Raw genomic sequence first — 57,671 nt, forward strand, 5'->3', positions numbered from 1 at the left:
GTGGGAACAGTTCTGAACACAAGTATGCTAAGCAACCTCCGCAAACAATAGAATCATCACGCAGCGGAGAATTGTGGTTTTGCACAGCACGGTTCGCCTCCACCGATATGTTCAAACCACAACCGCATGAGATTGTGGATTTTTGCTTTTCATCGACATTTAACTTCAGAATAAGCCCCACATACCACATTCTACCTATAGATAGTCCCCTACTCTTCATCGCTTCCGATGAACTTCTTCGAAGGCTATTATAATATTCTCGGAGTAAAAACGTTGGCATCTGATTGTAAGCCGTAGAAAAAACGCCGGAATCCCCTGTCGAACAGGGAATTCCGGCGTTTGAGTCTTACAGCTTTTCTTTTAAAAAAAGGAATCAGTGAGCCTGGCGAGGGTTCACCGCAATGTCGGTTTTGCCCTCCTGATCCTTCAGTTCAGCGAGCAGCTTATCGCCTTCGACGTCTAGGTTCGGAAGCATACGGTTTAGCCATTTCGGCAGCCACCAGGCTTTATCGCCGAAGACCGACATGACAGCAGGGACGAGCGCCATACGGATGACAAAGGCGTCGATAAGGATGCCGACAGCGAGCGCAAAACCGATTTGTTTGATCATAATATCATGAGCGAAAATAAAGCCGGCGAAGACTGACACCATAATCACGGCTGCGGCTACAACGACGCGGCTGGCCTGATCGTAGCCGTGAATGACACTCTCCGTTCCGTGATGCCCATGGACGTAAGACTCGCGCATGGAACTGACGAGGAACACCTGATAATCCATCGCCAGCCCGTAAAGAATGCCGGTAACCATAATCGGCATAAAGCTAAGCAGCGGACCGCCGGTGTCAAAGCCGAAGAGGGAGTGCAGCCATCCCCATTGGTATACGGCCGTGGTGACCCCGAACGTAGCGAGCACGCTGAGAAGAAAGCCGACCGTCGCTTTGATCGGAACGATGATGGAGCGAAATACGAGCAGTAAAATAATGAGTGAGAGAATGACGATAATGCCGACGTAGAGCGGGAACACCTCAGCCAACTTCGATGACATATCGATGTTAATCGCGGTAAATCCGGTAACGCCAATCGTGACATTATACGACTGCGCCATGCTGGAATCGGGAGCTCGAAGTTCTTGCACCAAATCTTTTGTCTCTGCGTCGGTTGGTCCTGTTTTCGGAATGAGACTGATAATGACCATATCGTTCGTTTTGTTTAAGCCCATAGGCGTTACGAGCGAGACGTTGTCATGCTTCTGGAGCTCCTGAACCAGTTGGCCAAGCGTCTCAGGCGTTAGGGTGTCCGAGGATCCTTGCGGCTCGGCGACCAGAAGCAGCGGGCCGTTGAAGCCCTCGCCGAAACCATCTGAAATCGCGTCGTAGCTTTGTCTTGTTGGGGTATCCAAGTTCGCCGTTGCGCCGGAAGGAATGCCCATTTCCATGTTTGCGACCGGGAGTGCAGCCGCTCCAAGGATGACTATGACGCCGACAATAATGAGCCAACGGGCTTTTGCAACTCCCGTTACCCAGCGTTGCGCGACCCTGTGACGGGTTTTATTCACAGAGTTGCTGCTCTTCATACGAGCTTTTGCCGAGCAGATGCGTTCACCTACCAGAGCGAGCAGAGCCGGCAGCAGGGTCAGAGCCACTAAGACATTGACAAGAACGGCTAAGGCAGCAACAAGCGCCATCGCAGATAAGAAGCCAATCCCGATGACCAGCATGCCGCATAAGGCAATAATGACGGTTAAGCCAGCAAAAAATACAGCGCTCCCGGCGGTGCCGACCGCTCTGCTCGCGGCTTCCCGAGCGCTAAGTCCCTGCTCAAGAATCATGCGGCGCTGACGGTTCACGATGAATAGCGAGTAGTCGATGCCGACGGCCAGCCCGACCATAAGTGCCAGAACAGGCGTGAGATCGGTCATATTAAACATACTCGAGAAGGCGTAAGCGCCTCCTACACTTATGCCAACGCCCATTAGAGCGGTCAGAAGCGGCAAGCCAGCGGCAACAACAGAACCGAGTGTCATGAAAAGCACAACGGCAGCGACGGCAATCCCGATTGCTTCAGTCGAACCAATGGAAGGCTTGCTCATAAGCGAGTCGCTTGGTAATGCCGTAATTCCGGTCTTCTCGACGGCTGTTACCGCTTCAATGACGGAACCAGGGACCGATTCGGGCAGCGACATTTGTTGAACGGTGAATTGGAATTGGAACAAGGCAACGCTGCCGTCAGATGCGAGCATCACGCCAGGTACCGGGACACCGTTAACCATCAGAGGGCCGTATGGAGGTCGTTCGCCAGTGGCTGCTGCCTGCGCGGCTTCGTTCCCTTGCGCGGCATCGGTCATCGAAGCTCCGGCTTGTGCAGCCATTTCGATGGGATTAATGATGTACTCAAGATTGTATACCTTATTAACAGCTTCGCTGATAGAGCTTAGACGATCCGCTGTGTCCAGGCGTTCGCCTTTAGGTGCCGTAAATACGATGCTGGCCTGTCCGCCAGAAGCCTCCGGCAGTTCTTTCGCCAATTGATCCAGCACCTTCTGCGATTCCGTGCCCTCGATTTTCATCTCGGAACTGACATGTATTCCGTTGACCCCAAGTAGCGTGAGCACAACCCCGAGGAGTACAATCCAACTGATAATGAAGGTCCACGGTTTGGTATAGGCCGACTTACCCAATTTGTACAAGAAGGTTGACATAAGATAAAGTTACTCCTTTGCATGAGTAATAACGAGAGGTAATGAACTAGAAGCCGCTGCGCAAATAGCTGAACATAGTGTCTAAATAGTGATCGAACGTAACAGTGACAGCGCCTTGGGGGTTAGCGGCTGATTGGTCGGGAAGGCGAACGTTAAGGCTGCCGTCAAGCAATGGCAGTACGGCTCCGTAAACAGCGCCCGTGAGCAGGTGGGTGTACCCCTCGGGATAACGTCCGCGGGATAGTTCATTTAACAGCTCCTGAGCGGATAGCTGCAAACCGTGAAGCGCGCTGAGGATGTAAGGCTCAAGCGAAGGGTGCTGCTTCGAAAGAGAGACGAGCTTGCGCAATTTCTGAAAATGCTCTGTCGTAAGCTGCATTTTCATCAATTGGTATAGGCAGTCGAGCGGGGAAGTGTCCTCGTTCAAGCCTTCGATCCAACTTTTGACTTCATCCGCTCCTTTAAAGATGACAGCCGCAGTCGCCACCGCTTCCTCCTTGCAGGAAAAGTGGTTCGCGAACGTTCTTCGGGAGTAACCGGCCCGCCGAACGACATCTTCGACGACGAAGCCGTCCAGTCCCTGTTCCAGAGCAAGAGCGAACGCTGCATCGGCAAGCGCATTCGCGGTTGCTTCCCTTTTGATATGGCGCAGGCTTTGTTTGTTCATTATGAGTCGCCTAAGCGTACACCTCTTTTCAAGTGGAATGGGTTTTTCCCTACCTATATATGCATATTTATATTATTGCCCATTGGGCAATCATGCACAATGGGCAGGTTGTTACGGATTTGTGGCGGGAGCAAAGAAGTCGTAAAGGCGCTATTCAACAAGTCGGTATATTAAACGTGCTGGAACGGTCCTTTTTTTATGCGGAACAAATGTGTGACTCCAAGCCAATTATTTTTCATTACTCTTCATATATTTATATTAATGTTATACTTAAAAATAGATGTACGGCTTGAATATCCATTGTTCGTATTACGCTTAGGAGGAAACTCTGAAGATGAACCCACAGTTATTACGAGATTTCCCGTTCTTCGAGCATCTTGATGATGAACATCTGGCTGATATTTCGAAATTATGCAGCAAGCGCAATTATATAAAAGGCGAGTCCATCTTTTTTGAAGGCGAAGAAGGAGATGAACTCTATCTGGTTATATCTGGCGTTATTCAAATCTATCAAGATAACCACTCCAGGGATGTGATCTTCTCTATTTTTAGAGAAGGCGATTTCTTCGGTGAGATGGCTTTGCTGCAAAATGAACGAGTACGCTCTGCTTCTGCAAGGACAATCGAGAAGTCCACCTTATGCATTTTGAAAAAACGCGATTTCATTCCCTTATTAAAAAGCAAGCCTGAAATACTGATCGGCATTTTGGAAACAACCTTAGATCGTCTGCGTGATGCCAATAAATTAATAACGGACTTGACCATTCTCGACGTGCGCACACGCATTATTCGCATGTTGCTGCGACTGGCAGAACAACATGGAGTGCCGTCTGCTGAAGGTGTTTTAATCAATTTGAAACTAACACATCAGCACTTGGCAGATATGACGGGAACGGCGCGCGAGACAGTGACAAAATCATTGATCGAATTACAAAACGAGCAGTTGATACGCATTGATCAGAAGAAAATAATCGTGTGTAACACGGATACACTTAGAAATATACTCGACGCAATTAGACCATAATGCCGGTAAACCTGCACAGCTAAGGTTCGCCTCCACCAATATCATGAGAAAAGCGACCATGTTAGGTCGCTTTTTGCGTTTTCGATTCAATGCGGGTAGTAAAACCGCAACGGTGTGGTTGCTGGGATTTTGAGGACTCTGTCGATGGAAGAAATATGAAAATTGCCTAGTATCTAAAACTAATCTATAATAGTAGGCTAATTAATATACGCGGCTTAGGAGGAAACAATGGGATTTATTAAAGATCAACTAGACGGATATGGCATGAGTGAACAAACCATTGGTTATCTTTCGAATATAATTATGGTTGTATGGATAGCTGTGGTGTGCATACTGGCAAATTTCATAACCAAAAAAATCGTGCTGAAGACGATTATTCATATCGTTCATAACAACCGGTATACGTGGGACAATATCATTGTGGAGAAAAAAGTGTTCCACAAGCTGTCTCATCTCGTACCAGCGATCATTATCTACTATTCTGCGTCCATCTTTCCGGCATATCAAACCTTGATTGAAAAAGCCGCATTAACTTATTTGATTATCGTGACCATCACGGCGCTTAATGCGTTGTTCAACGCTTTCGAGGCTATTTATCGCTCGTTTGAGGTCTCTAAGATCAGGCCGATCAAGGGATACATTCAGGTTGCCAAGATCGTTCTATTTATCATCGGCGGCATTGTGGTGATCTCGAATCTCATCGGTCAGAACCCGTTGATTATTCTCAGCGGACTAGGTGCATTGTCGGCCGTTCTGATGCTCGTGTTTAAGGATTCAATCCTGGGCCTGGTGGCAGGTGTTCAATTATCTTCAAATGATATGGTGCACGTAGGCGACTGGATTGAAATGCCCAAATATAATGCCGACGGTGACGTGATCGACATTACATTGAATACGGTAAAGGTCATGAATTTCGATAAAACGATCACCATGATTCCCAGCTATGCCCTCATTTCAGATTCGTTTAAAAATTGGAGAGGGATGCAAGCATCCGGCGGCAGAAGGATTAAGCGAAGCGTCTATATAGATACGAACAGCATCTCTTTTTGTACGGAGAAAATGATTGAGGAATTTCAGAAGATTCACTACCTTACCGAATATATCACGACAAGAGTAGATGAAATCAACGCGTACAACATGGAACGTCAAATTAATACGGAAATCAAAGTGAATGGGAGACAACTTACGAACATTGGCGTATTCAGAATGTATATCCATCAATATCTCAGGAATCATCCGAAAATTCATAAGGATATGACGCTGATTGTAAGGCAGTTAGCGCCGGGAGATAACGGGCTGCCCTTGGAAATCTACGCTTTCAGCAATGATACCAACTGGGGGGTATATGAATCGATCCAGGCGGACATCTTTGATCACATTTTTGCAGTAGCGCCGACATTTGGACTTCGTGCCTTCCAAAATCCAACGGGCCATGATATTACCCGTTTAAAAGAAAGCACTGAATATGTGCCGGAATATTGAGGTCAACTAAACACGGATATCGGATACGAGCGTCAGCGCCCGGCTCTGGCATGCAGGCATAAAACGAAAACAATGGCGGTACAGAGCGAATCTCTGTACCGCCATTCATTCTATATAATAGTGATTATTTCTGAGATACGGACTGGAACCATTCATTGACTTCCTTCGTTACTTGTTCACCGCCGTTTTTCTTCCAGCTGGCAACGAATTCGTCGAAGGTGTCCACAGGCAATTTGCCATAAATGATTTTATTGAAGGTTTCCAGCTCAGATTGACGCAGCAGGTTCCACTTCTCAATCATGGTAGGCGTTGCAGCGCCTGTGAAGTAGTTTTGCTTGCGAATGTCGATTTGGGACATGACGACCTTCGCGGCATACCAGTTCTCAGGTTTGCGGAATTGCGCCTGCTGCTTCTCGTAAGGAGTTACCGCTTTTTCTCCGTTCGCCAGCTTGACCAGTGTAGTCATATAGAGGTTCGGAATTCGGGCAGGACCTGTGATGTACGGGAATTTGTCAAAGAAATCTTTAATCTTATCTTTATCGCTTGTAGGCGCGCCATCTACCATGTCCCAGTCATAGCCTTGAGCGAAGCCGTATTCGTACTTGCTGCCTGCCGCCGGATTAGCCAGGTTATCAAGCAAATAATTGTAATAGAGAATAAGGGCTTCGGGATGCTTCGCGTCCTTATTGATCATAAAGGAGCTGTTAACGCCCGAGTTTTGCCATTTCGTACCGCTTAATCCATCTGGTCCCGCAGGTACAGGATAGGCTTTATATTGCGAGCCCGGCACGTTTTTCAACAGGTCTGGAGCCGGCCAGTCCGGAACCCAGTTTGCGCCCGGCAGGATGCCCGCACTTCCTTTGGTCCATAGTTCCGCGGATTTCCCTTCGTCCCACAGCGCAGAATCGGGATGAATGTAACCCTTCTCCATCCATTCCTGCAGCTTGGTTAACGCTTGCTTGGCTCCCGGATTCACAGAACCGTATTCCAGATTGCCATTCGCATCTTTATTCCACTGTTCTTGCACGGAGCCATAGGCGCCGAACAGCCAGTCAAGAGAGCCCATCCACGTGTTTGTATTGCTTTTCAACGAAATAGCAAGCGGATAGACGTCCTTGGGAGCCAGTCCGTCAGGATTCTGGTTCTTGAATTTGTCCATAATGTTTTCTAGATCGGCTACCGTTTTGGGAGCTTCCAGCTTAAGCTTCGTCATCCAGTCTTCGCGAAGCCACAGCACGGTATCATCGTTGTCCGTATACTCCATGATCGGCAGGTTCCATTTCTTCCCGTCCTTGGTAAACGGGTACCACAGCTCAGGATTCTGAGCGGCATGGTCCTTCCACGTTTGATTCGCGTATTTCTCGAACAGCTCATCGATCGGAAGGAAATTTCCAGAATCGATAAGCTGGTTTGTCAATACGGAATCGGTAGGCACCATGACGAAGTCTGGCAGCTTCTCGCCGGACGTAAGTGCAAGCTGGAGCTGCTGCTTGTATTGATCAGCACCCGCCGGATACCACGTGTTCTTATGCTTAAGACCCAGCGTCTCGAGCATCCAACGGTCGTGAACGTTATTTTCCTTCGTTTCACCCTTGGTATATTCCCTTGGCATAATAACGGTGCTGATCTCAATCGGCGGATCGTATTTGCCTTTATCGAAAGCAAGATCAGCTTCGGATTTCGTTGGCGAGTCCGATGCCCCTGCAGGGCTTTCCGTGTTCGGGCTAGCCGCCTTATTCCCTTCATCGTTTGCCTTGCTGCAAGCTGACACAATAAGCATCAAGACGATGAGCGGCAGCCATATTTTCATCATTCTACTCATTTTGATTATCCCCCTGCGATGTAAGATGAGTTCTAGTGTTACTTTATCAATTGGCCCAGGAGGTCATCTATATGAATTTATCAGTTTCCATAGGACTCTGTTATGTTGTTAATGTTCTTCCCTAAATTCTTGCGGTGTCGATCCAAACTGCCGCTTAAACACCTTGATGAAGTAAGCCGGATCCAAATAGCCGATCTCGGTGCTGATCTCATAGACCTTCTTGTCGGTCGTCTTCAGCTTGTGGCAGGCGGTCTCCATCCGAAGACGGAAGACGAAATCGCTTACGCCTTCCCCGGTCTCATATTTATACAGCTTGGAGAGATGGGTGGGATGAAGACTTACATGATCGGCGAGCGCCCGCAGCGAGACGTCGAGATGCAGGTTCGACTCTACGAATCGCTGGATTTTCTTAACGTACACGGAGCGAATATCCTTGACGTCCTCGGATGCCCGTTCCTGCAGCTTGCCCAGTGCGCCAAAGGACCAGCTCCGAAGCTTGCCGATGGAAGCGAACGCCTCTCCGGTTTGAAGAAGCTGGAAGTCCTGCTCTAGCAGTCCCTCAAGCGTATGTCCATTGCGATGGCAATAATACGTATAGGAGGATGCGATCATATACCCCGCCTCCAGGCAATGCTCCCAGGAATCCGACCACTTCGCTTCGAGCTCTGCGAACACCTGATTCAGTTTCTCTTCCGCGGACTCCCAGCGTCCGGCCTCGAGCAAATTTTTCAATCCCGGAGGGGCGTGGACGGTGTCCAGCACCCCGTAGGACACATGGTTATCCAAGTCGCTGGCGCGCATGACGAATTCCCGTTCATCTCCGACGATTTGCCTGAAGTGAGCGAGCGCATGGCGATACCGGTCGGATAGCCTGTCCGGGAAAGGGAAGGACTCCGACATGACAATGGATAGGGAGCCTTTCAAGAACTGCTTTACTTTGGATTGAAGCTGCATCGCAGATTTCTCCAGGTTCATTTCATTCCCGGAGCTCTGTCCATCCTTAACTTGCAGCAAAATAGCCAGATAACCATGATCGTCCTTGACGCCCCATACGTAGGCCACATCGCCAAAAATCTCTTCGGCCATATTAATAATGGCGTACTCCAAGAGATGCTGTCCATTGTTACGGTATTGCTCGAACTCATCTTCCATACGGACGAGCATGAGCGCACAGCTCCCGAAGCGGAAGGGCAGGTCATAGTTCTCGAGCTTGCGCTTCCATTCGTCATGAGGAAGCCGCTCTCCCCGCAAAGCGCTTTGCAGCAGCTGGCCGCGCAGCAGCGGGAGATTTTCCCGGAGTATACTCCCCATTCGCTCGTAAGAGGTGACGTGCTCCCATTCTGTCTGCAACTGGTCAATGGCGGACTTCACTGCACCGAGCAATTCGGTGTCCGTTGGCGGTTTAAGCAAATAGTCGACGGCCTGATTCCGGAGCGCTTCCTTCGTATATTCATAATCCGAATAACCCGATAGAATGATGCATTTGATCTTCTTGTCGCGCTCGCGGATTTTTTCGATCAGCTCTATACCCGTCATCTCCGGCATAAGGACATCGGAAATGACGATGTCAATGGGGTAGGTATCGAGTATGTCCAGCGCCGCTTGTGCGGAATACGCTTTGTGAACGTGTTCGATGCCCAGCGTATGCCAAGGCTTGGTCGTGGATAAGTTGTCTACCCAGTGGGCTTCGTCATCAACGATGATCATTTGCATGTGAGGATTCTCCTTCATGATGGGAATGTTGGTTCTGAATAGGTGATGGCGGAAGTTCCCAGATGATTGCTGTCTGAAAGCCTCCGAGATCGGATTGTGAAAAAATAAGCTGCGATTTATCACCGAATTGATGGATGAGCCGCTGATTCGTATTCCAGAAGCCATATCCGGTATCGTCCTGCAGCGGCTGCTTCATGGTGCGGTTAAGCAGATCCAGCTGCTCCTCGGTCATTCCCGGACCATCGTCATCGACATAGAGCTTGCAGAACCCTTCAGTCATGACGCCTTTAATTCGGATTTCTCCGGAGGAATAGGATTTTCCAACCCCGTGAATAACCGCGTTCTCGATAATAGGCTGAAGCAGCAGCCGCGGAACCTGCTGATGGAGCATTTCGTCTGGAATGTCGATATGGTAATGAATCCGGCCGTTGCGAAGCTTCTGAATATCCAAGTAATTGATGATCAATTGAATTTCTTCGTTCAAAGACGCCGTCGGCCGCTCCAGGCGTGTCATGTACCGATAATAAGCGCTTAAATTGTGACCCATCGAAACAACAGCCTCTTCATCCTTCATTTGAGCCATATTAATCATATAACCGATACAGTTGTACAGGAAATGGGGATTAATCTGAGCCTGCAATTGCTTTAAGGTCGCTTCTCTTGCCCGGAGCTTCTCGTTCAGTACATTCTCGATGAGGCTTTGGATTTGCTGCGACATATCATTGAACCGGTAGAATAAGAAGGCAAACTCGTTGTTTACGTTAGAGCTGATCCGTACCGAGAAGTCTCCCCGCTGCACGCTCTGCAGACCATGAATAAGCTTGCGGATCGGAATCTGAACGTTTCGATACAGCAGCACGGACGAGGAGATGCCAACCACGAGGAGCAATGCCATCGCTACATAAAACAAATTACGGCTAGAGGAGATGGGCCCCAATATTTGATCGAGCGGTACAATGTCTACCAGATACCATCCCAATGAAAGCGATTTCACTGCACTGATCAGATAACGCTGGTTATCGATTTCAACATCTTCCTGCATCGTATTCTCCCAGCTTCTTGCATCGAGAAATTGCACGAGCTTATTTGTAAGCTCCGTATCGGCGCTGCGGTTCAGGATCGGCGCTTCACCCTCCTGATAGAATATCGGATCGCCTTGTCCCCCGGCCTTATAGGTGTCCAGCATGTTCTGTATGTTCTCTTGCCGAAAGCTTGATTTTACAACTAAATTGCTGCCTCTAAGCGTATCCTGCTGTCCGAAGGAATCGCTATAAAACCAATGAAATGCTTTCGGAAGCTGCTGTGCGTCCTCTTGCCCGTCACCGTATGTCCACTTGCCCGTTACATTCTTTTTCAAATAGTCCTCGTCATAGTTCACCATGATGTCCGCATTGGAAATGGCCTCTTTGTTCTGTTGTGAGTAGACGGTGAACTCGACCGGCCATATATTCATAACACCGGATTGCAGCCTCATCTTCTCCTGAATGATGTATCTCGTCTGCATCCGGTCATAACGGTCATCCCAGATGTTTAATCCGTTGAATTTGCGAACGTTCGGGTCACGCGAGAATGTCACCACAAAATCCATCGTCTGATTAACCCGCGAATCGATCTGGCTGGAGAGAAAGGAAAGCTGTTTAATATTCGAAGCCTTGAGCTCTTTATTAATGACATTCGAAGAGACTCCGTTGGAGTAGGTGAAGAAGATAATGACCGGAATGAAGAGAATGATGATCAGCCCGTTCGTTTTCGCAAACAAGCTCATCCTGGAACCTATGCTTCTCCTGAAAATGTTGATGCCTCTGCCTGACTTCATACGTCATCCCTCCGATAAGTACCATGACAAAACCCTATCGATCCTAATAATGTCTTATAGTTTCTGGATCATGCGCGCTGATAATATATATAGCAGGGCTTCGCCTCATATACAAATGGGATTTTATAGAAGGGGAGAATACGATGGACCAGATGATGACTTCAGATCCCAACATCAAGGCTGCACGAATAGCCAATAAGCAAAAAGGAAACAGAGTGCCGTGGGTGCTGCATCTTATGGTGCTGCCGGCTGCATTGTTCGTTTTCGTTTTTTCCTATATACCGATGTCCGGTATTGTGATGGCCTTTCAGGATTATAAGGCTGCACTGGGAATTACCGGCTCTCCGTTCGTCGGGTTGAAGCATTTTCGATACATGTTTGAAAATGACTACTTTATGAAAATCACCTGGAATACGGTGCTGTTCGCTTGTTCCAAGATCGTTCTCAATTTAATCATTCCGTTTGGCTTCGCTTTGTTATTAAACGAAGTCCGCAATATGGGGTTTAAGCGGTCGATCCAGACGCTCGTCTACCTGCCGCACTTTCTATCGTGGGTCACCCTTGGGGGAATATTGATCGACTTGCTCGCGCAAACCGGCATTATCAATTTGTTCTTGACGAACGTGTTTGGTATAAAACCGATCTTCTTCTTAGGCGACGGCACCTGGTTCCGGCTGACGATTATTTTCAGCGATGTTTGGAAGGAATTCGGCTTTAACACGATTATCTTCCTTGCCGCGCTTGCCGGAATCAATCCGGCCCTGTATGAGGCGGCTGAAGTCGACGGCGCAAGCCGCTTGAAGCAAACGATGCATATCACCATTCCTTCGCTCATTCCGATTCTGATCGTCGTTGCGACGCTGGCACTTGGCAATGTGCTGAATGCGAACTTCGACCAAGTATTCAATCTCTATAGCCCGATGATCTATCAACAAGGGGATATTATCGATACCTTCGTCTATCGGGAAGGCCTGCTAAGCGGGCAATTCAGCTTCGCAACGGCTGTCAGCTTGTTCAAATCCATGATCAGCTTAATCCTAATCGTCGTATCCTACCGCCTCGCCTACAAATTTGCTGGATATCGTATTTTCTAGCACGAATAGATCGGATCAGCTGACTGGAAAGGGTGACTGCTCGTGTATCATAAAACAATGCCTTATCGCATATTTAGTGTGTTCAACTATTTCTTGCTGGCCATCATCTCTATCGGGTGCTTGCTGCCGCTGTACCACTTGCTGATGGTTTCCTTCAGCGATACATCTGCTGCCAACGCAGGGCTCGTTACATTTTGGCCCATCGGCTTTACACTCGATGCATACGTCAAAACCTTCGATAATGCCAACTTTATTACATCGCTCTGGGTATCCGTCAAGCGAACCATTCTTGGAACGGCGCTTGCTCTGGCGGTAAACTCCGCGGCGGCCTATGCGCTTTCCAAGGATAACCGTGTGTTTCGCGGAAGGAACATCTACCTGTGGTATTTTGTCATTACGATGCTGTTCAATGCAGGCCTCATTCCAAGCTATATTCTTATACTAAAGCTCGGTTTGCTCAATAATCTGCTTGCCTTGATTCTCCCGGGCCTTGTCTCGGTCTATAATTTGATTCTGCTCTTGAATTTCTTTCGCACCGTCCCCAAGGAGCTGGAGGAAGCCACCTTTATAGACGGTGCCGGACATTTCCGAAGTTTTATCTCCATCTATCTGCCCATCTCGCTGCCGGCCCTTGCAACGATCGCCTTGTTCACGATGGTGGGACACTGGAATTCCTATTTCGACGGTCTTATCTATATGAAGGGAGTGGAGAATCTCCCGCTTGCCAGCTTCATGCAGACGCTTATCGTCCAAGGAAGCACAACGGGCTTCGATCCTGCCGTTATCGCCAATATGTCGCAGCGAACGCTCCGGGCCTCTCAGATTTTCATCGGCGCTCTCCCGATCCTGATCGTATATCCGTTTCTGCAGCGTTTCTTTGTCAAAGGCATTGTCATCGGCGCTGTAAAGGAGTAGGGGCTTGTAGACACCGACCGTATTAAACAAGCTGGTGCCGGTACTGAACCGGAGCCGGCTTGTTTAATTTTCTTTGTGGACGACGGTTGTTATCAAGATCTATGTAAGCCGCTTTTCAGGTCGGGAGAGGATGAAGTCGAATTGGCAGCTAATTGAATGTAAACCCGCTCATTGAGCGGGTTTTTGCTTTGCAGCGAAAATGTGTCGGTTCGTGCATTGTGATGCCGGACGCTTTTGCCGGATTTTCTGAATAGAATATACGAGGAATTCCATTCCAAGGGGGCTGCAGCATGAAAAAAGAACTTCATGAGCCGGAGCGCGATTTCTTTCCGATCCAAGATTATGATTATATTGAATATTATGTTGGAAATGCAAAGCAGACGAGTTATTTCCTTAGCAGGGCTTTCGGATTTCAAGTTGTCGCTTATGCAGGGCTGGAAACCGGACAGCGTGATAAAGTTTCCTATGTGATGGAACAGAGGAAGACCCGGTTCGTCGTTACCGGTTCTCTTCGAGAAGATCATCCGATCAGCGAATTTGTGAAGAAGCATGGCGATGGGGTGAAAGACATTGCGCTTCGTGTGGAGGATGTTGAAAAGGCCTACATGGAGGCGGTTGCGAGAGGGGCTATCCCAATCCAAGAGCCTCAGGGTTTAACCGATGAGAACGGCACGCTGAAGAAAGCGATTATCGGAACTTACGGCGATACGGTGCATACGCTTGTTGAACGAAAAGATTATAACGGCGTGTTTATGCCTGGCTACCAGCCGGTCAATCATGCGGTGCCTGATGAGGAAACGGGCCTGATCGGGATCGATCATGTTGTCGGGAACGTGAAGGAGATGGAAGAGTGGGTCGCCTATTATGAGAACGTCATGGGCTTTACGCAAATGATGCATTTTGACGATAAGGACATCAGCACGGAGTACTCGGCGCTCATGTCGAAAGTGATGCATAACGGCGGCAGAATCAAGTTTCCTCTCAACGAGCCTGCAACCGGCAAACGCAAATCGCAGATTGAAGAGTACCTGGATTACTATAATGGCGCGGGCGTTCAGCATGTTGCGATTCTGACGAACGATATTGTGGCTACGGTAAAAAAACTTCATGACAATGGCGTGCAATTCCTGAATACCCCTGATGCCTACTATGACGTTCTTTCCGAGCGGGTAGGCGCCATTGATGAAGATATCCAGAAGCTCCGCGCAAATAAAATTCTGGTGGACCGCGATGAAGATGGCTATTTGCTGCAAATTTTCACCAAGCCTATCGTCGACCGTCCTACCCTCTTCTTTGAGATCATTCAACGCAAAGGATCCAGAGGATTCGGCGAAGGCAACTTCAAAGCCTTGTTTGAATCGATCGAAAGAGAACAAGCTCGCAGAGGGAATCTTTAATCGGGGAGGCGCTAAGATGTATCCCAGCGTACGGTTTTTCATGGAGAGGCTCATCGATTACGCAGGGCTGTTCCCTCCGGCCGAGCTGCCCCTTGGAGCGGCAATCCAAAATTACAATCGATACGGCCGTGATCAAGACAGTTGGATGTTAGGCCGATTCATTGTTCCTGTCTCGCGCCTCGGTGAGTTAGCATCCTACAAGTCTATGTTTTCGGAAGATCATCCTTTGATGCTGTCGGTCGTTGGGAATCGAAGCTGCGGCGATAAGGAATGTTTGGGGCTGCTGACAGGGAGTTTGGACCGGATCCAGACATTCAGGAATCAATTTCAAGAAGCGGTCGAAATCGATACGCTCGAATTGCCGCTGCCGCCGATTCCGATTGAGGCCCCTCTTCTAGATGCGGTCGGAATGGGAGCATCCGGAGCCGGATTGCGGACATTCTGCGAACTGACGTATGCGCTTGATCCGCACTGGGAACCAAATATGCTCGAGGCCCTTGATAAGATCGCGGCGCACAACTCTGTCAGCGAGGCGAAGATTGGCATGAAGCTAAGAGCCGGCGGCGTTACAGCCGATGCTTTCCCGGCTCCAGGCCAGATCGCGCTTGTCCTGAAAGCGTGCAGAGACAGAAATATCCCGATGAAATTTACAGCAGGGCTGCATCATCCCGTCCGCATGTACCGTCATGAAGTGAACGCGAAGATGCATGGGTTTCTCAACGTCTTTTTTGCAGGAATGCTGGCTTACGCTCATAAGCTTGATAATAAGAGCATTGCGGAAATTATTGAAGATGAGAATCCGGACAATTTCAACTTTACAGGTGATGGCATACGCTGGAGGAACCTCACCGTGACATCTGCAGAAGTTCAGGCTTATCGTGCTTGCGCATTAAGCGCCTACGGGAGCTGCAGCTTCGACGAACCGCGTGATGAGATACGGGAGCTTCATAAACTGGATCAGAGGAGTTAATCATATGGTACGTTCTTTTATTGAAGTGGAGCCGGATTCGCATTTTCCTATACAGAACTTGCCGTATGGCGTATTCCGTCCGCGTCAAGGCGGTCTTCCGCGTATTGGCGTTGCGATCGGGAATTATGTGCTGGATCTGGCAGCGTTAGATAGAGCGGACTGCTTCGATAAGACGGCTGTAAGCGGCAAAGCCGTCTTTGCAAGGCCCTCGTTGAATGCGTTCATGGCTATGGGCCGTCCGGTCTGGAGCGAGCTTCGTGCAACCATCGGGCGGCTGCTGGATGCGGAAGAACCGACATTGCGGGATAATGAGAAACTGCGGACGGCCGCGCTGCATCTTCAAAGCGAAGTCGAGATGCTGCTGCCGGCCGAGATTGGCGATTATACGGATTTCTACGCATCCAAAGCTCATGCAACCCATGTAGGCATCATGTTTCGCGGCAAGGAAAATGCGCTTATGCCGAATTGGCTCCATCTTCCTGTCGGTTATCACGGCAGAGCAAGCTCCGTTGTGATCAGCGGTACGGAAGTGCGTCGTCCGCATGGACAGATGAAGCCCCCTGATTCAGCCGTGCCGGTCTTCGGACCAAGCCGTCAGTTGGATTTCGAATTGGAGATGGGTTGGCTGATTGGAACCGGCAATGAACAAGGTCTGCCCATCCCGATTGAAGAAGCCGAAGACCATATTTTTGGACTTGTGCTCGTCAACGATTGGAGCACGCGGGATATCCAGGCCTGGGAGTACCAGCCGCTCGGCCCCTTTCTGGGAAAAAATTTCGCTACCTCCATATCTCCATGGGTCGTGCCTCTTGAAGCGCTTGCGCCGTTCCGCGTTCCGGCTCCGAAGCAGGAGCCGGATCCGCTGCCTTATTTGCGTCAGAAGAAATCGGGCTCCTTCGATATTCAATTGGAAGTTTATTTGCAAAGCGAAGCCTTGGAGCGGCAGGAACGGATTGCGGCAACCAACTACAGTTATTTGTATTGGACGATAGCGCAGCAAATCGCGCATCATACGGTGGGAGGCTGCAATCTGCAGCCTGGGGATTTGCTCGCTTCCGGAACGATTAGCGGTCTGGTCAAGGAATCGCGGGGATGCATGCTGGAATTGACGTGGCGTGGTACGGAGCCGTTACGAATGAGCAATGGCGAGGAGCGGATATGGCTGGCGGACGGAGATCGTTTAACCATGACCGGCTGGTGCCAAGGCGACGGCTACAAAGTAGGCTTCGGCGAGGTGACCGGGCGGGTATTGCCGGCACTCGGATTAACCTGAAGAGGAGACGGGCAGGATGCCTTTTTATCATCGTATGGGCGAGATACCGAGGAAAAGACATACGCAATTCAGGAAAAGCGACGGCACGCTGTACCGGGAACAGGTCATGGGGACAAAAGGCTTTTCCGGCATTCAATCCATTCTTTATCATCATACCGCTCCAACGGAAATCGTGAAGGCCGAGATCTATGCGTCGTGCCACGTTGGGTTTGAAGAACAAGGAGCATTGCGACACCGGCACTTCTTATCCGGACAATATCAAGACAAAGGCGATGCCGTCGGCGGAAGACGCTATATTCTTGGGAATGAAGACGTCATGATTTCCATATCGAATCCGACGGAAGCCATGACCTATTACTACCGTAACGCAGACGGCGACGAATTATTGTTTGTTCATCTGGGAACCGGAAAGGTAGAGTCGATCTTCGGCACGCTCAGCTATCGGCCAGGGGATTACATCGTGATTCCGACGGGCACGATTTACCGGATCGTTCCGGATCCGGGGGATTCCAAGTTGTTGAACCTGGAAACGAGCAGCTGGATCACCACGCCGAAACGTTACCGAAACGAACATGGACAACTGCTCGAGCACAGTCCATTTTGCGAAAGGGATATCCGGCTCCCTGAAAAGCTGGAAACCTATACGGACACCGGTGAATACGAGATTCGAACGAAAAGCAGAGGTTATTTGCACGCTCACTTCTATCAACATCACCCGTTGAATGTCGTAGGCTGGGACGGCTATCTATATCCGTATATTTTCAATATTGCAGATTTCGAACCGATTACGGGACGCATTCACATGCCTCCGCCCACCCACCAAACATTCGAAGGGCATAACTTTGTTGTCTGCTCATTCGTTCCGAGATTATACGATTATCATCCTGACGCGATACCGACTCCTTATTTTCACAGCAATGTGGACAGTGATGAGGTGCTCTACTATGTGAAAGGCAATTTCATGAGCCGCAAAGGCGTCACGGAAGGCTCTATTACGCTGCATCCCAATGGGATTCCTCACGGTCCGCATCCGGGTAAGATCGAATCCGGAATAGGTCAAAAGGAGACGCATGAATTGGCGGTTATGATTGACACGTTCCGTCCATTGCGCGTGGTAAAAGGGGCAGAGCAGCTTGAGGATCTGCGTTATCCGTACAGCTGGACTCCATAATGAATGCAATGCATTATAAAAGAAGCCTTGATCGTTGAGGCTTCTTTTTATTATTAGTTGATTAATCATTATGATGAGAAGCGGGCGTAAAAGGGGCATCGAACATGCTATTCGAAGGACGGATGAAAAGAAATCAGCGATCGGAGAACAAGCAAGGTTGGTTTGAAATACGGGGGATGACCGACCAAAGTGGATGTAAGTCAGAGAACTAGAACGGGGTTAATGAAGCGAAATATTTAGGAGGCTAATGCTTCGTTCGTAATCTTTACAATATCAATCGGAGAGGTTGATCCTTCGCTGACCATATCGGGTAAAATATGTTGCAGGAAATAGTCAACGCAATGAAGTTTAACGCCTTTAATCTTTATAAGAGCACTGCGATACATGACGATAAATTCTTTCTCCATATTCCCGCGCTGCAGCTCTGTGAAGGCTTCATAGATCTGATCCATTTTGTCCGCAACCTCTAATATTAGCCCTTCCACTGAATCGTCTTTGCCTTCGCGCAGCTGTCTGCGGAAGATGGGCTTAAATTCCTCCGGAATATGCTCGTCGATGAAATGAGCGATCATTCCTTCTTCTACTTGCTGCAGCATGGAGCGAAGCTCGAGTGAATAGTGCTTCACGGGTGTTTTGATATCGCCGATAAAAATTTCCCCGTAATCATGGCTGCTTGTGATTTCGTACAGCTTCTTCCAATCCACGGCGACACCGTTGCTCTCCTCAATATCCGCCAATGTTTTGGCATATTGAACAACCTTCCATGAATGAGCGGATACGCTGTGCTCCTCGAATTTGAATTTACCCGGACAACGAATGATACGCTCTAGATCGTTAAGCGATTGAAAATACGTATGAATACCCATATATAGGTCTCCTTTCTTTGGTGAATGTAATGAGTGCTGTTTAGGTATAGTATATATCCGATTTGTTAATGGATGATTAACTTAAACAAGGTGCTTCGTTATCTTGTGATAACAGACTACGCGGATGAAGAAGCAGCTGCAGCCTCTTCCTCATGAAATAGAGAAAGCACCCTTTAGCCAAACGTCGGGCTCACCGCAGAGCGGTCCGATGTTTACTCTAAAAGGGTGCTTGGTTGTGGTTAACTGTTAACTTTTCGATTCGCCGCCTTGCAGCATCCTGGAAATTCGCAGAGCGTTCAGTACGACATTGAATCCGGTTTCCTTCTGGGAACGGATGATTCGCGCGGCTTTCTCCTCGTCTCGCTCGCGAATCGCATTCACGATGGAACGATGCTCCTCATTGGAATGGCGCAGACGATCCGGGTCGTAGTGGAACACCATCTTGGAGTTTTCACTGCGCAGGAACAGGTTCTCGACCATATCGATTAAGACCTGGGCATGCGAGGCACGATAGAGCTGTTGATGAAACGCCCGGTTGCTGAGGGAATACGCGTTCAGGTCTTGTTTGTTAATGCTGTCATCCATCTCATCCACTAGCCGTTCCAGCGCATCGATTTCTTCCGTAGAAGCGGCTTTTGAGGCTAATCGCGTAGAGAGGGTTTCCAGCTCGATTCGAATGAGGAAGATTTCTTCCAGTGTTTCGGTGTTGATGGGGGCGACACGCGCTCCGCTGTGCGATTTCGTTTCGAGCAGTCCATCGGCTGCCAGCCGCTTGATCGCTTCCCGGACAGGAATGTCGCTAACCCCGAGCTGCTGCGCAACATCGCGGATAATGATTCGCCCATCCGGCTTATATATACCCGTTATGATTTGCTCTTTGATGAAATCATAAACCATATCTGATTTCGTATTGCCTTTATGTTGATCAATCGACTTCATATATAACCTCCATAAGGAATTTACCTCGATAATCCCAAAAAGGGGGAACTATTAATACTTTATCATATATGATTTTGTTCAAATTGTACATAAATAATGACTACATCATATATTTTCTATAAATTTCAAGTATAAAACGTTTTCAATTGCTATTGATTTCTTACGCAAAGACTTTTAATATATAATCATATTCAAAAAGATATATGATTTACGAATTATGATATCTAATTCAATGCAGCTGTCTTATCAACCTAGAAGAGAATCGACAGAAGGCGAGGAGAACGCGATGCAAGAACTGCTGGAAGGCGCGTATGATCTGCACGTACACACAGGACCGGATGTAAGTCCGCGGAAGCTTGACGATCTGGATATGGCGGAGCGCATTCAGAAGATCGGGATGAAGGGCTTCGGCATTAAATCCCATTACTTCTGCACGGGTGAGCGCGCGAGGATCGTGAAGAAAGTGTACCCCGATCTCAATCCGATCGGCGCGCTGTGCCTTAATCATACGGTAGGCGGCATCAATCCGGTCGCGGTGGAGATGGCTGCGCGGGTTGGCGCCAAGATCATCTGGATGCCTACGTTCGATGCAGCCAACGAAATGGAATACATGTTTAATCAGACCAGTTATGAAGAATTGCCGCCCTGGGCGAAGGTGCAATTCGAGCTCAGCAAGCAGGGCAAGGTGCAAGCGGGCATTACCATTCTTGAGGACGGTAAGCTGAAGCCGAGTGTACTGGAAGTGCTCGACATCGCCGCAAAGAATGACCTCATCCTCGCTACCGGTCATCTGGGTAAGGAAGAGATCTATGCGCTCGTTACCGCAGCGAAGGAGCAAGGCTTGAAGAAGGTTGTCGTCACGCACCCAACCTTTTCTTCTGTCAATCTCTCCAAGGAAGAACAGAAGGAGCTGGCCGGGCTCGGCGCATATATGGAGCAATGCTTCGGCGTCATTACGCCGCATTATGGCATCGACTGGGATGCGCTCTATGAGACGATTCGGTTCGTTGGACCGGAGAATTGCATTTTATCCAGCGACTTGGGTCAAACGAGCAATCCCTATCCCGATGAAGGGCTAATCACCTTCGTCACCAATCTGCATAACAATGGCTTCTCGAAGGAAGAAATCAAGACGATGACAACCAAGAACACGACGTTCTTGGCGGAAGGCTAACGGACAACAGGGGAGGAAATCAACATGAGTATAAAAGCAGCTAATTGGAACACCTTGCAGGAGGTTCTCGTTCGCGAAGGCGTAACGCGCAAAGCATTCAGCGGAGAAGGAGCGACGCTGGCTCTTCACGTTCTGCAGCCTGGACACGAGCCGAAGCCGCATAGTCACGCCTATGAGCAAATCGTCTATATTCTAAGCGGAAAAGTGAAATTCCATATCGGGGATGAGTCCGTATTGCTGGAAGCGGGCGGATTGCTCGCCGTACCGCCGGATGTGATGCATTACGCGGAAGTGGTCGGCGATGAGCCCGTCTACAACCTGGATGTGTTTACGCCGAAGAGGGATGAATATGCGTCCTAATGTGTTCAAGAAGCGTCTATCGGATACGTCCCAAGTAGGGACGTTCGTCAAGATCGACTCGGCGGAAACCATCGAATTGCTCGGATATGCCGGCTTCGATTTCATCGTGATCGACATGGAGCATACGACGCTGGATTTTGGACAGGTGGAGCGGATGGTGCGGGTCGCCGACTTGCACGGCATGAGCAGTATAATCCGGGTTCCCGATGCAAGCAGGATGTCGATTCTGCGGGCGCTGGACCTCGGCGCAGCGGGCGTTCAAGTTCCGCAAGTATATACGGCAGGCGAAGTCCGGGATGTTGTCGACAAGGCCAAATATCCGCCGCAGGGTTCGCGGGGACTCACCTATGCCCACCGTGCTGCCGGCTTCGGACACACACCAGGCACGTATGTGGAAGATCAGAACGAGGCAAGCACGATCATTGTTCACGTCGAAACTGTAAACGCTTACGAACACATCGCTGAGCTGTGCGCCGTTGAAGGACTGGATGCCGTCTTCATCGGACCTCTCGACTTAAGCGTGTGCTTAGGGGTTACCGGGGCTGATTATATCGAGGGTGAACTAGCCGCACCTGTTCGATCGATATTGGATGCCTGCAGGCAGGCGGGGAAGATGCCGGGCATTGCCGTGACGAATGCAGCGCAATATAAGTTTGCGCTCCAGCAGCGTATTCCTTATATCGTATGGTCGTCCGACGTGGCCTTTTTTAAACAATCGCTTGATGCAATCATCCAGACAAAAAGCAATGTAGAACTCGAATATACGGGGGAATCTTAGATGAGCACCATTCAGGCAACTCAGGCACCAACAGCAGACAGCTCGAATAAGAACGGTCAAGGCAAGAAGGCATTAATCGCGGCGTACTTTGGTTTTTCGGTCGATATGATTGACGTGTACCTGCCTATTATCGCGCTTGGTCCGGCGATGATCTATTTCCAGCCTGCGGATTTGTCACCAACGTTAGCGACAACGCTTTATTATTTGATTTTCGTTCTTTCCCTGGTCGGCCGTCCCATCGGCTCGTTCATCTTCGGTTATGCCGGTGATAAAATCGGCCGCAGAAAGACGACGTTGGTCTCGATTCTCGGCATCGGCGTCACGACACTGCTTATCGCGTGTTTGCCGGGTTACGCAACGCTGGGTCTTGGCGGCGTGCTGCTGCTCGCTGCACTTCGTCTAATCTCAGGTGTCTTTATGGGCGGCGAATACACGTCAGCGAATCCGCTGGCGATGGAATATGCGCCTAAGAATAAGCGCGGTATGTATGGCGGTTTCATTAATGCAGGATTTCCAACCGGTACGATCGTCGTATCGCTCGCGACATTGGGTACGCTTCAGCTGTTCCCGGCGGGCGACGCCACTTCCCTCTATGCGGTATGGGGCTGGCGCATTCCATTCATCATCGGCGCATTGCTGAGCTTCATATTATTCATCTATACGTATCGAAACGTCGAAGAGTCGAAGGTTTGGGAAGAATCCAAGAAGGCGGAAAATCCAATCAAGGATTTGTTCAGCAAAAAGAACCTGTCCCTGCTCGGTCAAGTATTCCTCGTCATGAGCGGCGTATGGTTCATTACGAACGCGATTGTCTCTTCGCTGCCCGGCATTCTTAAATATCTTAATGTCAACAGTGTCGATTCAACGAACGCCCAGCTTGTAACGAATGTAATCATGTTCTTCCTGTTCATTTTCGCCGGCGCGATCAGCCAGAAAATCGGACGCAAAACGGTGCTGATCATCTTCGGTGTTCTGAGCTTCACCTTGTCGCCATTGTTCTACTACATGCTGCTGAACGGCGGCTATCAAAGTACGGCGAAGCTGATCGTGCTCGTTGTGCTTGTGAACTGCTTGGCGATTCCGGTATTCGGGGTTCTCACTTCGTATATTTCCGAGCGCTTCAGCACAGGCGTGCGCGCTTCGGGCTATGGGATCGGCTACAGCCTGGCGCTGATCATACCGGCTATGACACCGTTCTTCATGCTCGGTCTGAAGAACTTCATGCCTTACGAGTTTACACCAATTGTCATATTGGTCATCGGCGGCTTGTTCATCACGGTTGGCGCGCTGCTTGGACCTGAGACGAAGAAAGTGGATTTGTAATGGATAGGAACGAACGGGATGTTGTCATTGTCAGTGCTGTACGGACGCCGATCGGCAGCTTTCAGGGAGTGTTGAAGGACGTAGGCGCCGTTGAGTTAGGCGCCTTGGTGATCCGGGAAGCGGTCAAGCGTGCAGGCCTGGACGCAGCAGTCGTAGATGAAGTCATCATGGGCAACGTCCTGCAAGCGGGTCTCGGTCAGAATCCGGCGCGCCAGGCTTCTCTTAAGGCAGGTCTGCCGCAAGAGACCCCGGCGCTCACGATCAACATGGTGTGCGGCTCCGGCTTGAAGGCGGTTCACTTGGCGGCGCAGTCGATCCGCGGTGGGGACAGTGAAGTCGTCGTTGCCGGCGGAATGGAGAACATGAGCCATGCTCCCTATCTTATGCAGGGTGCCCGCGACGGTTTGCGAATGGGTGATCATCAGCTCGTGGACAGCATGATCCGTGATGGATTATGGTGCGCAGCGAACGATTATCACATGGGCGTAACGGCTGAGAATCTATGCGAACGGTACTCGCTGAGCCGGGAGGAGCTCGATCGCTTCGCGCTGGAGAGCCAGCGGAAGGCAGCGGCGGCGGTCGCGGACAAGCGCTTCGCGGACGAAACAGTGCCCGTCGAGATTCCGCAGCGCAAAGGCGGCGCGATCGTCGTGGATACGGACGAATATCCACGGGACACCTCGCTGGAGGGACTTGCCAAGCTGCGTCCGGCCTTTAAGCGGGACGGTACTGTGACGGCGGGCAACGCCTCGGGTATTAACGACGGCGCAGCCGCGCTGGTGCTGATGAGCGCCCGGAAGGCGCAGGAGTATGGGCTTACGCCGCTTGCAGTCATTCGCGCCAACGCTTCGGCTGGTGTCGACCCGGCGGTCATGGGCATTGGGCCTGTCCCGGCCGTTCGACAGGTGCTTGCGAAAACCGGTTTGACGATCGCGAACATCGGACTAATTGAAGCGAATGAGGCGTTCGCGTCGCAATCGCTTGCAGTCGCGCAGGAACTGCAGCTCGATTCGAGCGTGTTGAATGTGAATGGCGGCGCTATTGCGCTCGGCCATCCGATCGGCGCCAGCGGCGCGCGCATTCTGGTGACGCTGCTGCATGAAATGAACCGCCGCAAGACGCAATACGGCCTTGCCGCGCTCTGCATTGGCGGCGGTCAGGGCGTTGCGACAATCGTCGAGCGGCCGAATGCCGGTTAGGAAGGAGAGGAAGTGAATTGAAAACGATAGCAGCTTCTTATGCGGAGGCGATAGCGGATATTCAGGACGGAGCGACGCTGATGGTGGGCGGCTTCGGACTTGTCGGCATACCGGAGAATTTGATTACGGCGCTCGTGGAGAAGGGGGTCAAGGATTTGACGATTATCTCCAACAACTGCGGTGTGGATGACTTCGGCCTGGGGCTTCTGCTGCGGAACAAGCAGATTCGTACCATCATCGCCTCCTACGTGGGTGAGAATAAAGAGTTCGAGAGGCAGGCGTTGTCGGGCGAGATTACCGTGAAGCTCATCCCGCAAGGCACACTGGCTGAGAAAATCCGCGCAGGCGGAGCCGGCATTCCGGCTTTCTACACGCCTGCGGGCGTCGGCACACCAATTGCTGCCAACCGCGAAACGCGCGTGTTTGACGGCAAGGAATATTTACTGGAGGAATCGCTGACAGCCGACTTCAGCCTAATCCTTGCCTCGAAAGCGGATCGGATGGGGAATCTGGTGTACAACAAAACGGCGATGAATTTCAATCCGATCATGGCGGCGGCGGGTAGAATGACGATCGCCGAGGCGGAGGAAATCGTCGAAGCCGGTACGTTGAGCCCGGGAACGATCCAGACTCCAGGGATCTATGTCCAGCGGCTTATCGCCGGCCGGCAGACGAAACGGGTCGAGAAGCGTACGGTTCGGGCGTAAGACATATGGCACCCGGCCCGGGAAGCAAGAGAGGATGATGATTACAAATATGGATCATACTAAACTATCGGTTCGGGAGCGGATCGCCAGAAGGGCGGAGCGTGAGATCAAGGATGGCTTCTATGTGAATCTGGGCATCGGCATTCCGACGCTGGTGGCGAATTACTTGGCGGCGGATAAACAGGTTGTGCTGCAATCGGAGAACGGCTTGCTCGGTATCGGACCTTATCCGGCGGAGGACGAGCTTGACCCCGACCTCATCAATGCCGGCAAGGAAACGATCACCGCAGCCCAAGGTGCGGCCTATTTTCACAGCGCAGAATCGTTCGGCATGATCCGTGGCGGACATATTGATCTGGCGATACTGGGCGGGATGGAAGTATCCGGTGAGGGAGATCTGGCCAATTGGATGATTCCCGGCAAGATGGTCAAGGGGATGGGCGGAGCAATGGATCTGGTACATGGCGCGAAACGAATCGTCGTGGTCATGGATCACGTCAACAAGGACAGCCAGCCCAAAATCTTGCGTGCGTGCAGCCTGCCGTTAACGGGCAAGCGTGTTGTTAACCGTATCATTACGGACCGGGCGGTGATCGATGTCACGCCGGACGGTCTGCGTCTCGTCGAGGTCGCTTCCGGCTATACGGTCGAGGCGATTAAGGCGTGCACAGAGGCAGAGCTCCTCGTAGCGGAGGATGTCGTGTTGGATGCATTTTAATAGGCGAATGATTAAGCATGTATACGCGGAGATGAACCGTGGATTACATATCCACAGGGCGTGTTATCGCGAATGAAAAAGCCGGCCAATGGGGTCGGTTTTTTTTCGTGGATGCGAGGGGATGATACGGTCCTAATTAGGCAGTCTGTGTCCCGAAAGTACATGCAGGGCCTTAATGTTATATCGTTCATAAGAGTATATTAGGTGAAGCGAACCGAATGTATCACGGCTATGCCAAAGTGCTATAAATATATTTATATTAGCGTAAGTTCGGTAAATGGCTTACAATAAATACCATGATCACGGCATATTTGTTCAGAAAGTCGGGTCTTTACGAACACACTTAAAGGGACTTCCTCGGGGGGAGTCCCTTATTTTTCGATCGGAGGAGCGAGTGACGATGTTGAAGGTCATGATCGTGGATGACGAGAAGAGGCAGCGCGAAGGGCTGTTGAAGCATATCCCTTGGGAGGACTACGGCATGCAGGTGGTGCATTGCGCCGCGAACGGCGTCGAGGCGCTTGAGGCGGCGAGGGACAATTGGCCGGACCTGGTAATCACCGATGTGAAGATGCCGCGCATGAACGGGCTGGAGCTGTCCAAGGCACTGAAGGCGGAGCAGCCAGACTGCAAAATCATCATTATCAGCGGATATGAGGAGTTCGAAATCTATAAGTCCGCGATTGAATTGCAGGCGCAATCCTTCCTGATGAAACCGATCGTCCTCAGGAAGATGAAGGAGGAGCTGGCCAAGATCAACTCTGTCTTCGAGGCAGAGAGAAGCAGCAGGCAGGAGCTGCGCTTGCTGCAGGAACAGCTGGAGGCGAGCAAGCCGCTGCTTGTGGACCAATTCGTCCGGGATCTGCTTGGAGGCTTCGCGACGGACGAGACGGCGATATCCGAAAGGGCCGCTTTCCTGTCCCTTCCGCTGCCTTCCGCCGGCTATTACATCCTATCGATTCGGCCGGATGAACGGTCTTTGAAGCAAGCGGTCGAGGAGCCCGATGGGGGCAGACAAGAGTTCCACTTTGCATTGTACCGGCTGCTAGCGGAGATGGCTGTCCGGTTTGGCGGCATGCTGACGGCCTACAAGGAAGGCGGGTATGGGTTGATTGCGGAGGCGGACGAATCACGGGATCTGCTCACGGATCGGATCGACGCGGAGAAGGTGTTGATCGAGGAAAAGCTGTCCCGGACGTTGACCATCGGCATTAGCAAGTGGAAGGGCAGCATCGGGGAAGCGGGGGAAGGGTATCGCGAAGCGGAAATGGCGCTCAGGCAGAGGTTCTATCTGGGCAAAGGGAAAACGATCTTCTTCGACGATCTGGGTCCGCTGGGCACTGTACCGCCGGATCTGGAGCAGACGTATCAGGATATGGTCTCAAGCGCGGCAATCGGCGACCACCCTCGGATGGAGACACGTTTAGATGAAATTCTGACCGGGGTCTTAAGGCTGCCTCCCGCGCTGCAGGAACAGCATATGAAGGTACTCTGCTTCCGGGTGATTAGCGACGTTCAGCGCATTCTGCACGACAGCGGGGAGCGGAGCCGGGCAGCGGCCGCACGGGATGGAGTCATGCCCGCCAGCGCCTGGGATGATGCGAACCGGCTCGGTTCGATTCTTGATATGCGCGACTGGGTGGCCGGTCGGCTGTCAGCCATGGTTCATCATATCCACGGCGACCGGTCGAGCAGGCATTCCACCGTTATCCATAAGGTCAAGCAAATTCTTGAAAGCGATTACGGTCAATCGATAACAATTCAGGATCTTGCCCAGAAGGTATTCCTGACCCCGAATTATTTGTGCAATGTGTTCAAGGAGCATGTAGGCGAGAGCATTATCGAGCATCTGACGAAGATTCGGATGAAGCATGCGAAGCAGCTGCTAGCCGGGACTCCCCTCAAAATATACGAAATCGCCGAGCAAACCGGCTTCAAGAGCCTGTCGTATTTCGGACTTGTCTTCAAGAACATGTTCGGACTCTCACCGAAGGAGTATAGGGATGCTCTTCTGCCTGGTGAATCTGACCGGCGTACGGGATCGGGAGGGGAATCGGCGCATGAAACGGAGAATGAGGTTTAATTTTCACCATCTGCATCTGAAGCACAAGCTGCTGATTTGTTACGGGACGCTGATCGTGTTTTCGGTTCTGATTGTGGGCGTCTTCTCCTACTATAACGCGCGCGAATATGTTTCTGGGCAGGCCAGCGATGAATATTTCCGGACCCTCGAGCAAATCCGGATGAATATCGAATTCAAGCTGAACACCTACGACGAGCTCGCCAATCAAATCATTACCGACGATAATTTCATCTTCGCTTTGTTCAAGACGTATACTTCCCCTGCCGATTATTCTTATCAATACCTGACTGTCATCCGTGACGCTTTGAAGCTGAAGGAGAAGAATAAAAGCGTGCTTGACATGCTCATCTACAAAGAGAACGACACCATGCCGGAAGACGGCGTCAATCTGATCAATCTAGAGAGCGCGCAGAAAAGCTGGTGGTATAAAACATACTTCGGCGACGTTGAAGGGGCCGGTGTGACCGACTTTATCCGCATGCAGAATGCGAAAGTATGGCTCATTACCGACGAGGATTTGAGACCGCCTTACAAGCTGGAACGGGTGGCACGCCAGAAGCGGGTGGCGATCGTCAAGCCGATCGTCTTCAATCGGGAGACGCTGGTCGGCATTCTGGAGACCGACATTAAATACGATGCCATATTCGGGGAGTATGAAGCGGCACGGTCTGGAGGTGGTGCAGGCGATAACGATGATCGGCTGTTCATTACGGATGCGGGAAACAGCGTGCTGTTCCAGAACGATGAAGGAGGGACGGCCACGGCCGGGCTGCTGCGCGATTACGCCTCGGAGATGGAGGGGAAGAGCGGGGGCTTCTTCCAGATTGATGACGGGAAGGCGAAGAAGCTGATCGTTTTTAGCAAAGGTACGGATTACGGTTGGACCTATTTCCGGGAAATTCCGATCGAGCGATTGTTGAACAGCGCCAAATCGGTCCAGCAATTGACGATCGCCATCGCGCTGCTCAGCATTGCCGTCAGTTTCCTGATCAGCCTTGTCATCGCCAGCGTGCTGACCCGGCGAATCGCGGTTCTGTCCAGGAAGATGGAAGAGATCGGCGATCTGGAGTTGGATGTAACCGTCGAGATCGACGGTAAAGATGAAGTAGGCCATCTGGCCCGCAGCTTCAACCGAATGATAAAACGGATGAAGGAGCTTGTGACGGAGCTGAAATCGAGTCAGCAAATTCAAAGGGATTCCGAAGTGAAGGCGCTGCAAGCGCAAATCAATCCACATTTCCTATACAATACGCTGGCGACGATCAAGTGGGCAGCCCTCGACAATGAAAGCGATAAAGTCGCGACGATGGTGGACAATCTATCGACCTTCTACCGGCTGTCACTTAACAAGGGGCGCGAGTTTTTGACCGTCGAAGAAGAGTTGGAGCAAATCACCGCCTATACCGACATCCAGCAGGAACGGCTTGGCGAACGGATTCGTGTGCAGATCGACTGCGAGGAAGAAATCAAACGCTGCTATATGCTCAAGCTGCTCCTTCAGCCCTTCGTGGAAAATGCGATCATACACGGCGCGGAGCATAATTACGATAGCGTGACCACGATTCGGATCCATGGCTTCCGCGCCGGAGAGCGGATCGTGCTGGAGGTGATCGACGACGGCATCGGCATCGAGCATACCCCGAGTCCGGGCGACTACCGGTTTGCGGGCGGTTACGGGATCCTCAACGTCCATGAGAAAATCCGCATCGTATACGGCGGTCAGTACGGCGTTGGGCTCACCAGCGAGCGCGGGTGGGGAACGAAAGTGACGGTCACGATTCCGGTCGTTGTCGATGACCCCAATCCGGCCGACAGCTAGGCTTCGTAATAAATATCATAAAATACTTAGAACATTGCGTAGAATACGAAATTCCGCTCTCCCCACGGTTCATTCTATACTGAAAGCGTGGAATGTAAGCGCTGCAAAAACGGAATCGGCTTGGCCGCAGCAACCGAATTTGCAAGAACGGCATGGGGAGACATGGAATGAACAAAGCACAATTCGCCTTTAGAAGAGACATCTGGAACAACCGCTATTTGTACGCATTTATCCTTCCCGGGGTCGTTTGGTTTCTCGTATTCTGCTATCAGCCTCTGTACGGGCTGCTGATTGCATTCAAGGACTACGACATCGTGGCTGGAGTGACGAATAGCCCTTGGGCGGGCTTCAAGTATTTTACGGATTTTTTCAACGATTACAATTTCAAGCCGATCATGATCAATACGATCATGATCAGCTTGCTCAAGCTTGCGATCGGCTTCCCGGCCCCGATTGTGCTTGCCTTACTGCTTAACGAGGTTCGGAAGAAAATGTTCAAGCGCATCGTGCAGACAATATCGTACCTGCCGTTCTTCGTGTCCTGGGTCGTCGTGTCGGGCATTTGGTACGAGCTCCTGACGATTGATCAGGGCGGCATCGTCAATACGGCGCTTATGAGCCTCGGGTTGATACGGGAGCCAATCTTCTGGCTCGGCAACGAGGATTACTTCTGGTGGATCGTCGTCGCCTCGGATATCTGGAAGGGTATCGGCTGGGGAGCGATTATCTATTTGGCCGCCTTGTCCGGCATCGACGAAGAGCTGTATGAGGCGTCGGTCATGGACGGTGCGGGGCGTATGCGCCAGACGTGGCATATTACGCTGCCCGGCATCCGCTCGACGATTATCATCTTGTTTATCCTGGCAACGGGCAATATCATGAACGCCGGTTTCGACCAAATCTATGTTATGCAAAATCCAATGGTGCTCGATCGTGCGCAGATCATCGATACCTACGTCATGACGGCCGGTATCTTTCAAGCCAATTACTCCATCGCTACCGCGGTCGGCCTGTTTAAATCAGTCATCGGTCTGGCCCTCCTCCTGCTGACGAATGCATTGGTCAAGCTGCTGGGTGAGGAGGGGATATTGTGAGAAAGAGCAAAGCTGAGAAGCTGTTTACGATCGTGAATTATGCAATATTGATCGTGCTGTCGTTCTCCATTTTGTTTCCGTTCTGGCGGATCGTCATGCTGTCGCTGAACGAGGGCATCGATTCTATGCGGGGCGGCATCTATTTCTGGCCACGGGTATTCACGCTGGACAATTACTCGGTCATCTTCGCCCGTTCGGAAATTATGAACGCTTATAAAGTCACGATCTTCCGAACGGTGGTCGGCACGATATTGTCGGTCTTCCTCATGTCGCTCATGGCCTATGGCTTGTCCAAGCGCCACCTGCGCGGAAGGCAGCTTGTCAATGTCCTGGTGCTCTTCACGATGTTCTTCAGCGGCGGGTTGATCCCATTCTATTTGCTGCTGAAGGATCTGCATCTGCTGAATAGCGTCTGGGTATACATCGTTCCTTCTCTCTATTCGGCATGGAACCTCATCTTGTTCCGTACCTTCTTCCAGCAGCTTCCGGCAGCGTTGGAGGAATCGGCGAAGATCGACGGGGCCAGTGATCTGATCGTCTATTTCCGGATTGTCGTCCCGCTCTCCATGCCGATCTTCGCGACGATTTCCCTGTTCGTGGCCGTCGGGCACTGGAATGACTGGTTCTCCGGCACCGTCTATGTGCGCGATCCGAACCTGGTACCGCTGCAAACGCTGCTCATGAGCATTATCCGGGAGAACGACAGCACCAAGATGATCGCCGGCGGGGTAGCTGACCTGTCGAGTGAAGGCGTTAGAACTGTCACAAGCTATTCCGTCAAAATGGCGACCTTGATCGCGACCATTCTTCCTGTCATCATGTTGTACCCGTTCCTGCAAAAGTATTTCGTGAAGGGGGTGATGGTGGGATCGATCAAGGGATAGCGCCGAAGGCACCATTCGAACGAATGCCCTGCATGGATGAAACCGGATTGGCAGAACGATCAGACAGAACTATGAAAGGGGAGGCGGCATGAAAAGAAGGAAAGCATCGTTGATGACATTATTAATCGCATGCCTTACGTTGACACTCGTTCTTGGGGGATGCACATCGAATAACGGCGGGAACAATGCAGGCAGTGTCGGAAACGCCGGGGAGAACGGCCATGCCGGGAAAAGTGAGGGAGGAGCGGACGGGGGAGATGCGCAGCAGGAACCGCTGAAATTCGTATTCCACAATTTCTCCTCCAACGTATTGCAGCCGAACAATGAAATGTATGAATGGCTGAAGGCGAATAAGAAAGTGGATATCCAGTTCATCTCGGAGAAGGTTGGGGACAAAATCGTCGAGAAGCTCAATCTGATGCTGGCCGGTGGCGATGTCCCGGACGTGATGGAGATAGAGAACTATGATGCGGCCGTTGAGATCGTGAAGAAGATGGGCGAAGCCGGCCTGGTCATTCCGATGAACGATTGGATTGCGAAATACCCGGATCTGGTCAAATACGGGAATACCGAATACAACAATGCCGTGTACCGCAACAAGAAGGACGGCAATATATATATGATCCCGACCAACTTTGCCCAGCACGAAGCGATCTTGCAGGCCGATGTCGGACCGGCGATTCGGGAGGATTGGTTGAAGCTGGTTGGTATGGAGGCGCCCAAGACGCCGGATGAGCTGTACGAGGTGCTGAAGGCATTCCGGGACCAAATTCCAGACGTCAATGGCAAGAAGATTATTCCGGCGACGTTCGATGGAAACAAGCAGGGTATCGCCAGCGCTTGGACCCGCAGCTGGATGGATCTGTCGGTGGAGAACGGAACGCTCATGTTCCAATGGAACAACCCTGCAGTGGAAGAGTATATGGTGTACATGAACAAGCTGTATCGCGAGAAGCTGCTCGATCCGGAGATGCTTACTCAGCAGCCTGATCAATATATGGAGAAGCTCGCTTCGGGACGGGTGGGCTATACGGTCAGTATCTATTGGGATATGGACAAGAACAATGCTGCTTTAAAGGCCGTAGATTCCGGAAGCCGATTTGTACCAATCGCGCCCTTCCGCGTGCCTGGCAAGCCGCTTCCCGAGTATGCGAATCCGAGTCCGAGGGCGTTCTCGGGGATCGTGGTCTCGAAGAAATTCGCCGAGAAAGGCGATAATCTGGTGCGTCTGATGGAGTTCCTGAACTGGAATGCGACCAATGACGGTGCTAGAGTGCTCAACTACGGCGAGGAAGGCAAATATTACGCGAAGAATGCCGAGGGTCTCTACGATATGAAACCGGAATATAAAACGGAGCGGGATAAGCCGAACAGCGATTTTATTCCGAGGACGGGGCTAGGAGTCTATAATCTGCTGCGCTTCATGATCGTTCCCGTCGAGTCTGTGAATCAGCGGACGGAAGAAGCACAAATGGGGAAAATTTGGGAGGAGGCCCGGGGTAAACCGCTGCCACTAGCTTACCAGTTGACGACGCCCGGTCCGATCGAGCAGCAGAAGTGGGGCCAGATGTGGTCCGAGTTCGATAAGTGGCAGGCGAAGGCGATTTACGCCAAATCGGAGGAAGAGACTCGCAAGATCACGAAGGAAATGTTCGAAGCGTTTGAGACGAACGGCGGGCGCGATATCGTGAACGAAAGGTTGAAATCCATTCAAGAGTTTGAAGAAAACAACAACTAGTATACGACAAAGGTTGAAGGTGTGAAGTCTCCTATTGTTACGGATTGGAGGCTTCGCATGCCGTGAAATGACTAAGCTGAAGGTGGACTCGAGATACACAAGCAGGCTTTCAATAAGGATGGGCCGAGGAGAGCATTGGCGGATTGGCTTTGGTCTGCTAACGAACTCTATTTTAAGGGACTGCGAGGTTGAATGATGAAGATGAGAAGAAGAATATCGATTCTGATCGTTTGTCTCTTCACTGTTGTAAGCGTTTTATCGGGAGCGCGGCCGGCGGAGGCAGACCAAGCCGGGGATAAGCTGTACATATTCGATCTGAAGGCGTTCATCGATCAGAAGAAGAGCATCAGCTCGAAGCTGGCCTATGATTATTTGAAGCTGGCGAGCGCGCTGCAGGGGCTGGCCAACCGGGAACAGCCCCAAATCTATTATTTCTATGAAACAAACGGCGTCGCGGCCCAATCGGGAATCGATACGGACCGGTACTGGTACGAGAAGCTGAACAAGCCCGGCGAATACTTAAGCGGGTTCGATAGTGTCACCGAAACCGACTTTTTCAGCCTGATGTCCCGTTTCGACAGTTTGTATGAAGGGATCGTTCTATGGGATGAGAATGTTCCAGCGACCGCTAATGTTGCTTCCACGATCGCGGGTGTGGATAAATTGCTGCCTGTCCGTTACGACCCTTCCGCCGGAAGCGTGTATGACGAGATGGTCGTGCAGCGGGGAATCGAAGTCAAACGCAATTTGGTCGGGAAGTTTACCGGCACGGGAATGATCCCGGATATTGACCAGCCAAGCAGCGGAAGCGCCAAGAATGATGCTTATTTATGGGCGAAGGCCCTTTATCTGGACACGGGACGAACCCATCCGACACTGATGGCGAATGCGCTGGATGGCGTATCCTGGCATTTGGCGGAAGGACCGTTTAGCTTCAGCATGTATTCCGCGTATATACCGAAGCGAATGAACGTCGGAGAAGAGGTGGAAGTTGCGGTAACGGTCCAAAATGCTGGTCAGAAAGATTGGAAGCTTACTTCCTTGGACCGGTTGAAATCGGAGGGCGCCAATCAGCTCCAATGGATTCCGATCGGCGGCGGGTTCTCGGATAGTCTGACGGATCAGCGTATCTATTTGAATCCGGAAGACAGCATTGAGCCGGGCGAGCGCAAGACATTCCGCTTCCGGATCAAGGCACCGTCAGTACCCGGCACATACATGTTCGCGGCCGGTATGGTAAGGGACGGCGTGCAGGTGATGAGCGGGCAAGCGCTGCACCGCGAAATCGAGATTGTTGCTGCTGAACCCGAGGCACCAGGTTCGGAAGAGACGGAACCGGTCGAAGGCGGGCCGATGCAGCCTATCGATCAGGCTCATACGCCGGGCGGCGAGTTTAATGCCAAGTTCGCCTCGGGTAATATTCCGGACGTGATGAAGGCCGGACAGCGTATGAACGTTGCACTTACGGTCGACAACACAGGTACGACGGTATGGACGGCAGAAACGCTTGACCGGCTGGGATCTCCGTCACAGAACGCGCTGAGGTGGGATCGGATGCTTGGTTATTCCGTAACGCCGGACAATCAACGGATCTATCTGGCCGAGGATGACCGAATCGAGTCCGGGCAGAGCAAGACGTTCACTTTTACGCTCGTCGCGCCGAGTACGCCCGGCAATTATGCCTTCGCGGCCGAAATGATTCGCGATGGACACGCTTGGTACGGTAATCGCTATACGAAGACGATTGCAGTGACGCAGGACGGAGTGATTCCGGATCCGCCGGAGGAAGAACTGATCCCATACGAGCCGTTCATCTACCCGGATCTGTACAATACGAACCTGCCGAATGCCGACTATTATATTGCGAATAAGGCGTTCTTCTTCGATCTGAGTCCTGACCATACGAGCATACCGAATGACGACAAGGGACAGCCGTTGGGGACGGACTATAATACATTGACGTCACTGCTGCTCTCGCAAAACGAAAAAGCCGGACAAAACATTATTACCGTGGGCGGATTCGTGCCATTCTTCATTAAATACTCGAACATGATCGACGACAGCGCCAATTACGATCCGGTCATGGCGGAATGGACGTATGTCGATATTTTATCCAAATACAATGCACAGTTGGATGCGGATGCGTACGGCATGATCGGCATCAGTAACGCTTCCGTCTATCAGTCGGTTCCACCGCTTGCTGAGTACAAGCAGAACAACGACAAAGGTGCGAACGGAAAGACGTTTGATCCGAACAAGAAGTACGTCACGTTCTATATGTCCGATTATGACGCCGCATCCTGGACCTATGGCGCTCTGCCGGCGATGTGGGATGATCCGAAACGCGGCGAGCTGCCGCTCGCCTGGTCACTCGTCCCCAATACGTCCAATCGGGTTCCGATGGTATACAATCGCGTGTACAGCACACTCACACCCAATGATTATATTGTCGCGGGCGACAACGGAGCTGGTTATCTCAACCCGATGATGCTGACAGCAGGGAATCGGCCGGATGGGCTTCCTCCATTCCTGAATGTTTGGGAAGCGTACAATAAGCAATGGTTTGCCAAATACGACCTCGATATTACCGGGTTTCTGATCAGTGGCCTATCGTGGACGGTGTCCAAAGAGGTTCAGGAGGCATACAGCCGGATTTCACCTGCAGGAGTCGGCACAAACAGCGGCTTCGAGGAGCCAATCGTAAACGGTACGCCGTTCGCAGCGGTTTCCTCACTGGGCTGGGTTCAGGAGACCGATCCTGTCGCGCTCGGGAAGAAGCTGGCGACGGCGCTGAAGCGGACGCCAAACTTCCTGAACACCCGCATTCTGCTGACGAAGCCAAGCGTCATCGTGGACGCGGTCGACTATGTGAAGACCCATTATCCGGAGCTCGACTTTGAGGTTGTCGATCCGTATACGTATTTCCGCTTGTATAAGGAAGCAGGGACACCCGTCGGCGATTCGGCAAGGCAATATACCTCGATGAAGGCCGATGCCCGGATAACCGTTGACGGGAAACTGGACGATTCGGAATGGAAAGGAGCAGAGGAGCTCACGGTCAGCAAGAACGCGGACGACGTGAAGAAGTTCGGTACGGTATGGGGCGGCATTGCGGAAGATGAAGATCTGACGGCACGATACCGGATCAAATGGGATGATGAGAACCTGTACTTCTCGGAGCGACGTACGGCGAATGCGCTCCATTTCACCGAAACCGGAGAGAAGATGTACCTCTCCGACGCGACGATGCTTTTCCTTGATTTGAAGAACGAGAAATCGGGCTTCGCCTTCCGGGACGGCGATTACGCGATCTTCATGACGCCCGGTGGTCCAGATGGAAAGCCGCATATCTTCCTGCGTGAAGGCCGTAGCGGGGGCCAGGTGGAATATACGTTAGATGGCGCCGAAGGCGTGGAGCTGGCCTCGCATATCGAGGGCACGACCTATAAGCTGGAAGCAAAGATTCCTTGGAGCAAGCTGCAGGTTGCTCCATTCCAGCCCAAGAAGGGCGGGAAGATCGGCATGACGCTGCTTGCTACGCATGACGGCGGCCTTGATAAATGGGGCCAGATCATGTGGGTCGGCAACGGTGACGATCAATCGAACTGGGGCGATATGAAATTCGTGCAGGGGGAACCAATTCCCGGAGACGGCGGCGGCAATGGAGGCAGCATACCGGGCGGCTACTGGCCGGCAGCGGCCTCAAGCCCGAACAAGATGGAGTCCATAATCGCTGTGAGAGGTTCAGGGACGGTCAAGCTGGGCGAAGAGCTTGTGCTGGACATACCGGCAGACGCTTCGGAGCAAGCGATGCGCATCACGATCGAGAAGCTGACCGGAATCGCGGGATTGATCGGCGACGATGATGTCCTCTTAAGCTCCGTGTTTGAGCTGCTCAAAGATACCGAGGGCAAGTTCAGCAAGCCGGTCAAGATCAAGATGGTGTTCGATCCGTCGAAATTGAAGCCGGGACAACGGGCAGTCATCGCGTACTATGACGAAGCGGCCAAGAAATGGATAGAGATCGGCGGAATCGTTGAAGGCAGCGCGATTACCGCAGAAGTGGTTCACTTCACCAAGTTCGCCGTTATGGGCTTGCCAGAGCAAGCGAAACCGGATCCGGAAACGGAGATCGGCATTTCCTTCACGGACACGGCCGGACATTGGGCGGCGAACCGCATTGCGGAAGCAGCGACGAGGGGAATCGTCAAGGGATACGACGATGGAAGCTTCAGACCAGGCGCTGCGATTACCCGGGCGGAATTCGTGGCAATGCTCATTAGAGCTATCCAGCCGGGTGGTGAACCAGGGGCCCTTGCATTCAAGGACGCAGACCGGATTGGGAGCTGGGCCAAGGATGCGCTGGCATTGGCCGTAGGAGCGGGGATCGTAACCGGCTATGGAGACGGCACGATCCGTCCGGACGACGCCGTGACCCGTGCAGAAATGACGGCAATGACCTTGAGAGCGGCTGGTATTCCGGCAGCGGAGGCGGCGAAGACGACATTCACCGACGATGCGAAGTTAGCCGCGTGGGCGAGGGGCTTCATAGCCGAAGCCGCAGAGCAGGGCTTCGTTCACGGCAAGGGCGGCAACCGGTTTGCACCGGACGATCGGTCGTCTAGGGCGGAAGCAGTCGTGCTGTTGTTGAATGTCTTGGAGAGCAAGGAAGGGTAGAGCGAATCGGAGATGTAAAGGGCCGTCCGGCGATGCCGGACGGTCCTCTGTCGAACCGCTATAAGGTCATCTTCTATTATTTCTGGGTATTCTCCTACTGGTTTATTACACGATGCAGGAAACGAACAACGATGGCCGAATACATAATCTACCAAGGAGGGATTATGATGTCGGCCGTTGTGTCTCAATTCGTACTTACAGACGAGATGGTAGAAGAATTTTATCGGGAAGGCTATTTCTATGCACCAGGCTTTATTACGCTAGAGACCGTAGATGCGATCAACCAGGAGCATCAAGCATTTGCAAGCAGCTCAAGCAATGGGGAATGGAGGTCAAACCCGTTCACGCACTTCGACAAGCACGGCCAGCAGTATCCGGCTACCGCTCATATGCTCCGGGATCCTCAGGTTGTAGGGGTACTGGAAGGAATTCTTGGCGATGCCGCACGTCTGTGGATGGGCATGTACGCTGTCGTGCCGCCTCGCGGCAAAGGCTTGGAATGGCATCAGGACAACCAGTACACGCATATCCTCGGTCATATGTTGAACGGCTTTATTGCATTGGACACCATAACAGAGGAGAATGCCGGTCTATGGATTGCTCCCCGCTCGCATCGTTCAGGGAGACAGCCGAATCTGAATGAAGAAGGGGCTCACCGCCGTGCCGCCGCACCGGAGAACGGCATGCCCTGCAAGGCCATGAAACCGGGAGACGCCGTATTCTTTCATCGGGAAACGCTTCATCATAGCAAAAGCAATCATACAGACAGCCATAGACGCGCTTTCGCGTTTCAAGCATCATCGTATTCAGCACGCTACGCTGAAACGGGTAAACCGCTCCTCGATCGTGAGCTATTGTCAAGCAAGACCCGATAATCTGTAGGGTGATAGCGAGACAGAGTGATTAATCATTGGAATAAAAAGGGGCAAGCTGCGGTTAGGTGAAGCCTCGAATTGATTCGCCATGATCGAACCAATTGCAAATACAGCCTTAGTTTGAATCTCATCAGAACTAAGGCTGTTTGTTTTGTACGTGGATATGAAGAAGTCGTAAATTCCTTTATTAATGTAGAGAAGAAATATTACGAGATGTTATATTAATCAGTGTTCCGGGCATCTCTCGGACGGTTTGCTGTTCAAAAAAGAAATAGCCAAGGAGGAATAACAGCACGTGGAAAAGAAGGATGTCGCCTTCCAACATGAACCTCAGAGCAGAGCACGGGCTCTTCTGGAAGTCTGGACGGTATCGACTAAGCTCGGTCTTACCTCATTCGGAGGTCCAATCGCTCATCTGGGTTACTTTCATAACGAATACGTACGCCGCCGCAGATGGATGGACGAACGCAGCTATGCGGATCTGGTCGCGCTGTGCCAGTTTTTACCCGGTCCTGCCAGCAGTCAGGTTGGTATCGGCATCGGCGTGATACGCGCAGGATTGCTCGGCGGGCTGACGGCTTGGCTTGGATTTACGCTGCCGTCGGTGATTGCGCTGGCTCTGTTCGCCTTCATATTACAGGGATTCGATATTGGTAGCGCGGGATGGATTCACGGTCTTAAGATCGTCGCCGTAGCTATCGTCGCACAGGCTGTACTGGGCATGGGGCAAAAGCTGACCCCCGACCGCAGCAGGGCAACAATCGCAATCTTGGTTGCGTCCGCCACGCTCTTATGGCAGACTGCTTTCACCCAAGTTCTGCTTATTGTCGCTGCGGGTATTGTCGGCATGATGTTATATCGAAAAACGGCTGCTCCGGAAGCATCCGGCCTATCTGTACCTATAAGCCGAGGGGTTGCCGTCCTATGCTTGGCAGTGTTCTTTGGACTCCTCATTCTGCTGCCTCTGCTCAGGCAATATGCTGCCGCGGACTGGCTGTCCTTATTTGACAGCTTCTATCGGTCAGGGTCGCTTGTATTTGGAGGAGGGCATGTCGTCCTTCCGCTGCTCGAACGCGAAGTCGTGCCGACAGGGTGGGTCAGCGAGGCAGATTTCTTGGCCGGATATGGGGCGGCGCAAGCTGTACCTGGACCGTTATTTACCTTTGCCGGGTATCTGGGAGCGATGATAAGCGGGATTAAGGGTGCTTTAATAGGCACAGCGGCTATTTTTCTGCCTGCTTTTCTGTTGATCGTGGGGGCACTGCCGTTCTGGAATTCTTTGCGGACAAGCCCGAAGGTTCAAGGGGCGCTAATCGGGATCAACGCAGCCGTTGTCGGCATCCTGCTGGCGGCACTTTATAATCCGATTTGGACGACAGCGATTCTATCTCCTGCCGACTTTGCCTTGGCTTCGATTCTGTTTGCGATGCTCGTCTTCTGGAAGCTTCCGCCGTGGGTTGTCGTGATTGCAGGTGCGATTGGCGGGGCGTTAATGGCACTTGTTTGACTTTCGATAGGGCTGGCTGCCCATCACCGGCCGCAGGGCGAATGAATTCGCGCATTGATTTCCTGTAAGTCTGCTGCGAATGAACAGATTCGCCCCTTGGCGTCGGTGCGTCCTTTATTTGTCGGATTCCCCGGAAGCCGGTTCGACCGGCTCAGGATAGCCGAATTGCCTCGAGATTTCGAGCGCGGTCTGCTGTACCTTGTGCCCAATAACGGGTATGTCGTGAATCGGCAGGTCGGCGCGCAATGCGGTGATGCTGATCGCAGCCTTCAGCTGGCCATGATGATCCAATATGGCGGATCCGATGCAGCGAATCCCCGATTCTCCTTCTTCGTCCTCGACCGCATAGCCTTGGGTGCGAATCGCTTCCAAAGCTTCCTTGAAATCCTTCCATCTCGTAATGGTGTTTTCCGTTCTGGCGGGAAGTCCGTTCTCCTGCACGATTTTGTTCAGCAGGGTGAGCGGGATATTCGCCGCGATCGCTTTTCCGACGCCGGAAGCGTGCAAGGCTTGACGCTGACCGATATACGTCGAGAACTTAACGAAGCTGTGATTGTCCACCTTCTCCACATACATCGCCTGCCCGTCGTCGAGAACGGCCAAATGTACGCAAAAACCAGTCTCTTGCAGCAGTTTATCCATATATGGCCTAGCCACGCTTCGGATATCCAGCTTGTGGAGCAAGCTGAGTCCGATATGGATAAAGGAGTTACCGAGCTCATACTTCCCGTCAGCCGTTTTCGCGATATACCTGTGCTGCTCGAGCGTATTCAAGATAAAGAAAACGCTCGTCTTTGGCATGTCGGCCAGTTTGCAAAGCTCACTTACTCCGATCGGCTCACCTCGGGCAGATAGCGTTTCGATCAGGGAAATCGCCTTATCCAATGCGGGGACGTTATACTTTTTAGTCAGTTCCACCTTTAACACCTCGCTTGCTTTTGAAAACGATTCCATTTGTGCTCGATAGCGAAAATAAAGGGTATGAGGCGCAACTTTTTTGCCAGTATAACATGTCCCTCACGATAAATGAACACTTTTTTTAAACACCATTTAAATATTGAGCTATAAATGAGTCTTTAGGCTCTGAAAACAGGTTGGGAAAGGAGGGGAATTGCAAGAAAATCATGTGAATAGGAGGAAATAGTTCGAATTTGTGAATCAATGAGGACTGAAATCATTAGAACGACGTTCTTAATGCGTCGAATTCCCGACTAATCGACTAATATTCTATAGAAAACGCTGCGGTTTTTTACGTTGTTATTGTGTTTGTAATCGTCATTTCAGTCATTTGTTTATGAATAAAGTGATTATTTTATAATAAATTACATGTTGACATATGTTTATAATAGCGATTATATTATCCTTATCATTTTTATAAACATTGTTTAAATGTGTTGTGAAGGCGTTTACACCGCAAATTCTCGTGTGAAGCGTATGTCGGGCTCGTACCAGTAGAAGCTATGTAAGCGTTCTTTTTGATCCGGGACAGGGAGGGCAGGCAATGATCCGGATGATGTAAGGGCAAGTGGGAATTAACTCATAAAGGGGAAGTCTCCATGAAAAAAACGTTTAGCTTACTGTTCATCATTTTGCTTGCAGTCTCAGTTGCTGCTTGCAGCAATTCGAGCAATACGGATAACCGCAATGAGCCGGCTCCCTCAGACGGCGCTGCAGAAGGAACGCCCAAATCGGGCGGTATTCTGAAGTTCGCCCAAAGTGCCGAGCCGACGACGCTTAACCCGCATTTGTACTCGACGCTCAACGACCGCAACGCCTTTCTATCGATTTACAATAGCTTGATGGAATACGACCCAAAAACGCTAAAGCCGGTTCCGGGAATCGTGAAAGAAGCCAAGATCAGCGAAGACGGCCTGGTCTACGACTTGACGATCCAAAGCGGCGTTACGTTCCACAACGGCCGGAAGCTGACTGCGGACGATGTCAAATATTCGCTTGAACAAGCGAACGCGAAGGAGGCGACACGTACCAACGTGCTGCTCAAATCGATCAAAGACATTAAAGTCGTTGACGAGACGCACTTGACCGTCACGCTTTCGAATAAAGACTCGCTGCTGCTCGACTCGTTCATCGAGGTATTCGTCATTCCGAACGATCCGTCGGTGGATCTTGTGAAGAATCCGGTCGGCACCGGCCCGTTCGTCTTCGAGAAGTGGAACCGCAACGAAAAGATCGTGCTGAAGAAGAACGCGAATTACTGGAAAAAAGGGCTCCCGTACTTGGACGGCATCGAAATCTTGACCGTACCGGACGCGGAAGTTAAAAACCTGCAGCTCATCAATGGCCAAGTCGACGTCATCGATATCGTACCGACCAGCAAAGTGGACCAGGTTGCCAATAACCCGAGCCTGAACCTGGTCAAGATCGAAGACGATGTAACCGTGGCGAACCATTTCCTGCTCATGAACAACTCTAAGCCTCCATTTAATAACGTCAAATTCCGCCAAGCCGTCAACTACGCACTGGATCGCGAGAAAATCAAGCTGTCGCTGTTCGGCAACTTTGTTGTAAGGAGCTCACCGGTTCCTAGCGGCGATGCAAACTTCAACCCTGACGCAACTAAATACGAGAAAGACTTGGACAAAGCGAAGCAATTGCTTCAGGAAAGCGGATATAACAACGAGAAAATTACACTTGTCTACCACAAAATCGACCTGATGTACGATACGGTCGCTCAAATTACCGAACAATCGCTGAAGGACCTCGGTCTTAACGTCGAGCTAAAAGGGGTCGAAATTGCCCAGTGGGTCGAAAGCGTATTTAACCAGAAGCAATACGACATGGCTCTTACCGGCAGCACGCCTAAGCCGAACACGGTTGACATGCTGAATCATATGTATGGCAAGCAGAACGGCGGGGCGATTCAATGGGAGAACAAAGCGTGGAGCGAGAAGCTGCTCACCGTTAGCCGGATGCCGGAGGAAGAGGGCGCCAAGGTGCTCAAAGAACTGCAGGCCGAAGTGCTGGAGGAAACGCCGGCTATTATAGTCGGCGGTCTGGTGCAAGCGCAAGGACTGTCGAAGAAAGTGCAGGATTTCATTCCTAGCCCGCAGCAAAAAATGTACTTCGAATCAGTCTGGAAGAAATAATCCAGTCCGGATAGGGGCGGTCAGCACACGCGGCGATAACCCGCTGCGCCTGCATCCGCTCCTGCTTAATTCGCAGGGAAGGAGGGACGGCATGTTAAAACTGCTGCTTAAAAAGTTGACTGAACTCATTCTGGTGCTATTCTTCGTTACGTTAATCGTCTTCTTTACGTTCAGGCTTCTTCCAGGCGATCCCGCCCAAATGAGGCTCGGCATGGATCCGGCGCCGGAGGCCGTTGCCGCGCTTACGGCTGAGATGGGACTCGACAAGCCGCTCGTCGTGCAATACGGTAATTGGATCGCAGACGTCGTTCGCGGCGACCTGGGCAAATCGATGTTCGATGGCAAGCCGGTAACCGAGCTGCTAGCCGATAAAATTCCGAAGACGTTTGAGCTGGCCGTTCTTGGAGCTCTGCTCTCGATTATTATCGCGGTTCCGCTCGGCGTTATGGCCACACTCAAGAAGAACAGCTGGATCGACAAGCTGGCGAGGGTATTTTCCTTGTTCGGCTTCAGCGTTCCCGCATATTGGCTGGCTGTGCTTCTCATGCTGCTGTTTGCCTACAAGTTACACTGGCTGCCCGCAGGCGGGTACGTTTCGTTCGCCGAATCGCCCTCGGCGCATATAAAAGCTTTGATATTGCCCGTCATTACAGTCGGGATCATCAATTCGGCACAAATTTTCCGGTTCTTGCGATCCGGCATGCTCGAAGTGATCAGTCAAGATTTCATCCGTACGGCTAGAGCGAAAGGCTTGTCCGAATGGATCGTAATCGGCAAGCACGTTGCCCGCAATGCGCTGCCGAGCCTGATCACAATCGTGGCGCTTAACTTCAGCCTCCTGCTGAGCGGGATGGTCATCACCGAACAAATCTTCGCTTGGCCCGGACTCGGCTGGCTGATGATCCAATCGATTTTGTCCCGCGATTATGATGTTGTTCAAGCTGCGGTGCTCATTTCGGCCGTCTTCATCGTCGTGATCAATTTGATCGCCGATTTGATCAACGCCATGCTCGATCCGCGCATCAAGTACAATTAAGCCGCATGTTACTACGAAGGGCAGGGGGATACGATGAGTAAAATATGGAAAGACACAACCGCCCTGATAAGCTTGATTATTTTCGGCATCATTGCCGCCCTTGCTCTGCTTGCGCCGTTCATTACGCCATATAAGTTCGACGAGATTGTTGATGCGCCTCTTATTGGCTCATCCGGCTCGTATCTGCTCGGAACGGACGAGATCGGCAGAGATATATTCACCCGGATCGTCTACGCTGGCCGCATATCGCTTATCGTCGGGATCTGCTCAACGATTATTGCGATGGTCGGCGGGGTCGTATTGGGGCTAATCAGCGGTTATTACGGCGGCAAGATAGACACCTTAATCAGCCGTTTCCTGGACGGCCTGCTCGCCTTTCCTTCGATCATTCTGGCCTTGGCTGTCATGGCGGTGCTTGGCCCGGACATTTATAACGCGATGCTGGCGATCGGTCTCGTATCGATTCCGATATTCGCACGCATTACCCGAAGCAGTGTATTGACGTTGAAAGGAAGGGAGTTCGTGGAGGCATCGCATTCGATGGGTGCAGGGGACGCCAGAATCATGTTCCGCGTTATTCTGCCGAACTGCCTGTCGCCGCTCCTCGTGCAAATCAGCTTGACCTTCGCTTCCGCGATTCTGACCGAAGCGGCGCTAAGCTTCCTCGGTCTTGGTGTGCAGCCGCCGACGCCGTCATGGGGGTCGATGCTTAATGCGGGACGCAGCTTCTTGTCCCAAGCCCCGTTGTACTCGATCATCTCAGGCGGCGCCGTCTTTCTGACCGTTCTTTGTCTGAACGTGCTTGGGGATAGCCTTCGTGATCTGCTTGACCCGCGGGAAGCCAAGAAACGTGCATAAGGGAGGTGCCGGTAGTGAACAAGCCGCTGCTGAGCGTAGAGCAATTAACCGTTGGATATCCGAATCAAGGTGATACCGTAAACATCCTGCAGAACGTGACCTTCTCCATCGCCAAAGGGGAAATCGTCGGCATCGTCGGCGAGAGCGGTTGCGGAAAAAGCCTAACTTCGCTTTCCATTATGGGATTATTGGGTGACCCGCTTAAGGTACAGTCGGGAAAAATCGAATTTGACGGTACCGAATTGACACGTCTGGGCAAAAAAGAGCTCAATAAAATTCGGGGTAATGAAATCTCGATGATTTTCCAAGAGCCGATGACTTCGCTCAATCCGGTATTTAGGGTCGGCGACCAAATCTCCGAAGCGATGGTCAACCATATGGGCCTCAGCAAGAAAGAAGCGAAGGAGCGCAGCATTCATCTGCTGAAGCTGGTCGGCATTCCTTCCCCTGAGCAGAGGGTCAATGAATACCCTCATCAGTTGTCAGGGGGGATGCGGCAGAGGGTCATGATTGCGATGGCGCTGGCCTGCGACCCGCTGCTGCTGATTGCGGATGAGCCGACGACAGCGCTAGACGTTACGATCCAGGCGCAAATTCTCGATCTGCTGCTGGATATCCAACGCAAGAACAAGATGTCCCTGATCTTCATCACCCACGACCTTGGCGTGTTATCCAAAATGGCGGACCGGGTCATGGTCATGTACGGAGGCCGTGTGATCGAATCGGCTCCGATGAAGGAGCTTTACGAGAATCCGAAGCATCCATATACCCAAGGGCTGTGGAAAGCGATCCCGGGCAGCGCCAAAGGGGAGAAACGGTTATATAACATCCCAGGAACGGTGCCGGATCCGAAGGACAAAATCAAAGGCTGCCGCTTCGCGACGCGCTGCCAGTTTGCCGAGAGCCGCTGCCGCGAAAGCGAGCCGCCCCTGCTCAAAACCGGAGACAACCGGGAAATCGCCTGCTTCTTGTATGACAACTGAAAGGGAGGGAGCTTATGGCGGACATCCTGCTTACAACGGACGGTCTCACGAAGCATTATCCGGTAAACGGCGGCCTGTTCTCCAAGTCGCAGCAGAAAGTGTATGCGCTGGACAAGGTTAACCTTACGTTGTATAAACGCGAAATCGTAGGCGTGGTCGGTGAGAGCGGCTGCGGCAAATCGACGCTGGCGAAGGTTCTGCTGCGCCTGATCGAGCCGACTGAAGGAACGATCCATTTTGACGGACGCGAAATTACGGGTCTGGACCGCAAACAGATGCGCGACGTACGCCGGGAGATGCAGTTCATCTTCCAGGACCCGTTCTCTTCACTCAACCCGCGCAAAAAAGTCATCGATCTGATCTCTGAGCCGCTCGACATTTACCGGATCGGTACGCGGAAGGAACGGGAAAACCGCGTATACGAGCTGCTCGACATCGTCGGCCTCACGAAAAATCACGCCGACCGGTACCCGCATCAATTCAGCGGCGGACAGAGGCAGCGTATCGGCATCGCGCGCGCGCTGGCCCTCAATCCGAAGCTGGTTATCTGCGATGAGCCGGTATCGGCGCTGGATGTGTCGGTGCAGGCGCAAATACTCAACCTGCTGCAGGATTTGCAGGAGCAGTTCGGTTTGTCCTACTTATTCATCGCGCACGGTCTGGACGCCGTCCGGCATATAAGCAACCGCATCGCCGTCATGTATCTCGGGAAGCTCGTGGAGGTGGGGGACAGCGAGGAAGTATTCACGCGTCCGCGGCATCCATACACGAAAGCGTTGATCTCGGCCATTCCGGAGATCAATCCGGAGCATGCGGCAGCACCGATCAAATTGACGGGGGAGATTCCAAGCCCGATCAACCCACCGTCCGGCTGCCGGTTCCATACGCGCTGCCCGTTCGCGGTGGAGCGCTGCAAGTCGGAAATGCCGGAGTTGAAAGTCGCGGAGGACGGCCACGCTGTTGCCTGTCATCTGGTGGAATAACGAGAAATTCATATGAGTCGTTATACGGTTAGGAGATGGCCCTGCATTCATCAGGGGCCATCTTCTTTATTTTCCACGGCCAGGAGAGCAGAAAGACAAGCAGGTGTGACTCTGTTTGCGCGAACAGTCAAGCTTGTAGACCCAGTTCATGTACGAGCTCATCTTGCGTGAACGGTTGCTTCCTTCCCCATTGTCTCACCCGCACCAGATAGGGTTTGTCAGGATCCTTCATATGGTAGAAACCAGGTATGCGCATGGCTCTGGAAAGATTGGTTATCATCGGATCGGAACCGAATTTATGGGCCAATGCTTTTTGAATGGGAACGAAACGGTTTATGGATCCGCCTCGAACAACCCAATAAATGTGAAATCCGTTTTTCGTTTCGATGATCATCGCATTCCTAATTCGTTTCCAATGCTTGCTGAGGAACGCTTTCTTCAATTGATCGACTCTCGGCTTAGTTCGATGAACCAGAAGGTGGTATTGACCTTGTTTGGTTCTCTTAATGGTGGTCGACAGGATCTGCTCAGAAGGGTTTGTTTGGATCGATTTGAGTTTTTGCATGAGTTGTTCCTTCGTGCGGAAACGTTCAGAAATTTTGTTGAGATCGACATCGATGAACTGCGATTTGATTTCTTTGAAATCGTGATCCTTTGTTTCCCTATAATTGATTTCCATGAAAACAGCGTAGCCTCTTGCGTTTTGAGTGAGCAAATGGACGGGTTTATTGTTATCGGAAATGAGCTTGATTTGGGGGACCAAACGTTCCATCAGCTTTAGCGGCTTTTGCAGGGTCATCGCGCGTTTTCGATGGTTGGAAGAAGCACTGGAGCTGTGATTTCGGTGTTTGACATCATGGACTAGAATAAAATGCAGCTGTTCATTGTCCTTGTAGCCTAGTTTTTTAATAAACTGGTGTGCTTGGCTAGAGCTCTGCCGCACGAGTTTGGAATATGGGGTTAAACGTTGTTTCATTGAACCACATCCCTTGTCTAGATTAGCGGATTAGCGCGTCCCGCTTGATTTCTTTTCTACACAATCATATTCGGGCGAGATGCCGCAAGTGTGATCTTATAAAACCCATTTTCAAAGCGGCAGCCGATCAGAGAGTAAGTTTGTGACCAAACAAAGCCGCGTGCTCGATAAAAAGCCGCTAAAAATGGTTCTTCTGGCCCATAATTTACCAAATACTAGGGTGCAAATAGCTTCCTTCGCGCCTTGTTCCAGGAGGAATATTCAACTATACTAGGACCCGCTTACAGTTTTTACAATTCAGAGGGGGAGTGACTATCATGAAGAAAAAGTGGATTGTTACGATCGCGGCCGCCAGCATGGTGCTTGGTGCCGGTACCGGAGCCTTTGCGGGCTCTAACTTACAGGAAATCAAGGCTTACTTCGATAATAGTCTTAAAATGACGGTGAACGGCAAGGCGTTCCAGCCGACCAATGACAAGGGCGTACCGACGCTGCCGATCGTATATAACGGGACGACGTATTTGCCGGTGAGAGCCGTCTCCGGCGCACTGGGCGTTGCGGTTGACTACGATGTGAAGACCAAGACGGTGTCGATCGGCGAGAAGAGCGAGGGAACGCCGATCGCGGACGGCTTTGACGATATGTACCGGACCAAGGATCCACAGGTGACGGAGTTCAACGGCAAAGACTACAAAGACGTGTACTTCAATAATGCCACCGGCAACCGCAGCGGTTCCTTCATGCTGTACCCGAAAGGCAAATACCAGAAGCTGTATCTGCAAGTAGCCGCAATCGGGGAAGATGTCGAGAAGCTTGTCGTCAAGGACAGCGGCAAAGACATCATCCTTAAGGAGGAATCCGTAACGGTCGCCGACGGCCTCAAGACGATTGTCGTCGATATCGGAGGCGTCAGCGAGTTATATGTCTATGGCGATTTGAAAGACTCCGGCAAACTATTCGTGCCGTTAACGACCTCTTACTATAAATAATGCGAATCACACCAAGGGAATCTTTCCCCCAGCTGATGGGGTGAAGGGTTCTCTTGTTTCGTTTAGAAACCGTTCCGAGGCAGACGGATCTTCTCACTCCTCTAATGGATTGCAATCCTGCTAAGGCGTATGTTAGAATGGGTTTACTTAAATTGGAACGGAGGGTTACCGTGATAGATTTTATCCGAGTTAGAACTTTGCGCGGCTAATTGAATAGCGCCAAGGCTCTGCCTGTGTGCAGAGGACTCAGGATAGGTCTGTCCGATTAAAGGTAACCCATATGCAGGAATTCTCCCACGAGATGAACCAGGATACAGGACTCGTGTTGCCTTTATCAGGAATATATATTCGGGAAGCGTATAATTGTGCTGCTCGCCCATGAGGTGAGTGGGTATCTTTCGTATTGCTGCCCGGAATGACCAACCATACCGTTAAGCGGTAAGCTGCGGCTTCCGTTAGGTATGGTCCCAAGCTCCTCTATTCGTAAATCGAACGCACAGGCCGTAGCGCCCGTGCGTTTTTTGTGCCTTCACTTCACTTTTCAATACCAATTCCAAGGAGGAATTTCGATATGGAACAACCGAACAATAAAGCCGTTATCGTCGGCGTTAATCTGCAGGATCGGCCTGATTTTGCTTACTCGATGGAGGAGCTGCGCAATCTTGCGGAGGCATGCAGCATTGAGGTAGTCGGGGAACTGAGCCAGAAGGCATCCAAGATCAATGGCTCCCATTATCTGGGCACCGGCAAAATTGGGGAATTATCCGCACTCGTGGAAGGGGTCGATGCATCGACCGTTATTTTCAACGATGAGCTGTCCCCTTCGCAAATCCGTAATTTAGAGAGTTCGCTGCAGAAGAAGGTAATCGATCGCACGATTCTGATCCTCGATATATTTGCCGAGCGGGCTCGAACGCGTGAAGCTCAGCTTCAAGTGGAAATTGCGCAGCTGCAATATATGCTCCCGCGGCTCGTTGGCTTGCGTGAATCGCTCGGCCGTCAAGGCGGCGGATCGGGCATGAAGAATAAAGGAACGGGCGAAACAAAGCTGGAGCTCGACCGCCGGCGCATCGAGGAGAGAATCTCCGCCCTGCAGACCGAGCTGGAGAAGCTTGTTGGACAGCGTCAGGTTCAGCGCAAACAGCGGCAGAAAACGGGCGTGCCCGTCGTCTGTCTCGTTGGATACACCAATGCAGGTAAATCGAGCGTCATGAACGCGATTCTGAATCGATACATGCCTGCCTCCAACAAACAGGTGTTGGCTAAGGATATGCTCTTCGCCACGCTGGAGACGTCGGTTCGCAGCATTGAATTGCAGGATAACAAGTCGTTTCTGCTGACCGATACGGTCGGCTTCGTCAGCAAGCTGCCGCATTATCTGGTCAAAGCGTTCCGTTCCACGCTGGAAGAAGTCGCTGAAGCCGATCTATTGATACAGGTCGTCGACTACTCCAATCTGGAATACGAACGGCTCATTGAAGTGACGAATACGACGCTCAAGGAGCTGGGCGCCGATCATATACCGATGATTTATGCCTACAATAAGACCGATCTGACTGGCGAGCGTTATCCGCAGGTGGATGGAGATAAGGTGTATCTCTCCGTCAAGGAAGAGGCGGGGCTTGATGAGCTGATTGCGCTGGTGAAGGATCAGATCTTCCAAGATTATATGCAATGCGAGGTGACCATTCCGTTCGCGGAAGGCCGCTTGGTTGCTTACTTCAACGCCAATGCCAATGTCCAAGAAACCAGCTATGAGCCGGAAGGAACCCGGCTGACGATGGAGTGCAAGAAAGCGGACTATGAGAAATACAAGCATTTGTTCGCAGAGACAACGGAGATTGAATCCTAATCATTGCAAAGGGGGTTCCCGGGAGGTCAATATCGACCCCTCGGGAACCCCTTTTCGCAGGATTAGCCAAGGCGGATGCTTATCGTCAGCCTTCATGGCCGCATTTCACAGATCGAGGTGATCGACCGTGGCTTCAAAGGCACATCCGATCGCGTCCGCGGCTTACTTATGTCCTTTCTTAGTCACTTTTACGCGCAATTCCTCGGTCTTCCCGCCATAGGTGACCGTGACCTTCGCACTGCCTTGCTTCAAAGCCGTCACTGTGCTGCCTTCGATACTCACGGTCTTGGGCGGTTTGGCTTGGAGAACCACCAAGGAGGACACATCCTCCGTCAGGGGGCCGTAAATCGCAGCGGCTTTGACACTATACGTGTCGCCGACCTGCATTTGAATCGACTGGGTATCTAGTTCCAGCCCGGACAAGCGGTGAACGTGGATCGTCGGCAATTGCACCGGTGCGCTTGAAGCCACGAGCGGCACGTCGGCGGTTACGGTGTAATTGTGTGCGCCGGCTCCAGGTGCGGGTATGGTCAGCGCGACCGGTGTTTCTCCGGCACCGACCGCTTGTGCGACGATCTTGTCTCCTTCCATTACGATGATGTCAGCCTGCTCCGTTGCTTTCACGGACAGCGTCACATCAGCGCCTTCTCTAATGTCCGTGGTCGCGGCTTCCGCGCTCATGACCGGCACCTCGGAAGGATCGATAATCGTGTATGCCGATACTTCATCGTAATACACGGTCGCTACCCATAGCGGCGAGCAGAAGACGATCAGCCGCATCTCAACGGCATTCGCGGGAACGGTCACCTTCATTTCTACCGGAATCCAGCTCTTCTGCGGCCCTGCGACATGATTGTTCTCGCTTGCTGTAACCTTCAGCTCTTGGTCATTCGCATCATAATAACGGACGCCTACGGAAGCGCGGCTCATACTGAACGGCGTCTCCGAATTCGGATTCGGGAAGGAACCGTCCAGGAACATATTGAAGTTGACCGTATACTGTCTTCCCGGCTTCACCCGCACAGGATCGGATTTCAGCTCGACGGCGGATTTATCGCTTGAATCTACGAGCTTCACGCTTGTGCTGCCCGCAGCTCTCTTCTCATCCGTTACGGATACGGCCGCATACCCTTCCAGAAAGCTGGTTACGGTCCAGCCTGGGATCGAGCCGTCTTCATTCACGTCCTCGAATCCGGCATTCCGGATGTCCAGATATCGCTTGCTGGGCCCCTCCGGCTCTCCGTCAGGAGCATCCGGCTTTGCAAAGGGCGCGTAACGAAGCAGCCTGGTCGCATCGCCCACATAGAGATTGTCGTTGCGATCCAAGGTGAAGAGACTCGCCTTATCGCGAATCAGCGTATAGCCCATCGTCTCCGGATCGATGACGACCAGCTTGCCTGCCGCATCGGAATAGAGCAGCCCGTCACTGCTGAAGCGTTGATGAACCGGACGCCATTTGCCGTATACCGTTACATCCGGATGGATATTTCTCGATTTGACAACCTCGCGCGTTGCAGGGTCAAAGGCGAAGACGACACCGTTGGCAGCGGCCCAGATCAGACCGTCCGGTCCGAGCGCCAAGCCGCTGATCATCTGGAGGCTCGAAATGCCTTCGATAGCCGGCTCCCACTCGTACAGCTTCTTCTTCGCCGCCATATCCCACACGAACAGCTTGGCGCGGGCGCCGGCAGGCGCTTCGCCGAGACCGCCCGAGATCGACGTCGAGCCGAAGATCAGGCCATTGTGGTACAGCAGTCCGGTAATGCTTTGATCCTGTACGATATGACGGAATACTTCGAACTGCGGCTGACCGCTTTCGTCCGAAGCAGCGGGATCATAAATCGTTAGCGCTCCGCCTGTCTGCGAATAACCGGGAATCGTTCCGAGCAGGAGCTTGCCGTCACCCTCCGTCACAATAAATGGGCGGTCCTGATCTTCGCCGATATGGAACAGGGACGTTGGCTCCTTCGTCGTGGAGAGCGGCGTAGTCGTATCATATACGGCAATATCGGCCTTCGGATACAGGCCGAAATAGACCTTGTCACCCACATGCCCGATGCCCTCGGATTGCCCCAGAGGGAAGACGATGAATTGGCCTGTTGCGGGATCATATTGGGCGCCTTCCGAGTTCAGATAGGTGCTCATATACAGCTTGCCGTCAGGTCCGGTTTCGAGCGCTTGAAGATTAATGCCCTGACCGTCCACGAGCAGCTTCATCGACCGCTGCAGCTGCGCTGCCGGATTGGAGAGCGTTACCTTGGCATTGAAGGATATGGAAGCCATCGCGCCGTCTGGGAAATCCGGTTGATTCGGCAGTTGGATCCATTCGCTGTGGCGGATGTTGCCGTCGAACGGCATGACCGGCTTCTCAGTCATCGTCGCCAGATCGATTTCCCACATCATCTTGTCTTTCTTGCTTGTATAGACTTTGCCGTCTTTATAGCCGGTGGCGGCTTCCACACCGCGGATATTGGCAAAGCTCGCTTCGATCCACTGGCCTGCATCCAGGTCATACACCTGCATGATGGATGGACCGTTATAGAAGGCGAACAAATAATGCTCATGAATATTCATCGAATAAACGAACCCCATGGCATTGTACTTGCCCGCGTATATGTCATCCTCAGGCGAGCCCGGCAGCTCCAGTCTTGTTTTGTCCTGCAGCGGCGCCGCCGTGCTGATCTTCCATACGCGGCCGTTGCTGGAGCCTGTGCCCGCATACAGATAGCCATTATAGTAGGCAAGACTGCGAATATAAGCTTCCTGAGCGTCGAGCGGTCCATTCAGCAGATCTGTGACTTCCAATGTTTGCGCGTCAATGCGGAAAATACGGCCCTTTACGCTTTCGGAGTAGATCCCGCCGTACACATTGCCCTGCTCGTCGGCGGTAAGAGACCAGATGGAGCTCGATCCCGCAATCGGTACGCCTAGATCGGTGACTTGTTTCGTTTCAGGCGAGTAGACGAACATCTTATTGGAGCCTCCGATAAACACCCGGCCGTCCGGTGTCTTGACATGACTCCAGGCATTCGAAGCTCCTTCAAGCTTGTACGTGCGAAGGCGCGCCTCGTTGTCGAGATCAAGAACGCTGAATGTGGCATAGTCGCCTGCCGAAGCGCTGCCTGTTACGGTTGTGTACGCTACATGAACCCCTTCCTCTATGCCGAATTCCACATCAATTGCCTGCGCGGTTTGAACGGGCGTGCCCAAATCGACCGGCTCATTCGAGTGTCCAGCCGAGGGATCGGCTGCTGCCGATACCGATGGAGTGATGCCAATCAATCCCAGCATGAAAGACATAATCAACAAGCCTGCAACCCATGAACGTCTTCGCAAAATATACGACCTCCATTTATTGTGTTAGCCATCCGCCATGGTGGCGGAGCGCCTCTTATAACGACGATAGGGAATGGTTGGGGCGGCGTAAAGAAAGGGTTTTCATTTGGTTTATCATTTTCCCCATGGGCTGTCTGCTGCCGTGAAAACCCCCGCTGTATAAAGGTTTTCACGGCTGTGGAAATCGCTAAAGAGGTGGAATATAAGCAAATGTCGGCCGTAACCGGAAAAGCGGATTGCAGGGGCGTTTGCACGCGATGGAAACGGTGGGCAATAGGATAAAGTCAATGTCGTACAAAGACATCGGGGGCCATACCGTGTACGCTTATATCGGCATGATTATTCTGTGTGTGGAGAGTGGAGCATGATACCATTTGACCGATTGCATGAACGTCTGCAGGAGAAGGCTGCCGATGCCAGTGCCCGCGCCGTAACCTATGTCGCTATGGGCGACAGCGTGACGCAGGGCTGCATGCAGGCAGGCGTTGTCGAATACGAGAATGTCTATCATCAATTCCTGCGAAGAGCTATAGAACGGAGATATCCCGAGACAGTCGTTAACGTCATTAATTCAGGCGTCTCCGGAGATGCCGCTGAAGCGTCGCGCCGTCGCTGGGAACGCGACGTGCTGATGTATAAGCCCGATCTGTTGACGATTTGTTTTGGACATAACGATGCTCATGGCGGCCGTGACGGATTGAAGCCGTTCGTTCGGGCGCTTGCCGATCTGATGGACAGGGTAGCGGATGAGACGGAAGCCGAGGTGCTCTTGATGACTCCGTGCATGATGATGACCGAGGATAATCAACATATTGCAGAGATCCATAAGCCGCTTGTCCCTGCATTCATCCAATTGGCCGAAGAAGGAACGCTTGCGCGTTATGCCGAGGCGGTCCGGGAGCTTGCGAGCGAGCGCAATGTTCCGTTGCTTGACGTGTATGCACGTTGGGAGCAGATGAAGCAGGACGGCTTGGATATCCACGATTATTTAGTCAATGGCATTAATCATCCTAATCCAGCTTTTCATAAGGAATGGGGTCAAGAACTGGAGAATAGGCTGTTCAGCTCGAGGCTCATCAATCATACGTAATACGTAACTGCTCTGAAGCTCTATTCCTCATGGAATGGAGCTTTTTTCGTGCCGCGATTCAGTCATCCTATGGGGGATCACGCACATCATGGTTCAAGTAAGCAGCAACTCCATTTCACCACTGGTCTTACCTCCAACCTGAATTGCCAATGAAAGAGCGGTTGCCAGGCATGACCGTCAAGTATAGAATTGTGTAAGTATTTAATGAGATCAATTGTTATTGCAAGGGGAGTGCAGCAGGTTTGTCATCCGGTGTTATCGCTTCAGAGTCGCTTTCTTTCCGCTATCGTTTAATCACATTATTGCTGGTTGTTGTCGTCGCAGGTATGAGCCAAGGGCTGCTGCTGCCGCTGCTGTCGATCATGCTCGAGGATGCCGGTGTCTCATCGGATATGAACGGGATGAACTCGGCGGCCATGTATATCGGGATATTCTGTACAATGTTCTTTATAGAGAGACCGGTTTTGCGTTTTGGCTACAAGAAAGTCATACTAGCGGGCATTACGCTCGTCACGCTTGCCAGCATGCTCTTCCCATTCACCCAGTCGCTGGCCGTCTGGTTCGTCTTACGGCTGCTGGTCGGTGTAGGCGACAGCTCGCTCCACTTTGCTACCCAGCTATGGATTGTCAGTTCAAGTCCTGCTAATGGGCGCGGAAAATATATCTCCTTGTACGGCATGGCATACGGACTCGGTTTCAGCTTGGGGCCGCTTGGCATTAATCTGCTTCCGCTCGGAAGGGCGGTTCCGTTCTTGGTACCCTGTCTGTTCTTCGTGACCGTTCTGCTGCTCGTACTGCGAATGAACAATGAGATACCCGTACGGGCTGCGAAAGGAGCCGCCGCGGAGAACCGGTTCGTGACAACCTATCGCGCAGCGTGGTTCGTGCTCATCCCGGGGCTCCTGTATGGATTGATGGAATCTTCGATGAACAGCACCTTCCCGCTGTATGGCTTGCGCATTGAGCTAAGCCAGCATTGGATATCTCTACTGCTGCTGGCTTTCGGTATAGGGGGGCTGATCCTGCAGCTGCCGCTCGGCATGTGGAGCGACCGGATTGGGCGAAAGCCGGTATTGATCATCTGCGGCCTAGTAGGCTCGCTCGCTTTCTTCGCGGTCCCTGCTGCTGGCAGCAACGTGGTACTGCTCCTCGTGATATTCGCCATAGCGGGCGGAGTCGTTGGCTCGTTCTTTTCCTTAGGCCTTGCGTATGCGGCAGATATTTTACCGAAAGCCATCCTGCCGGCGGCGAATGTCATTGCCTCCATTCATTTCAGCATTGGAAGCATCATGGGACCGACTCTAGGCGGTTATGGGATACGCTATGCATCCGTCCACACTATCTTTCTGTTCTTGGGATCCGCGTTCCTCGTCTTCGCTCTGCTTGGTTTTGGATTTCGCCCGCGCAGGAAGGCGGAGGCTGCAGGATAGGCCGAGCTGGAGGGTAAGCAGCGCGATTTCATCTCCAACATGGTCCGTTTGCATCTCTTCTTCAAATGATTATTTAAGAGCCAAGCCTGCTCTTTCAAGCAGACTTGGCTCTTTGCGATGCCGCCTCGTGCGGCAGGGGATGGGCCTGCTTCTTGCAGCCTCGCCATATATGGTATCCTTGTATTCTTAATAATGGAATATATGGTAGGAAGAAGATTAGGCGTAAGATATAATGGGAGCATCTTGAG

43 protein-coding genes (1 of these 43 only partly in view) are annotated in these 57,671 nt (G+C 51.7%); 33 read left to right on the forward strand and 10 right to left on the reverse strand.

Going from position 1 to position 57,671, the window contains the following annotated elements; translation table 11 throughout:
• Positions 1–16, forward strand: the end of a protein-coding gene (locus tag NNL21_RS26410) for a retropepsin-like aspartic protease (RefSeq protein WP_204821401.1). The gene continues 374 nt to the left of window position 1, outside the view; 16 of the gene's 390 nt are visible here — the last part of the coding sequence; its start codon lies off the left edge, out of view; the stop codon is at positions 14–16.
• A gap of 357 nt (positions 17–373) precedes the next feature.
• On the opposite strand, the gene NNL21_RS26415 is transcribed toward NNL21_RS26410, so the two are convergent.
• The gene (locus tag NNL21_RS26415; RefSeq protein WP_204821400.1) at positions 374–2,698 is read right to left on the reverse strand and encodes an MMPL family transporter; all 2,325 of its coding nucleotides are present in this window, start codon (positions 2,696–2,698) and stop codon (positions 374–376) included.
• Positions 2,699–2,744: 46 nt separating this feature from the next.
• Entirely contained in the window at positions 2,745–3,365 is a 621-nt protein-coding gene (locus NNL21_RS26420) for a TetR/AcrR family transcriptional regulator (protein WP_204821399.1), read from the reverse strand.
• A gap of 334 nt (positions 3,366–3,699) precedes the next feature.
• Between NNL21_RS26420 and NNL21_RS26425 the strand changes: the two genes are divergently transcribed.
• Both NNL21_RS26425 and NNL21_RS26430 read left to right on the forward strand, forming a co-directional pair.
• Positions 3,700–4,389, forward strand: a complete 690-nt coding sequence (locus NNL21_RS26425; RefSeq protein WP_204821398.1) for a Crp/Fnr family transcriptional regulator — start codon at positions 3,700–3,702, stop codon at positions 4,387–4,389.
• Between the two features lie 228 nt (positions 4,390–4,617).
• Positions 4,618–5,871, forward strand: coding sequence for a mechanosensitive ion channel family protein (locus NNL21_RS26430; protein ID WP_204821397.1), 1,254 nt, complete (start codon positions 4,618–4,620; stop codon positions 5,869–5,871).
• A gap of 124 nt (positions 5,872–5,995) precedes the next feature.
• Here the strand turns inward: NNL21_RS26430 and NNL21_RS26435 are convergent, their stop codons facing one another.
• The 3 genes from NNL21_RS26435 to NNL21_RS26445 form a co-directional block, all read right to left on the reverse strand.
• The gene (locus tag NNL21_RS26435; protein WP_204821396.1) at positions 5,996–7,693 is read right to left on the reverse strand and encodes a type 2 periplasmic-binding domain-containing protein; all 1,698 of its coding nucleotides are present in this window, start codon (positions 7,691–7,693) and stop codon (positions 5,996–5,998) included.
• A gap of 108 nt (positions 7,694–7,801) precedes the next feature.
• Positions 7,802–9,406 (reverse strand): response regulator transcription factor, encoded by a 1,605-nt coding sequence (locus tag NNL21_RS26440; RefSeq protein WP_204821395.1) that lies wholly within the window; start codon positions 9,404–9,406, stop codon positions 7,802–7,804.
• A complete protein-coding gene (locus NNL21_RS26445) occupies positions 9,387–11,222 on the reverse strand; it encodes a sensor histidine kinase (protein WP_204821394.1) in 1,836 nt (611 codons plus the stop codon). The genes NNL21_RS26440 and NNL21_RS26445 overlap by 20 nt, the downstream gene beginning before the upstream one ends.
• 152 nt (positions 11,223–11,374) lie before the next feature.
• Between NNL21_RS26445 and NNL21_RS26450 the strand changes: the two genes are divergently transcribed.
• The 6 genes from NNL21_RS26450 (at position 11,375) to NNL21_RS26475 (ending at position 18,042) form a co-directional block, all read left to right on the forward strand.
• Positions 11,375–12,316 carry an ABC transporter permease gene (locus tag NNL21_RS26450; protein ID WP_373567601.1) on the forward strand — a complete coding sequence of 314 codons (942 nt, stop codon included), beginning with the start codon at positions 11,375–11,377 and terminating at the stop codon, positions 12,314–12,316.
• A gap of 42 nt (positions 12,317–12,358) precedes the next feature.
• The gene (locus NNL21_RS26455; protein WP_204821392.1) at positions 12,359–13,231 is read left to right on the forward strand and encodes a carbohydrate ABC transporter permease; all 873 of its coding nucleotides are present in this window, start codon (positions 12,359–12,361) and stop codon (positions 13,229–13,231) included.
• 290 nt (positions 13,232–13,521) lie between these two features.
• Positions 13,522–14,628 carry a 4-hydroxyphenylpyruvate dioxygenase gene (gene hppD / locus NNL21_RS26460; RefSeq protein ID WP_204821391.1) on the forward strand — a complete coding sequence of 369 codons (1,107 nt, stop codon included), beginning with the start codon at positions 13,522–13,524 and terminating at the stop codon, positions 14,626–14,628.
• A gap of 16 nt (positions 14,629–14,644) precedes the next feature.
• Positions 14,645–15,598: a hypothetical protein gene (locus NNL21_RS26465; protein WP_204821390.1), complete on the forward strand. Its 954-nt coding sequence runs from the start codon at positions 14,645–14,647 to the stop codon at positions 15,596–15,598.
• A gap of 4 nt (positions 15,599–15,602) precedes the next feature.
• A complete protein-coding gene (gene fahA / locus NNL21_RS26470) occupies positions 15,603–16,871 on the forward strand; it encodes a fumarylacetoacetase (protein ID WP_204821389.1) in 1,269 nt (422 codons plus the stop codon).
• 16 nt (positions 16,872–16,887) lie between these two features.
• Entirely contained in the window at positions 16,888–18,042 is a 1,155-nt protein-coding gene (locus NNL21_RS26475; RefSeq protein WP_204821388.1) for a homogentisate 1,2-dioxygenase, read from the forward strand.
• A 236-nt stretch (positions 18,043–18,278) separates the two neighbouring features.
• Here NNL21_RS26475 and NNL21_RS26480 read toward each other — a convergent pair whose 3' ends face one another.
• Together NNL21_RS26480 and NNL21_RS26485 are read right to left on the reverse strand one after the other, a co-directional pair.
• Complete coding sequence (locus tag NNL21_RS26480) at positions 18,279–18,908, reverse strand: YfbR-like 5'-deoxynucleotidase (protein ID WP_204821387.1); 630 nt, start codon at positions 18,906–18,908, stop codon at positions 18,279–18,281.
• A 246-nt stretch (positions 18,909–19,154) separates the two neighbouring features.
• The gene (locus NNL21_RS26485) at positions 19,155–19,847 is read right to left on the reverse strand and encodes a GntR family transcriptional regulator (RefSeq protein WP_204821386.1); all 693 of its coding nucleotides are present in this window, start codon (positions 19,845–19,847) and stop codon (positions 19,155–19,157) included.
• 286 nt (positions 19,848–20,133) lie between these two features.
• On the opposite strand from NNL21_RS26485, the gene NNL21_RS26490 reads away from it, so the two are divergent.
• From NNL21_RS26490 to NNL21_RS26560, 15 genes are all read left to right on the forward strand, one after another.
• Entirely contained in the window at positions 20,134–21,021 is an 888-nt protein-coding gene (locus tag NNL21_RS26490) for a DUF6282 family protein (protein WP_204821385.1), read from the forward strand.
• Positions 21,022–21,045: 24 nt separating this feature from the next.
• Positions 21,046–21,381: a cupin domain-containing protein gene (locus NNL21_RS26495; protein WP_204821384.1), complete on the forward strand. Its 336-nt coding sequence runs from the start codon at positions 21,046–21,048 to the stop codon at positions 21,379–21,381.
• Positions 21,371–22,159: an HpcH/HpaI aldolase family protein gene (locus tag NNL21_RS26500; RefSeq protein WP_204821383.1), complete on the forward strand. Its 789-nt coding sequence runs from the start codon at positions 21,371–21,373 to the stop codon at positions 22,157–22,159. Before NNL21_RS26495 ends, NNL21_RS26500 begins: the two co-directional genes overlap by 11 nt.
• Positions 22,160–23,482: an MFS transporter gene (locus tag NNL21_RS26505; protein WP_204821382.1), complete on the forward strand. Its 1,323-nt coding sequence runs from the start codon at positions 22,160–22,162 to the stop codon at positions 23,480–23,482.
• Complete coding sequence (locus tag NNL21_RS26510; RefSeq protein WP_204821381.1) at positions 23,482–24,681, forward strand: acetyl-CoA C-acetyltransferase; 1,200 nt, start codon at positions 23,482–23,484, stop codon at positions 24,679–24,681. The genes NNL21_RS26505 and NNL21_RS26510 overlap by 1 nt, the downstream gene beginning before the upstream one ends.
• A 17-nt stretch (positions 24,682–24,698) precedes the next feature.
• Positions 24,699–25,388, forward strand: a complete 690-nt coding sequence (locus NNL21_RS26515) for a CoA transferase subunit A (protein ID WP_204821380.1) — start codon at positions 24,699–24,701, stop codon at positions 25,386–25,388.
• A 37-nt stretch (positions 25,389–25,425) separates the two neighbouring features.
• Positions 25,426–26,106, forward strand: a complete 681-nt coding sequence (locus NNL21_RS26520) for a 3-oxoacid CoA-transferase subunit B (RefSeq protein ID WP_373567603.1) — start codon at positions 25,426–25,428, stop codon at positions 26,104–26,106.
• A gap of 400 nt (positions 26,107–26,506) precedes the next feature.
• Positions 26,507–28,189, forward strand: a complete 1,683-nt coding sequence (locus tag NNL21_RS26525) for a response regulator (protein ID WP_204821379.1) — start codon at positions 26,507–26,509, stop codon at positions 28,187–28,189.
• Positions 28,167–30,008 carry a sensor histidine kinase gene (locus tag NNL21_RS26530; protein WP_204821378.1) on the forward strand — a complete coding sequence of 614 codons (1,842 nt, stop codon included), beginning with the start codon at positions 28,167–28,169 and terminating at the stop codon, positions 30,006–30,008. The genes NNL21_RS26525 and NNL21_RS26530 overlap by 23 nt, the downstream gene beginning before the upstream one ends.
• 167 nt (positions 30,009–30,175) lie before the next feature.
• Positions 30,176–31,102 (forward strand): ABC transporter permease, encoded by a 927-nt coding sequence (locus NNL21_RS26535; RefSeq protein WP_204821377.1) that lies wholly within the window; start codon positions 30,176–30,178, stop codon positions 31,100–31,102.
• Positions 31,099–31,986 (forward strand): carbohydrate ABC transporter permease, encoded by an 888-nt coding sequence (locus tag NNL21_RS26540; protein ID WP_204821376.1) that lies wholly within the window; start codon positions 31,099–31,101, stop codon positions 31,984–31,986. The genes NNL21_RS26535 and NNL21_RS26540 overlap by 4 nt, the downstream gene beginning before the upstream one ends.
• 88 nt (positions 31,987–32,074) lie before the next feature.
• Positions 32,075–33,724, forward strand: coding sequence for a type 2 periplasmic-binding domain-containing protein (locus NNL21_RS26545; protein ID WP_204821375.1), 1,650 nt, complete (start codon positions 32,075–32,077; stop codon positions 33,722–33,724).
• Positions 33,725–33,925: 201 nt separating this feature from the next.
• A complete protein-coding gene (locus NNL21_RS26550; RefSeq protein WP_204821374.1) occupies positions 33,926–38,401 on the forward strand; it encodes an S-layer homology domain-containing protein in 4,476 nt (1,491 codons plus the stop codon).
• A gap of 32 nt (positions 38,402–38,433) precedes the next feature.
• Positions 38,434–39,276: a phytanoyl-CoA dioxygenase family protein gene (locus NNL21_RS26555; RefSeq protein WP_204821373.1), complete on the forward strand. Its 843-nt coding sequence runs from the start codon at positions 38,434–38,436 to the stop codon at positions 39,274–39,276.
• Between the two features lie 295 nt (positions 39,277–39,571).
• Positions 39,572–40,783 (forward strand): chromate transporter, encoded by a 1,212-nt coding sequence (locus tag NNL21_RS26560; protein ID WP_204821372.1) that lies wholly within the window; start codon positions 39,572–39,574, stop codon positions 40,781–40,783.
• 114 nt (positions 40,784–40,897) lie between these two features.
• Here the strand turns inward: NNL21_RS26560 and NNL21_RS26565 are convergent, their stop codons facing one another.
• Complete coding sequence (locus NNL21_RS26565; protein ID WP_204821371.1) at positions 40,898–41,701, reverse strand: IclR family transcriptional regulator; 804 nt, start codon at positions 41,699–41,701, stop codon at positions 40,898–40,900.
• A gap of 638 nt (positions 41,702–42,339) precedes the next feature.
• On the opposite strand from NNL21_RS26565, the gene NNL21_RS26570 reads away from it, so the two are divergent.
• The 5 genes from NNL21_RS26570 (at position 42,340) to NNL21_RS26590 (ending at position 47,750) form a co-directional block, all read left to right on the forward strand.
• A complete protein-coding gene (locus NNL21_RS26570) occupies positions 42,340–43,890 on the forward strand; it encodes an ABC transporter substrate-binding protein (RefSeq protein WP_204821370.1) in 1,551 nt (516 codons plus the stop codon).
• A gap of 91 nt (positions 43,891–43,981) precedes the next feature.
• A complete protein-coding gene (locus NNL21_RS26575; RefSeq protein WP_204821369.1) occupies positions 43,982–44,926 on the forward strand; it encodes an ABC transporter permease in 945 nt (314 codons plus the stop codon).
• Positions 44,927–44,959: 33 nt separating this feature from the next.
• On the forward strand, positions 44,960–45,784 hold the full coding sequence (locus NNL21_RS26580) for an ABC transporter permease (protein WP_204821455.1): 825 nt from the start codon (positions 44,960–44,962) through the stop codon (positions 45,782–45,784).
• 14 nt (positions 45,785–45,798) lie between these two features.
• Positions 45,799–46,767: an ABC transporter ATP-binding protein gene (locus NNL21_RS26585; protein ID WP_256555490.1), complete on the forward strand. Its 969-nt coding sequence runs from the start codon at positions 45,799–45,801 to the stop codon at positions 46,765–46,767.
• A gap of 14 nt (positions 46,768–46,781) precedes the next feature.
• Positions 46,782–47,750: an ABC transporter ATP-binding protein gene (locus tag NNL21_RS26590; protein ID WP_204821368.1), complete on the forward strand. Its 969-nt coding sequence runs from the start codon at positions 46,782–46,784 to the stop codon at positions 47,748–47,750.
• A 127-nt stretch (positions 47,751–47,877) separates the two neighbouring features.
• Here the strand turns inward: NNL21_RS26590 and NNL21_RS26595 are convergent, their stop codons facing one another.
• The gene (locus tag NNL21_RS26595) at positions 47,878–48,726 is read right to left on the reverse strand and encodes a DNA-primase RepB domain-containing protein (protein ID WP_204821367.1); all 849 of its coding nucleotides are present in this window, start codon (positions 48,724–48,726) and stop codon (positions 47,878–47,880) included.
• A 317-nt stretch (positions 48,727–49,043) separates the two neighbouring features.
• Between NNL21_RS26595 and NNL21_RS26600 the strand changes: the two genes are divergently transcribed.
• The gene (locus NNL21_RS26600; protein ID WP_204821366.1) at positions 49,044–49,715 is read left to right on the forward strand and encodes a stalk domain-containing protein; all 672 of its coding nucleotides are present in this window, start codon (positions 49,044–49,046) and stop codon (positions 49,713–49,715) included.
• Between the two features lie 571 nt (positions 49,716–50,286).
• A complete protein-coding gene (hflX, locus tag NNL21_RS26605) occupies positions 50,287–51,567 on the forward strand; it encodes a GTPase HflX (RefSeq protein ID WP_204821365.1) in 1,281 nt (426 codons plus the stop codon).
• 162 nt (positions 51,568–51,729) lie between these two features.
• On the opposite strand, the gene NNL21_RS26610 is transcribed toward hflX, so the two are convergent.
• The gene (locus NNL21_RS26610) at positions 51,730–54,903 is read right to left on the reverse strand and encodes a carbohydrate binding domain-containing protein (protein ID WP_204821364.1); all 3,174 of its coding nucleotides are present in this window, start codon (positions 54,901–54,903) and stop codon (positions 51,730–51,732) included.
• 364 nt (positions 54,904–55,267) lie between these two features.
• Between NNL21_RS26610 and NNL21_RS26615 the strand changes: the two genes are divergently transcribed.
• A complete protein-coding gene (locus NNL21_RS26615) occupies positions 55,268–55,993 on the forward strand; it encodes an SGNH/GDSL hydrolase family protein (RefSeq protein WP_204821363.1) in 726 nt (241 codons plus the stop codon).
• Between the two features lie 242 nt (positions 55,994–56,235).
• A complete protein-coding gene (locus NNL21_RS26620; protein WP_256555491.1) occupies positions 56,236–57,423 on the forward strand; it encodes an MFS transporter in 1,188 nt (395 codons plus the stop codon).
• Positions 57,424–57,671 lie beyond the last annotated feature (248 nt).

The organism is Paenibacillus mendelii, assembly GCF_024498075.1.
Taxonomy (GTDB): domain Bacteria; phylum Bacillota; class Bacilli; order Paenibacillales; family Paenibacillaceae; genus Paenibacillus_Z; species Paenibacillus_Z mendelii.

What these genes read in the sequence shown, in the direction of transcription:
- NNL21_RS26480 (WP_204821387.1), bottom strand. Translation starts at nt 18,908, where the DNA reads ATGGGTATTCATACGTATTTTCAATCGCTTAACGATCTAGAGCGTATC.
- NNL21_RS26440 (WP_204821395.1), bottom strand. Translation starts at nt 9,406, where the DNA reads ATGCAAATGATCATCGTTGATGACGAAGCCCACTGGGTAGACAACTTA.
- NNL21_RS26535 (WP_204821377.1), top strand. Translation starts at nt 30,176, where the DNA reads ATGAACAAAGCACAATTCGCCTTTAGAAGAGACATCTGGAACAACCGC.
- NNL21_RS26500 (WP_204821383.1), top strand. Translation starts at nt 21,371, where the DNA reads ATGCGTCCTAATGTGTTCAAGAAGCGTCTATCGGATACGTCCCAAGTA.
- NNL21_RS26580 (WP_204821455.1), top strand. Translation starts at nt 44,960, where the DNA reads ATGAGTAAAATATGGAAAGACACAACCGCCCTGATAAGCTTGATTATT.
- fahA (WP_204821389.1), top strand. Translation starts at nt 15,603, where the DNA reads ATGGTACGTTCTTTTATTGAAGTGGAGCCGGATTCGCATTTTCCTATA.
- hflX (WP_204821365.1), top strand. Translation starts at nt 50,287, where the DNA reads ATGGAACAACCGAACAATAAAGCCGTTATCGTCGGCGTTAATCTGCAG.
- NNL21_RS26615 (WP_204821363.1), top strand. Translation starts at nt 55,268, where the DNA reads ATGATACCATTTGACCGATTGCATGAACGTCTGCAGGAGAAGGCTGCC.
- NNL21_RS26490 (WP_204821385.1), top strand. Translation starts at nt 20,134, where the DNA reads ATGCAAGAACTGCTGGAAGGCGCGTATGATCTGCACGTACACACAGGA.
- NNL21_RS26420 (WP_204821399.1), bottom strand. Translation starts at nt 3,365, where the DNA reads ATGAACAAACAAAGCCTGCGCCATATCAAAAGGGAAGCAACCGCGAAT.
- hppD (WP_204821391.1), top strand. Translation starts at nt 13,522, where the DNA reads ATGAAAAAAGAACTTCATGAGCCGGAGCGCGATTTCTTTCCGATCCAA.
- NNL21_RS26465 (WP_204821390.1), top strand. Translation starts at nt 14,645, where the DNA reads ATGTATCCCAGCGTACGGTTTTTCATGGAGAGGCTCATCGATTACGCA.
- NNL21_RS26590 (WP_204821368.1), top strand. Translation starts at nt 46,782, where the DNA reads ATGGCGGACATCCTGCTTACAACGGACGGTCTCACGAAGCATTATCCG.
- NNL21_RS26520 (WP_373567603.1), top strand. Translation starts at nt 25,426, where the DNA reads ATGATTACAAATATGGATCATACTAAACTATCGGTTCGGGAGCGGATC.
- NNL21_RS26525 (WP_204821379.1), top strand. Translation starts at nt 26,507, where the DNA reads ATGTTGAAGGTCATGATCGTGGATGACGAGAAGAGGCAGCGCGAAGGG.
- NNL21_RS26510 (WP_204821381.1), top strand. Translation starts at nt 23,482, where the DNA reads ATGGATAGGAACGAACGGGATGTTGTCATTGTCAGTGCTGTACGGACG.
- NNL21_RS26505 (WP_204821382.1), top strand. Translation starts at nt 22,160, where the DNA reads ATGAGCACCATTCAGGCAACTCAGGCACCAACAGCAGACAGCTCGAAT.
- NNL21_RS26430 (WP_204821397.1), top strand. Translation starts at nt 4,618, where the DNA reads ATGGGATTTATTAAAGATCAACTAGACGGATATGGCATGAGTGAACAA.
- NNL21_RS26415 (WP_204821400.1), bottom strand. Translation starts at nt 2,698, where the DNA reads ATGTCAACCTTCTTGTACAAATTGGGTAAGTCGGCCTATACCAAACCG.
- NNL21_RS26595 (WP_204821367.1), bottom strand. Translation starts at nt 48,726, where the DNA reads ATGAAACAACGTTTAACCCCATATTCCAAACTCGTGCGGCAGAGCTCT.
- NNL21_RS26435 (WP_204821396.1), bottom strand. Translation starts at nt 7,693, where the DNA reads ATGAGTAGAATGATGAAAATATGGCTGCCGCTCATCGTCTTGATGCTT.
- NNL21_RS26425 (WP_204821398.1), top strand. Translation starts at nt 3,700, where the DNA reads ATGAACCCACAGTTATTACGAGATTTCCCGTTCTTCGAGCATCTTGAT.
- NNL21_RS26555 (WP_204821373.1), top strand. Translation starts at nt 38,434, where the DNA reads ATGCCGGACGGTCCTCTGTCGAACCGCTATAAGGTCATCTTCTATTAT.
- NNL21_RS26530 (WP_204821378.1), top strand. Translation starts at nt 28,167, where the DNA reads ATGAAACGGAGAATGAGGTTTAATTTTCACCATCTGCATCTGAAGCAC.
- NNL21_RS26495 (WP_204821384.1), top strand. Translation starts at nt 21,046, where the DNA reads ATGAGTATAAAAGCAGCTAATTGGAACACCTTGCAGGAGGTTCTCGTT.
- NNL21_RS26570 (WP_204821370.1), top strand. Translation starts at nt 42,340, where the DNA reads ATGAAAAAAACGTTTAGCTTACTGTTCATCATTTTGCTTGCAGTCTCA.
- NNL21_RS26450 (WP_373567601.1), top strand. Translation starts at nt 11,375, where the DNA reads ATGATGACTTCAGATCCCAACATCAAGGCTGCACGAATAGCCAATAAG.
- NNL21_RS26545 (WP_204821375.1), top strand. Translation starts at nt 32,075, where the DNA reads ATGAAAAGAAGGAAAGCATCGTTGATGACATTATTAATCGCATGCCTT.
- NNL21_RS26485 (WP_204821386.1), bottom strand. Translation starts at nt 19,847, where the DNA reads ATGAAGTCGATTGATCAACATAAAGGCAATACGAAATCAGATATGGTT.
- NNL21_RS26600 (WP_204821366.1), top strand. Translation starts at nt 49,044, where the DNA reads ATGAAGAAAAAGTGGATTGTTACGATCGCGGCCGCCAGCATGGTGCTT.
- NNL21_RS26575 (WP_204821369.1), top strand. Translation starts at nt 43,982, where the DNA reads ATGTTAAAACTGCTGCTTAAAAAGTTGACTGAACTCATTCTGGTGCTA.
- NNL21_RS26445 (WP_204821394.1), bottom strand. Translation starts at nt 11,222, where the DNA reads ATGAAGTCAGGCAGAGGCATCAACATTTTCAGGAGAAGCATAGGTTCC.
- NNL21_RS26550 (WP_204821374.1), top strand. Translation starts at nt 33,926, where the DNA reads ATGAGAAGAAGAATATCGATTCTGATCGTTTGTCTCTTCACTGTTGTA.
- NNL21_RS26475 (WP_204821388.1), top strand. Translation starts at nt 16,888, where the DNA reads ATGCCTTTTTATCATCGTATGGGCGAGATACCGAGGAAAAGACATACG.